Raw genomic sequence first — 53,762 nt, 5'->3', positions numbered from 1 at the left:
TCACGGGCCACGGCCTTGATGTCGATGATGCCGTCATAGATTTCCGGCACTTCCATCTTGAAGAGTTCCGCCATGAACTCCGGCGCGGTGCGGCTCAGGAAAATCTGTGGGCCTCGGGCCTCGCGGCGCACATCCTTGATGTAGCAGCGGATACGGTCATTCGGGCGATAGCTTTCGCGGCCGATCTTTTCGTTGCGGCGCAGGATGGCTTCGCCACGGCCTACATCGACGATGACGTTGCCGTATTCCTCGCGCTTGACCTGACCGTTGATGATGGTGCCGACACGATCCTGGAATTCTTCGAACTGACGGTCACGCTCGGCCTCGCGGACCTTTTGCAGGATCACCTGCTTGGCCGATTGCGCGGCGATCCGGCCCATATCGACGGGCGGCACTTCTTCGATGAACTGGTCACCGACCTTGGGATCGTCGAGATACTGCTTGGCCTGTTCAACGGTCATCTCGGCCTGATAGTTTTCAACCTCGTCATCTTCGACCACGGTGCGCACGCGGGTAAAGGTGGCGCGGCCTGTCTTACGGTCAATGCTGACGTGAATGTCCATCTCGGCGCCGTAGCGGCTTTTGGCGGCACGGGCGAGGCTTTCTTCCATCGCTTCAATGACGAGCGACGGGTCGATCATCTTTTCGCGGGCCACGGCCTCGGCGGTTTGCAACAGCTCAAGCTGGTTTGCAGAGGTAATTGCCATTTTCAGTCCTCCTCAGACTCGGACCCTGCGGTCTCGATCTCGTCAAATTGGTCTTCTTTCAGGGTGCCCGCATCCTTGCGGGCCTTCAGCATGTCCTTGATCAGCTCATCGGTCAGCACCAGCTTGGCATCGGCCAGCCAATCGAACTGCAGGCCAACGGTGCCTTCTTCGATGTTGATCAACACGTCATTGTCTTCGACCCCGGCCAGAACGCCCTTGAAGCGCTTGCGCCCGTCGATCATCTCGGATGTTTCCAGCTTGGCCTCGTAGCCTTCGAACTCCTCGAAATCCTTGAGGCGGGTCAGGGGCCGGTCAATCCCGGGGCTGGAGACCTCCAGCGTATAGGCATCGGTCAGCGGGTCTTCGACATCCAGAACCGCGCTCACGGCGTTCGAGATATCGGCGCATTGGTCCACTTCGATACCGCCCTCAGGCGTTTCGGCCATGATCTGAAGCGTGTTGGTCTTGCCACCCATCAGACGCACGCGCACCAGTTCAAACCCCATGTCCTCGATGACGGGGGTGATGATCTCGGCCATGCGGCGATCAATGGCTGTCTTGGCGATCAGGTCGTTGCTCATCTGACTTTCAAACACAAAAAAACGGGCGCGCGGCCCGTCGATATTTCCCGGTGGAGCGTCAGGTTTGGACCCCAACGCGCCGCTGTTGAAAGGGGATATACGCTTTGCCGGGTGAGTCTGCAAGGGGCTTGCAGGGCCGAAAACGGCACCGACAGAATACCGACGTTTTACAGACAGTGATTTCTGCGCGTTTTCAGGAGTTTAAGCCCCACGCCCCAGACGATCCATGATCTTCACCAGTTCGGCGCTGATTCCCGGCTCGGACAGGGCGTGCCCGGCGACGGGGATCATCCGCAGGCTGGCCTTGGGCCAGTTCTGCGTCAGGTTCCACGCGGCTTGCGGTGGGCAGATCATATCGTAGCGGCCTTGCACGATTGTGCCGGGGATATCGGCGATCTTGGGGATATCGTGGAGGATTTGGCCATCGCGCTCAAGGAAGCCACCGTTGATGAAGTAATGGTTCTCCAGCCGCGCAAAGGCATGGGCATACTCCGCCGGGCTTTCGAGGGTCGCGCCGCTGGAATGTACCGTGGCCAGCGCATTTTCCCAAGCAGACCAAGCCTTTGCATGGCGGATTTCTTCGGCGCGATTGCCGGAAAACAGCCGCCGGTGATAGGCCGCGATCATATCGTCGCGCTCGTCCTCGGGGATCAACTCGCAAAACCGCGCCCATGTCTCGGGCCAGAACCGCCCAGCGCCGCCGCCATAGAACCAATCCAGTTCGGCACGCGTCATGGTAAAGACCCCGCGCAGCACCAGATGCCGCACCGGGCGGGGGTGTGCTTGCGCATAGATCAGGGCCAGCGTCGCGCCCCAACTGCCGCCGAACACGATCCATTCCTCAATCTTCAGGGTTTTTCGAATACGCTCGATATCCGCGACCAAATCCCATGTGGTATTCGCGTCCACACTGGCATGCGGCTTTGATCGGCCGCAGCCGCGTTGATCGAACAGGATGATTCGATAGACGTTGGGATCAAAATAGCGCCGCATCGCCGGGCTGCATCCGCCACCCGGCCCGCCGTGTAGCACAACCACCGGCATGCCATCCTTGCTACCGGATTGCTCAACATAAATCTCATGACCATCGCCCACATCCATCATGCACCGATCAAAAGGTTCGATCGGCGGGTAAAGATACTGGACTGCGCTCTTTTGGCCTGAGAATTTATCCATGACCGTCCTATATAGAAAGGCCGGACCACATGAGCATATGGAGAGCAGAATGCAAGCCGCTCAAAGCACGATCGATCCAGCCGAGGTTGCCAAGTTCGAGGCCATGGCCGCCGAATGGTGGGACCCGAACGGCAAATTCAAGCCGTTGCACATGCTCAACCCCTGTCGATTGGACTATATCACATCACAGATCGCTGCCGAGTTCGAGCGTGACCTGAACGGCGAAAAACCGTTCTCGGGCCTGCGGATTCTCGACATCGGTTGTGGCGGTGGGCTGCTGTCGGAACCCATGGCGCGGCTGGGGGCCGAGGTGGTGGGCGCCGATGCCGCCGAGCGCAATATTCCAGTCGCCCAAGTGCACGCCGAACAATCCGGCCTGACCATCGACTATCGCCACACCACGGCCGAGGCCATGGCCGAGGCGGGTGAGCAGTTTGACGTCGTTCTGAACATGGAAGTTGTAGAGCACGTGGCCGACCCGCTGGCCTATCTGACCGCTTGTCAGACGCTTTTGAAGCCCGGCGGCCTGCACATTTGTTCCACCATCAACCGCAACGCCAAAAGCTTTGCCATGGCGATTGTGGGGGCCGAATACGTCATGCGGTGGCTGCCCAAGGGCACGCATGAATGGAACAAGTTCATCACCCCGGATGAGCTTTATTCATTGATCGAAAACGCAGGGCTGACGCCGGTGGATCGCAAGGGGTTCGTCTTTAACCCGATCACTTGGCAATGGTCGCTATCGTCCAAGGACCTGAGCGTGAACTACGTCACCGCCAGCGTGAAACCGGCTTAATCGGTTTCCAGTTTTGCGCGCAATTCGCGTAGGACGGGCAGCGTGGTACGCACCTTGTCTTCGCCCACTTCGCGGACCAGTTCGGTTATCATCGGTGTGATCGCCGCAATCGCCGCATCGCGCGCCTGCCTGCCTGCGGGGCTGATGGCCACCATTTTACGGCGGGCATCATCCCAGTCGGGGCGTATATGCACGTAGCCCGCCCATTCCAGTTTGTTCAGGGTGTTGGTCATCGCCCCTCGGGTGACATGAAAACTCTTCGCCAATTGCGCCGGGCTGCGCTCGCCTCCGGCGCGGGCCAAATGGTTGAGAACCGAGAAATGCGAGATTTCCATGCCCTTTGGCAAAACACGGCTCAGCCGGTTCCGGATCAATTGCTCATCCGCCAGTATTTCACTGAACAAGGCGACGGCAAGGGAATTGATCGAAAATTCACTCATTCACGGACCATGGAATTGCGGCGCTTGATGCAGCGACGGGATACGTTGTCGGGCTTGTGACACTTTACCAAGGTCAAGATCAACGTAAATGACACCGGGATCGGTGCCACCATCGGCAATCACCTCACCCCAGGGTGCCACGGCCAGAGAATGCCCATAAGTTTTGCGGGTCTTTCCACGCGTGGCCTTATGCGTACCGGTTTGCGCCGGGGCCAAGACGTAAGACCCGGTTTCAATTGCGCGGGCGCGCAGCAGAACCTCCCAATGGGCCGCCCCCGTTACCTGTGAAAAGGCGGACGGCACGGTAAGGATGTCAGCCCCGGCTTGGGCAAGAGCCCGGTAGAGGTAGGGAAAACGGATGTCGTAACAGACGGTCATGCCGAGTTTGGCAAGGCCGATATCGGCCAATGTCGCAGCCTCACCGGGCCTGTAACCAGCGGATTCGCGGTAGGTTTCGGCCTCGGACACCTGCACGTCGAACATATGGATTTTGTCGTATCGCGCGGTGATCTTACCCTTTGGGTCAATCAGGAAGGACCGATTGGCAAAGCGCCCGTCGGAATCATCGGTTTTCAAGGCGAGCGAGCCGATCAGGAGCCACACGCCATTTTTTTGGGCGGAGTCGCGCAACCCGGCAAGTGTCGGATCATCGGCCTCGTGTCGGAGCACTTCTTTTTGCCGCGTGCGGCTGGCCGAAACACAATTGGTCACTTCGGGGGAAAGGATGAACTTCGCGCCGCCCTTGGCGGCCTGATCCACATAATCGCAGGTGACCGGCAGGTTCTCTACCGGGTCATCGCTGCTGTTCAATTGGATCAGGGCCGCTTTCATCGGGGTTTAGCCTTGCAAAAGCGGGTCCAGCTTGCCGGCCCGTTCAAGCGCGTGAAGCTCATCACAGCCGCCAACATGGGTGTCACCGATGAAGATTTGCGGCACCGTGCGGCCGCCGTTGGCCCGTTGGATCATCTCAGGCTTGCGGCCTGGATCAACCAGCACGTCGATTTCCGAAAAATTGACGCCCTTTTGCTTCAACAAGCGTTTGGCAGCATGACAAAAACCGCAAAGCGGCGAGGTGTAGATCTCGACAGGTTGCATTCTTTCGTTCCCTTAACTCTTTGCAGGGAACTTAGGCGTCCTTGGCCGCGCGTGCCAGTGTCAGTACGTTCACAGAGGCGGCACCGCCGGAAAAACAAGCCTGTGTCGCGGCGGACAAGGTGGCACCGGAGGTCATGACGTCATCCACGATAAGAACCTTGCGCGCCGCCATACGGTGGCCGCGCCGGGGATGGGGCACGATGGCCTGACCGACAGTTGCATGACGCGCATCGAACCCCAGACCGCCAAGGCTTCGGGTACGGTGACGGCGGATCAACAGATCGGGGCAATAGTCGAGGCCGAGTTCTCGGGCGACAGCCTCGGCCAAGAGTGCCGCTTGATTGAATCGGCGTTTGAGCATGCGTGTCCAGTGAAGCGGCACGGGGGCAACCACCATGCGCCGATCAATCAAGGGCACGGCCGCGCGCGCCATCCAAAGCGCCGCCGGGCGCACGATGTCCTGCCTGTCGCTGTATTTGAGCGATAGAACCAGCCTACGGCCTTGATCCTTGTACAAAAGACTCGAGCGGCCTTTTTGCCATGGCCGGGCCATCCGCATACAATCATCGCAGTACTCGGGTTCACCCCGGTCATCACCGGGCAGCGGCACGCCGCAGGCGTCGCAGCACAGCCCGGAAATAAAGGGCGTTTCCCGCCAACACGGACCGCAGAGGCCGAAATCACTATCGACCTGCTCGCCACAAAGGGTGCAGCGCGGCGGATAGACCAGACGCAACGCCGTTTGAAAAGCCCGCGTGCTCACCCTATTGTTCCCCTCATGCAGCAACCCCTGACCGACCGCCCTGCCCTGCTTCGCAACCGCGCCCGCGCCATGACGGCGCCGGCGTTGTTCCTGCACGAGTCCGCAGCGGGTGAGATCAAGGATCGGCTGGGGATGGTTAATAAATCCTTTAACGCCCCTGCCGTGGTGAGCGGATTTCCGAAAGCGTGGCAGGATTGGTTCCCCGATGCGACATGCATTGTGGATGAAGACACCCTTGAGCTTGAAGAAAGCGCGCATGACCTGGTGGTTCACGCTATGTGCCTACATTGGGCCAATGATCCGGTCGGACAGTTGATTCAGGCACGCCGTGCCTTGAAACCCGATGGCCTGTTTCTTGGCATCTTCTTTGGCGGGGAAACCCTGCATGAATTGCGCGCCTCTTTGGCGCAGGCCGAAGCGGATTTGACCGGGGGATTGTCGCCACGCGTAGCCCCGATGGGCGAAATCCGTGACTTGGGTGCGCTTTTGCAGCGGGCCGGTTTTGCCCTTCCGGTGGCCGATTACCTGCCTTTGAAAGCCAGCTACGAATCGCCCCTGCACCTGATGCGGGAGTTGCGGGGCATGGGGGAAACCTCGGCCCTTGCCGCGCGCCCAAGGCATGCCACCCGGCGAAGCGTCATGCTGCGCGCTTGTGAGCTTTATGCAGAAACTTTTGCCAGCCCGGATGGGCGGGTGCCGGCCACGTTCGATTTGATGGTTCTGACAGGCTGGGCCCCGGATGAAAGCCAACCCCAACCCCTGCGCCCCGGCTCGGCCACGGCGCGGCTTGCGGATGCGCTTGGGACGCAAGAAAGCCCTTTGAAAGATTGACGGCAGGGACAGAGCCGTTATTTCACACAATGAAACATGAATATAATGACGAGATTGCCCATGCTTGACGCTAGCACGACTGCCAAGGTTCCCGAGCACGCCAATGCCGATCACCCCGCCATTCCCAAGGCGAAAACCGGGGTTCTTCTGGCCAATCTCGGCACGCCGGATCACTATAGCTATTGGCCGATGCGCCGGTACCTGAACGAATTTCTGTCAGACCGTCGGGTGATTGATTACAGCCCTTGGAAATGGCAGCCGCTTTTGCAGTTGATCATCCTGACCAAGCGGCCCTTTTCCAGTGGCGAGGCCTATAAATCCATCTGGAACGAGGACAAGAACGAAAGCCCCTTGATGACCATCACGCGGGATCAGACCGCCAAGATGGCCGAGCTTATGCACGAGCGTTTCGGCGATCAGGTCATGGTGGATTTCTGCATGCGCTATGGTAATCCTTCGACCAAGTCCAAAGTGCGTAAGATGGTCGAGGCGGGGTGCACGCGTATCCTGTTCTTTCCACTCTATCCACATTACGCGGGCGCAACCTCGGCCACGGCGAACGATCAGTTTTTTCGCGCCTTGATGGACGAAACCTGGCAACCGATCGCGCGTGTCGTCGAGCCCTATTTCGAAAACCCCGACTATATTGAAGCGCTCGCGCAGTCGGTTGAGAAGGCCTATGCCGAGGCAAAGGAGCGCCCCGATATCCTTGTGGTCAGCTATCATGGAATGCCCAAGCGGTACTTGATGCAGGGCGATCCGTATCATTGCCAATGTCAGAAAACTACGCGCCTTTTGAAAGAGCGTTTGGGGTGGGACGACACGCAGATCACCACGACATTCCAATCCGTTTTTGGCCCGGAAGAGTGGCTCAAACCATATACGGTGGATCACGTGGCCGATCTGGCGCGTGAAGGAAAGAAAAAGATTGCCGTCATGGCACCTGCCTTTTCGGCGGATTGCATCGAAACCCTGGAAGAGATCAACGAGGAAATCCGCGAAAGTTTTGAAGAAGCGGGCGGTGAGGAGTTTACCTATATCCCCTGTCTCAACGACGACGACGCCCACATGAAAGCGCTTGCCGGAATTGTCGAAGAGAACTTAAAGGGCTGGCTGGATTGAATAAGGCAATCGGTCAGAAGTAAAAAAGGCAGTGGTGTACCACTGCCTTTTTCAATTGGTCTTTGTGCGACTGATTAGTCAGCAGCAACAACTGCGGCCACGATGGCGAGCAGAACCAGCGGAACCCAAACGCCAGCTGCCGACGAGCTTGCGGTGGTTTCTTCAACAACGACGGGAGCTTCCATCATCGGCTCTTCCATGGTGCCAGCAGAAGCAAAGGTTGCAGCGCCAGTCAGAGCAGCGGCGAGAACGAGTTTTTTCATATTATCCTCCAGATATTGGCCTACCGCGTAGCAACACGGCAGGCACCCAAGACTTACCTCGTGGATTTTTCTAAGCAGCAATCTGTAGGGATTGCAAATGCATCTTGTGGCTAAGACCGCAAGATGCATTGAAGTTTCGTCAAATTAGCAACACTTGAGTACCAACTTTGGTCATCGCGAAAAGCTCGGAGATGTGTTCGTTGTAAAGCCCGATGCAACCATTCGACGACCGGCGCCCGATTTTGCGGGTGTCATGTGTGCCGTGGATCCGATAATAGGTCCAGCTCAGGTAAAGCGCGTGGGTTCCGAGCGGGTTATCCGGGCCGGGCGGGACATACGGCGGCCAATCGGGATTCCGCTTCAGCATCGACGGGGTCGGGCGCCAATCGGGCCCTTCAACCTTGCGAATAACGCGGGTTCGACCGCGGCGCGTCAGGTCTTCGGTCAGCGGCACACTGGAAGGGTACAACTTGTAGGTATTACCGTCTTCCGACCAGTAGTGCAGCGCGCGTGAATCGATATCAACCAGGATCGCGCCGTTCTTCAGATTGGAGAAATATGGTTTCCAATCCAGTGTGCGGAAACTTGAAATGTTACGGCGTACCGAAGTTGTGACATCGCGTTCCATCTCGACCGTTTCGTCGCCCGTAACACTTTGCGCAAAAGCGGGTGACCCGACGGCAGCCGCTGTTGCCGCCATGAAAGCGCGTCGGCTCATGCCGTTTGAGGACTTGATGGCCATGCTCGGACTCCAATCTCGACTATCTGACTTGGGCCGTAATATATGGCGCGAAAGTCGCAGTCGCAATTCAAAGAAACGTTAATCGGCAAAGTCACGCATATGTGGGTTTGAATCGCAACCACGCTTTCGTTACTGCTTACTCCAAGCAACAGCACGGGTGGCAGGCACACATGACACGCATATTGGCACTTCTATTATCGGCTTTGATGGTTCTTTCGGCCTGTGCGACCACACCACCCGAGCCCACACTCGGCCCGGATGGTAAACCACTGCCAAAAGTGTACCGCATCCGGGCAGGTGAAACTGCGACGATCCAATATCGCATGCTGGACTCGGTCAATGCATTGCGCGAAGCCGCGGGCGTGCCGGCTGTACAATTGAACTCGCAACTGACAGCCGCAGCCGCCACGCACTCGCGGGACATGTCGATTCAGAACCGGCCTTGGCATTTCGGCTCGGACGGATCCTCGCCGATCGACCGGGTGCGCCGGGTTGGCTATGACGGGCAGCTTGTGGGCGAGACGATCTCGGAAACCTACGAGACGGAAACCGAAACGCTGGCGGCATGGATGGAAGAGCCGGCCACGCGCAAGGTTATCCTGTCACCGGAGGCCCGCGAAATGGGCTTCTCCTGGCTTCAGGAGGACAACGGTAAAATCTGGTGGACGATGGTCCTGGGACAATAGGGCCAGTGCCTATGGATTAATCGTAATCGGCGTCCCGTTCTTGACCATGGCATAGATGTCTTCGATCTCGCGATTCTTGACCGAAATGCAACCTGCTGTCCAATCCGGGCCGGTGCGTTTGAAGATGCTTTTCGCATTCGGTTGCCCATGAATGAAGATATCGCCACCCGGGCTTTTGCCTTGTGACGTCGCAAAGGCAATATCTTCACGGTTCGGGTAGGAAATACCCACCGAAAGGTGAAAATCGCTGTTCGGGTTGCGCCGGTCAATCACATAGGTGCCCTCGGGCGTCTTACCGTCACCTTCGTACTGTTTGTGGCCGGAGGGCGCGAACCCAAGATCAATGCGGTAGTTCTTCAGCACTTGGTTGTGGTGCAGCAAAAACATCTGGCGATCGCCTTTGTTGACGACCACATGTGTTACTTCGGGCCCGTTGTAAGTTTTGAACTTTGAACTGCAGGCTGCCAGCCCAAGGCACAAAAGCCCAACCAAAGCCAATCTCAGCATGCGCATATCCTTAAACTCACTGTCTCAATCCGCCTCTTTTTTAAAGAGCTTACCACAAATACAAAGGGAATGAATCCCCTTTGGGTGCTAGGACCGCGTAAATCCTGCTACCAATTCGACATGCGTGGACCACCGGAATTGATCTACGACATGGACCGGCCCCATGGCATACCCGGCTGACAACAGGGTCCGGGCGTCACGTGCAAAACTTGCCGGGCTGCAAGAGACATGCGCAATCACCTGAATGTCCGATTCGGCAAGGTGTTGGATCTGTGCCTCGGCACCGGCGCGTGGCGGATCAATGACAGCGGCGTCGAATGTAGCAAGCTCATCCGGCATCAGCGGCCTGCGAAACAAATCGCGTGCTTCATGCGTCACCGCCTTCAGGCCGTGGCCTTGCCCGTGCCGCCACCCGGCATCAAGGGCTTTTGTCATGGCGGTTTCGCCTTCGACGGCATGAACCTCGGCGTTCTTGGCAAGCGGTAGGGTAAAAGTACCGCATCCCGCAAAAAGATCGACGACACGTTTTGCGCCTTGAGTGATGCGCGCCACTTCTTGGCACAGCTTGGCTTCTCCAGATTTGGTCGCTTGCAGGAAGGCCCCGGGTGGAGGAACGACAATAACGCCATCGAATTGCTGCTCGGGGGGCAGGCGGGTGACGATCACCTCGTCCTCCCATGTCAGGCGGGCAAGATCATGTGCCTCGGCCAATTGTGCCAATTGCATCCGCAACGGCCCATCCAAGGGCTTGCCGTTACGCACAAGAATGTCCAACCCGTTCAGAGACAAGGTCACCGCCACATCAAGACTGCTTTTCCGGCTTGCACCAGCCATGGCCAATGCTTCGGCAACTGGCCGCGCGGCAAGCAATTCAGGCTCAAGCAGCTGACAGCCGGGAATCTCTACAATCACCTCCGACGCCTTGGCGTGAAAACCCGCCATGGCCCCCTTTTTCGTGCGGCGCGCGGCGAAAGTGGCCCTGCGGCGCGAAAATGGAGGCGATGTGGAAATCGGCGCAAAATCCGCTTCGATTCCCTGTGCCGAAAGCGCCATACGAACCACGTCGATCTTCCATTCGGCCATGAAGTCATCCGAGGCATGCTGCAACTGGCAACCGCCACAGGATTTGAAGTGCCGACAAGGCGGCGCGACGCGGTCAGAGGAGGGAGTGACGATTTTCACGTCTTTCAGTCTATCACCGTCGCGTTGTGCCGTGATGACCTCACCCGGAAGGGTCAACGGGGCAAAATACGGCCCTTCGGCAATACCGTCCCCCAAATGACCCAAGCGCGTAATGCGGAATTCGTCCATTACCTTACTCCGCCAGTAGGTCTGTACGTGTGAGCGTGAAACCCGAGTCGATCCAGCGTTGCTCCAAGGCACTGAGCTTCTTTCCAAGCCTTGGACCTTCGTATTCCGGCATTAGATCGGCGGCCTTGATCGGGAACCGCGCCTTGGCGCCTTGGCACAGCCGGTCAAGATCGGCAGGATTCCACGGCTGCTCCAATAGCGCGGCGCGCAGGAGGAGAATATCCTGCCCATCCTTCTCACCGTACCGATACCCCAATTCTGACGGGTCACGCATGGCCGACACTTCGGACTGCATTTTCGTGAGGCGTTTTGCCTGTGCTTTGCTCAGGCGAAGGCGATCTGGCAGGTCGTCACCCCCCAAAGCTGCCAACCGCCGTATCCCGTCAGGAGGTACGCCAACCTCGGACTCCAGGTGCACAAGTGGCGCGAGCGCGCGGTCATCGGCACCGGGAAGGACGGCCAGCAGAACACCACTGGAACGCATCGTCGCAACCGACGGGGCAGGATCGGGCGCAGAAAGAAGTTTAATCATTTCAGCCCCGACCCGTTCACACGAGAGGCCGGACAAGCCATCGACATGATTTGCAATGGCCGCCAACCCGTCCGGGTCCAAGCCGCCCTCCGGGTCACCGTACCAGGCATGAAACCGAAAGAATCGCAGGATTCGCAAATAGTCTTCCCGAATCCGCTGCGCCGGGTCTTCGATGAAACGTATGCGCCGGGCTTCAAGATCGGGCAAACCGTTCAGGGGGTCGATCAGCGTGCCGTCAGACTTGGCATAAAGCGCGTTCATCGTGAAATCGCGGCGGCGGGCGTCTTGTACGACATCCCTAGAGAACGCGACCGTTGCATGGCGGCCGAAGGTCTCGACATCTTCGCGGAAGGTGGTGACTTCATGCGGCACGCCATCGGAGACAACAGTGATCGTGCCGTGCTCGATCCCTGTGGGCACAGGTTTTAGGCCAGCCTTGTTCGACAGCTCGACAACTGCCTCGGGCCGCCCATCGGTGGCAATGTCGATATCCGATACCGGAGCACCAAGAAGCGCATTTCGGACGCAACCGCCAACAAAAAGAGCCTGATAGCCAGCCTCTTCAAGCATCCTGCACACCGCTTGGGTGGGTTTTGCCGAAATCCAATCACCCGTAATCTTCATGGCTTCCCTGCTGCATCCGCCAGCGAGCGCAGAATACGCGCGGTCGCCCCCCAGATATAGTACGGACCAAAGGGCACCGTGTAGTAACGCCGCTGACGCCCACGCCAACGGCGGGCTTCGACCTTGAAGTTGCTTGGTTCAAGCAGATGCGCGAGCGGGGCGGTGAAGACCTCCTCGACCTCACCGGGTTCGGCAATCGGCGAAAAGGGTTCACGAACACGCGCGACGACAGGTGTGACGGTAAAGCTGGTTACTGTTTCATGGCTTGGCAAGGACCCCAGTACGTCAACATTTTCGGGCGCCAACCCGATTTCTTCCCATGCCTCTCGTAGGGCTGCGGCGGTTACATCTGCGTCGCCTTCGTCCTGCTTGCCACCGGGAAAAGCAATCTGTCCAGGGTGATGCTTGAGTGCAGAGGACCGCTTGGTCAGATAAACCTGAGCACCCAAGCTGGTTTCGGCAATCGCGACCAGAACTCCCGCAGGCCGCAGGGTCCGACCCGCTGGTAGCACGATATCAGGGTTCAGATCGTAATCCGAGGTATCCAGACGCGCCTTGGCCAAGGCGCGCGTTACATGTGCGAAAGGATCAGCCATCATCGTCCGGCGGGTTTTCGGCATCGAATCCCAAGGTGGTTGGGTCCATTCGATAATGGGCGCCGCAGAATTGGCAATCAGCAGTCAGAACGCCCTCGTCGGTGGTCATCTTTTCGATGTCCTTGGCCGAATAGATCGACATGCTATTGCGCACCCGCTCCTCGGAACAGGTACACCCGAAACGCACGGCCTGTATGTCGAAGACGCGCGGCGCTTCCTCATGGAAAAGACGTACCAGGAGGTCCGTGGGCGCAACGGATGGGCCGATCAGTTCGAGATCATCCACGGTATCCAATAGCATGTTTGCACGGTTCCAGTTTTCGGCATCTTCGCCATCAACCACGTCCTGCGCGGTCAAAAGCCCCTCTTCTCCGGAGCCGCCGCCTTGGGCGAAGGGTGACGCCTTGGGCATATGCTGGAGCATCAGGCCACCAGCGCGCCAATGTTCAATACCGCCAGCTTCAGTCGATTTACCAAAAGACAGCGAGAACCGCGTCGGCAACTGTTCAGATTGAGCAAAATACGCTTCGGCACAGGCGCTCAAGCCATCGGCTGTAAGGGGCGTGATGCCTTGATAAGGAGTCGTGCCTTGGCCTTGGTCTATCATGACGGCAAAATACCCGTCCCCCACCTGATTGAAAGGTGCGCCAGTCACGCGGTCACGATCAAAACTGGCATAGGCGCGGATGCGGGCGGGCTCCCCTTCGGCTTCGGGGGCGTAGTAATCGGTGGCAATCATCCGCACCGGGCCTTTGGATTGGACCTGCAACGACAGCTTCCAACGCAGTTTGATCGTTTGACCGATCAACGCTGTCAGCAGGGCCATTTCAGCCACTAGCGCCTCGACCGGGGCAGGATAGTCGTGTTGCTTCAGGATGCCGTCAAGCACGCCATCCAAACGCGCGACGCGGCCACGAATATCCGCATTGTCCAGCTGGAACGGCAGGATCGTGTCGTCCCAAGCGATTTTTTGTCCGAGAGTCATGGGGTTTCCTTGTCTGCCGGAAGTTGGCATATCGCGTCTATATATGACCATCAAGGCAAGGTCCAAGGGGGAGGTGTGGCATGATACGGCGCTTTGGCGAAGCACCGCGCGCAGATGTACGATATACGCGCCGTCCCGGCGTTTACGCGATCCTTCCGCGTGGTGGGCGGCTTCTCGTGACGCATCAATCCGAGCCCATACCTGAATTACAACTTCCCGGAGGGGGCATTGATCCTGGGGAAGGACCGATACAAGCGCTTCACCGCGAAGTTTTTGAAGAAACCGGTTGGAAAATCGGTGCAGCGCGGCGTTTGGGAGCCTTCAGGCGCTTTACCTATATGCCGGAATATGACCTTTGGGCTGAAAAACTCTGCATGATTTATGTTGCGCGGCCTGTTCGGTCACTAGGGCCGCCGTCCGAGGACGGTCATAGGGCTGTTTGGACATGGCCGAATGTTGCGGTGCGCGAACTCGGGAACTCGGGTGATCGGCACTTTGTCAGCCAACTATGGGGCTTGGTTTGAACTCAAGCAGAACCGCCGAAACGTCATCTGCAAGATCATCGGTTTGTGCAAATTCCACCAGCTTCCAGATCAATGACTCAAGGCATGCCATACCCCTTGTCTGGCGCAACTCTCGTAGGATTTGCGCAAGTCCTTGGTCGTCCAAAAGGGTCGCATCCGGCGCAGCACATTCCACGACGCCATCTGAATGAATCATCAAGCGATCTCCCGGGGCCATGGATACCTCGAAATCCCGATATTCGGCACCATCAATCAATCCGACAGGCAAACCCCCATCACCAATGAATTCAACTTGTCCATTTGCGCGCTGAATTGCCGGGTAAGGGTGGCCAGCTTGCGCCATGATGACCTTGCCCGAGGCAAGATCGACATCGGCCAAAAGCATCGTGAAATAATGCTCGGTCTCCATCTCGTTGAGGATCAACTGATTCAGGGCAGCAAGCGTTTCACTTGGGGGTTTGGATACGAAAGACCCGTCCGGCATGCGTCGTAGTGCCAGATTCTGGTCGGGCGTTACGGCTGACAGGTAACCGGCCAACCGGGCAGTCATCAGGGCTGAACTGATGCCGTGGCCAGAGACATCTATGCCATACAAGCCAACGCGCGTGGCGCCGATTGGAAAGAACCCGACCAAGTCACCGCCAACATGACCACTGGACCTCAACAGCAATGAAACGTCAGCAGGCCCGAAATCGCGATAGCGATCGCTTACCAAAGACTGTTGGAGTTTCTTTGCTTCGATCAAGTCACTATCGAGCGCGTCGTAGAGCGATTGAAGCTCATCCAGCGTTGACTTCACCAAACGGTTCTTTTCATTCACCTCCCTTTCCATTCGAAGAATGCGATCACCGGCGGCGATGCGCGCACGCAGTTCCGATGCATTCACCGGCTTGGTCAGAAAGTCATCGGCCCCGGCGTCAAGACCGTGGGCGATCTCTTCTTTCCCGCTCTTGGAGGTTAGCAGAATAAAATAGCCATAGCTGTCGCGCGGCGTAGCCCGAAACTCCCGACAGAAATCCAAACCATCCATTCCAGGCATCATCCAATCGCTCAACACCAGGTCCGGGGGGTGGTCGCGGCAAATCTCCAAGGCTTCGATGCCTGATTCAGCCTCCCGCACCGCGAAGCCCCAGCGTTGCAGGCAAGCACATAGAATCCGCCTCTGGGCTCGGCTATCGTCGACGACCAGAACACTTCGGATTGCCGAATTCTTATGCGGTGTCGCAATGTCCTCTGCGGTTAAACTGCTCACTCATACCATCCATTTACACCGGGATACCCGAGTGATGGCGTATGGTGATTAACCTGCAATGAAACCTAAAAGTTTATTATTTCCAATTGCTTGAACTCAGGTTTCATTAACCTGCGGATGCCAGTCTTCGTGGGGCTAAAGCGGGACGATGAAACATGATCGACTGGGCCAGAGTAAGAGAGTTGCGCGATGAGATCGGCGCCGACAGCTTCGGTGAGGTGGTGGATCTCTTTCTTGAAGAGGTCGAAGCAGAAATAGCCATATTGCGCGAGAGTTTGGCCACGGATGACCTTGAGTCGCGCTTGCACTTCCTGAAGGGTAGCGCGCTGAATCTCGGATTTTCGGAGTTTGCAAAAAAGTGCCAAACAGGCGAAACAGCGGCCGCAAATGGGGCTGGGGGTGCCGTTGACGTGACGGACATCCTGGCCAGTTACGATGCTTCGAAAACCGTGTTTCTGGCTGAATTAGAGACACTTTCCGCTGCCTAGATCAAGAACTCCGCGAGAACCTCATCATTCGTTATGTCGCGATAGTCAAAGCCGGCGGCTTGGAGCTTGGTTTGGATATGCACGAAATTTTCGGGCTTGCTGGTTTCGATACCGATCAGGACAGACCCAAAGTTGCGGGCGGACTTCTTGAGGTATTCAAACCGCGCGATATCGTCTTCCGGGCCAAGGATGTTCAGGAAATCCTTCAAGGCACCTGGACGTTGCGGCATACGCAGGATGAAGTATTTTTTCACCCCTGAATATCGCTGCGCGCGCTCTTTGACTTCAGGCAAGCGTTCAAAATCGAAATTTCCGCCGGATGTCACGCAAACGACTGTTTTGCCGCGAATTTCTTGCGCCATATCCTTGAGGGCATCCACCGCGAGCGCGCCGGCCGGTTCAAGCACGATGCCTTCGACATTGAGCATTTCAAGCATCGTGGTGCAAAGCCGATCTTCGTCAATCGCAAGCATGGTGGATGGATCAATATGCGAAAGGCGGGCAAAAGTCTTGGCCCCGATCTGTGCCACGGCGGCACCATCGGCGAAATTATCTATATGATTCAAGCGGGTAGGCCGACCCGCTTTCAAAGCCGCCGCCAGGCAGGCGCCGCCTTCCGGCTCAACAAGTGTGAACGCAGTACGATCGCCCAAATAGCTGCACACACCGGAAGACAGGCCACCGCCACCAACGGGCATGATGATCCTGTCGGGCATCTGTTCCATCTGTTTTTCGATCTCAACGCCAACCGAGGCCTGCCCTTCGATGACATCCTCATCGTCGAAGGGTGACAGAAAATGCCCATTTATTTCAGTGCAGTAGGCCTGTGCCGCGGCAAGCGTGTCGTCGAAGTAGTCCCCTGTCAGTCGAATTGACACCGCGTCACCGCCAAACTTTTCGGTCTTGCCGATCTTCTGCTGGGGTGTGGTGACCGGCATGAAGATCACGCCTTTAACCCCAAAATGACGGCACATGAAGGCCACGCCCTGGGCGTGGTTTCCGGCACTGGCGCAAACAAACCGTGTCGATTCAGGGTTGTTTTCCAAGACCTTACGCATGGCGTTGAAGGCCCCGCGCAGTTTGTAGGACCGCACCGGCGACAGGTCTTCACGCTTGAGCCAGATATCGGCGTGATAGCGGTCGGACAGATGCTCATTGCGTTGCAACGGTGTTGGGTCAAACACATCGCGCATCGCGGCTTCGGCGGCTTGGGCAAGGGGGCGAAAATCACTCATAACCCCTTGATTGGCGGAATGTTTCAGCCGGGGCAAGGGGTGGGCGCAAAGCATACATAAGAATACCGCGGAAGCCTTGGTATCTTGCCCCTGACGCGAAAACCCGATAAGCGCCGGGCGCATATCCGTAGAGAGGGAAAAGTGATGTCCGCGCCCAAGAAAGTCGTGCTGGCCTATTCCGGGGGGCTTGATACCTCGATCATTCTGAAATGGTTGCAAACCGAGTATGGCTGCGAGGTGGTGACCTTTACCGCCGATCTGGGCCAGGGCGAGGAGTTGGAACCCGCGCGCCAGAAGGCGGAACTTCTTGGAATCAAACCAGAAAACATCTTTATCGAGGACATCCGCGAAGAGTTCGTGCGCGATTTCGTCTTCCCGATGTTCCGGGCCAATGCGGTGTACGAAGGGCTGTACCTTCTGGGCACCTCGATCGCTAGGCCGTTGATTTCAAAGCGTCTTGTGGAGATCGCGGAAGAGACCGGGGCCGATGCGGTGTCGCATGGCGCGACCGGCAAGGGCAACGATCAGGTGCGGTTCGAACTGGCTGCCTATGCGTTGAACCCGGATATCAAGGTGATCGCGCCGTGGCGGGAATGGGACCTGTCCAGCCGCACGAAACTTCTTGATTTTGCTGAGAAAAATCAAATTCCGATTGCCAAGGACAAACGCGGCGAAGCGCCGTTTTCGGTGGATGCCAACCTGCTGCATACCTCAAGCGAGGGCAAGGTTTTGGAAGACCCCGCAGAGATGGCGCCGGATTACGTGTATCAGCGGACAGTGCACCCCGAGGATGCGCCGAATGAGCCGGAAATCATCGAAGTTGGCTTTGAAAAAGGCGATGCTGTTAGCATCAACGGCGAGGCGCTTAGCCCTGCTAACCTGTTGACAAAGCTGAATGAAATGGGTGGCAAGCATGGTATTGGGCGGCTTGATCTGGTGGAAGGCCGCTTTGTTGGGATGAAGAGCCGCGGGATTTATGAGACCCCCGGTGGCACGATCCTTCTGGAAGCGCATCGCGGGATTGAGCAGATCACGCTGGACCGGGGCGCCGCGCACCTGAAAGACGAGCTTATGCCGCGTTATGCGGAGCTGATTTACAATGGGTTCTGGTACAGCCCCGAACGCGAGATGTTGCAGGCGGCGATTGACGCATCACAACATCATGTGACCGGGACCGTGAAACTGAAGCTTTACAAAGGGTCGGTTCGCACGGTGGGCCGCTGGTCGGATCATAGCCTGTATTCGGAAGCGCATGTGACATTCGAGGACGATGCGGGGGCTTACGATCAGAAGGATGCGGCCGGGTTTATCCAACTCAACGCGCTGCGCCTGAAGCTGTTGGCGGCGCGGGAGCGGCGATTGAAGGGATAAACGTACGAGTCGTACGCTTACCCCCCGAGTTTCGTACGAAAATCCGGGGGTTCCAGAAACCTTTCGTACAAGTCGTACGATTCGAATCGAAAAGGCCCGGCCCAGCGCCGGGCCTTACTTTTGCGCGCGCGCCCTTAATTCAAATGCAAGGATTCGCTGTTTAACTATCCCTCACGGCGCGGGCCAATAGGACCGCGCGGCCAACAGGGCCTCGGCGGCCTGTTCGAAAGACTCTTGCGGAAGGATGACCAGCATCTTGGGTGACGTCACCGAAATCTCAACCGGGCCAGTGGCGGTATTGGATGTGCCGACCCGGCCATCGGGGGTAAAGTTGACCCCGTCAATTGCAAAGCGAAGCCCATCGGACAGCCCTTCGACCGCGCCCATGGGAAAAAGCGAAACGGGTGTACCGCTTTTCAAGTCGAGACGGATGGAGGGCGGGCAGAGAAAAACCAGCTCCTCAAGCCCTAGAAGCAGGCAAGGACGGTTTGGATGACGCACAAGGGTGTTATATGCGGCAAGTTGGTGATCCAGGCGATTACCCGAAAAACCGACGCCCACAACCAGTGGCGCGGAAATGTTGCGCAGGCATTTATCAAAATCGGTGGTTTCCTGTTCCGGGATACAGTGAAGCGCCGATTGCGGCAGTTGTTCACGCGCCCAATCGGTGAGCGAGTCGAAATCACCAATCACCGCGTCCGGAACCACCCCATTATAAAGAGCGGCATCGGCACCACCATCCGCAGCCACCACCAAGGGCCCAAGGGATTGTGCGCGATTCAGCATCTTTTTCGAGATTTCGGCCCCGCCAATCAAAGTTACGGGTTTGTCATCGGCTACAATCATGTTCAAATTTCCGGATTAATCCCTATTTCGGAAACAGATCACATTCTCACCACGAAATGATACGGTAAAATTCTAAGAATCGGGCATCTTTGGTCTTGGCTGTGGTGATATGTCTACTCCTTGCAGTTAATGCGGAGCGAGCGAAATAATGGTTAGTTCAAGTAAGATACTCACAGTCTCATACGGCACTTTTTCGTGCACACTCGAAGGTTTCGATGATTCTTTCGATACGATGAAGGCAATCGCGGAATACTTCCGTGATCTGGCCGCAGATGACCGTTACTTCGGAGCGGAACCGCCGACGCCCGACGCGGATATGCTGGCCCGGATCGCGGAGCGAGAAATCGCGCGGCGCGTGGACGCAAGCGAACAAGAAGGCAAGATTGTCCTGCGCGCGGCAGAAGATGCCGCGCTGAACGCCCCGGCCGAAGAGCCGGAGGAACAAGAGCAAGATAACCAAGCCGCAGAACTGGCCGCACCGACCTTGCAGGATGAGGGCGAGCCCGCTTCTGAAACCGCAGAGGCCGCAACCGAACCAACCGACGAATTTGCCGAAGCGGCGCATACCGATCCGGAAGATGCCCAAGCGGAAGCCAAACCGGAAATCGCTGACATGCCTTTGGCCGAACCTACGGCTGAAATAGAGTCTGATTCGGCGATCACCGCTGCGATGTCGGCCTTTGACAGTAATGACACGCCTCAACCTGACACAGAAGCCGGATTGGCAGAGCCAGAGCCCGAATCTGCTACCACCCTCGTGGCCGAAGAAGAGCCAGAGCAACCAGAGCAAACAGCCGAGCCGACCGAAGAACCCGAGGCGGAAGCTGACGACATTGCGGACCTCACAGAGCCTGCGGAAATTGACGCCGCGCAAGAGGCAGAGGCCACGACCGCATCCGAGGGTGATCAAGACGGCGATAGCGTTGCCGATCGCCTGCGGCGTATCCGGTCGCTGGTTGATGAATCCAATGCCGGCTTCCAAGACTCGATTTATTCGGAAGATGAGCATGCGCAGGATTTCCTGAGTGAAACTGCCGCGGACCTTGATGAAGCTCTGCGTGCTGATGATGCGATGGAAACAGCAGGACAAGATGAAACGGCAGAGCCCGATCTGTCGTCGATCCTTGGGACTTCGGACGAAGACTCGCAGGCTCAAGACGAAGAGCCGGAACCCGGTGAAACCATTGATGTCCCGCTGGACCGCAGCGCCGAGAAAGTCCAAGAGGCTGCCCCGGAGATTTCCGAGGATACACTGGCGCAGCTTCTGGCCGATGCGATGCCGGAAGAGGCGGCCGATATAGACACTGCTCCGGCGTCGGACGAGGCCAATGCCCAAGACGACGGCGAAGAACGGCCCGCTGTTATGGCCCGCGTCGTCAAAATGAAACGCAGCGAATTCGAGGCTGCGATCAGTGAAGGGTATCTGCAAGAAGACGAGGCCGACAGTGATTTTGGCGATAATCTCTTCGGGGACGACTCGGGGCTGAGCGCCGAGGAAGAAGCCGATTTGCAACGCGAACTGGCCGAGGTCGAAGCCGAATTCAAGAAGCCCGATCAAGACCTTGCAGAGGATTTCGATTCGCCCCTGAAATTGACCGAAGCGGATCAAGTTCAGGAAAGTGTCGAGGATGAGGCGCTTGAGGCTCCGGAACAAGAGACTGCGGCTGAGGCGAGCACCGAAAGCGAACAGCCTGAAGCGGAACTCGAAGAAGCAATGTCGCCGCGCGGTATTTCCAAGCTGCAACGCGCCGAGCGACAGGCCGATCTGGCCCGGATTTTCGACGAAGCGGATACGCAGCTTGACGAGCCGGAGTCGAACCAACGCCGCAATGCCATCCAGCATCTGCGCGCGGCCGTCGCCGCGACGCGCGCAGAGAAGAAAGCCGGGGCGTCGCTCAAGCAGGATGTGGACGAATCGCCCTATCGCGACGATCTTGCCAACGTCGTACGCCCGCGTCGGCCGGAAGCCGGTGATGGCCGCCCGCGGTCTAGCCGCCCGAGCGTCACACCCAGTTCACCCGCGCCATTGAAACTCGTGGCCGAGCAACGTGTTGATGTGGAAAGCACGCCGGTTCGTCCGCGCCGTATCTCGAAGGCGAGCATGGCGGAGGCGGAGACCTTGGCACCGACGCCTGATGTGGATGGCAGCTTTACCGATTTTGCCGAAGAGATGGGCGCGAAGGGATTGCCTGAACTGCTAGAGGCAGCGGCGGCATATATGTCAGATGTTGAAGGCCGCTCACAGTTCTCGCGCCCGATGCTGATGGGCAAGCTGAAAGAGGTCGAAGGCCGGGAATTCAGCCGGGAAGATGGACTGCGGTCTTTCGGACAACTGTTGCGCCAAGGCAAACTGCAAAAACTGAAGGGTGGGCGGTTCTGTGTGACTGACAGCACGGACTTCAGGGCCGAAGAGCGAAACGCAGGCTAGGCACCGATCCATTGAATGATGACGCCCCCGGTCCTTGTGCCGGGGGTTTCTTTGTCAAAGCGCCACGGCGCGGAGTTTTTCGTAGGCCGGCATGGCGGCCTTGGCAAGGTCGGCACGGGGGCCATCGAGGCGGGGCAATGGGCCTTCCGCCGCGGCAAAGCCGGTTGAGCCATGCACCGAGGCGTACCAATGCGCGGCCCAGACGCCATCATCGGGGTGGCCGCCCTTTGGCCAGTTGAGCATGGCGGGATCCCAAGGCAGATCAATCGCCGCGCAGAGGCGTTTGAGCATGGTCTCCGGGTCCCGGCGGATGTCGGCGGAATCGATCACCACCGGTGCATGACCTTGGGCGGTGAGCTGCTCATAAAGCTCGGCCTGTTGGACAAAACCGATGTCCGCCAGCGTGGGGTTGTCGTATTTCGCCGAAAAGCTGGCAGCGACGCGGGCAGGATGACGGATAAGAAAGACGTTTGTGACCTGCGTGATCCAATCGCGCGGCACGCCGTCAATCATGTGCTGGGCCATGTGCTTTTGGTAAAAATGCGGTTTTTGGGCGGGAATAGAGCCTAATAGCTGCTCAATCACTTCTTGCGGGTCGGTCGGTTGCGAGGCGATGATCTCATCGCGCATTGGGTGCTGAAGGCCGGTTAGCGTGAGGTAAGCAGCATAGAAGGGTTCATCGACGACGGCGAAATCGGACCGCGCGCCGAAGGAATACATCATCGCCGTCGAAAGATTGCGGGGGCCGGACCACATGGCAAGGCGCATGGGCACTCTCCTTTTTAACCGCAGTTACGCTCAATTAGAGACTTATACAGCTCTCGGATCCGGGTGGTGAGGGGGCCCATTTCACCGCTGCCGATGGGACGGCCATCAATCTCGCCCACAGGGGTTTGTGCGCCGAATGTGCCAGTCAAGAACGCTTCATCGGCGCCGTAGGTATCGACGAGGGAATAATTCCGCTCGTAAACCGGGATACCATCCTCGCGGCAGAGGTCGATCACTTTCTGACGGGTGATACCGTTCATGCAGTAATCGCCTGTCGAGGTCCAAACCTCGCCCTTGCGGACGATGAAGAAGTTGCAGGCGTTGGTGGTGTTCACAAAGCCATGCACATCAAGCATCAAAGCCTCATCCGCGCCGGCCTTTTCGGCGGCGATACAGGCGAGAATGCAATTCAGCTTGGAGTGTGAGTTCAACTTGGGGTCTTGCGTCATGGGAAGGCCGCGCAGGTGCGGCACGGTGGCGAGGCGGATCGGGCGGGCGATCTTGGGCTTGGAGTGTTCCATGATGATGGTCATGGTTGGCCCCTGTTGCGACAGCGAGGGATGCTGGAAAGGCCGGGTTTTGACGCCTCGCGTGACCATCAGGCGCGCATGGGCGTCTGTGTGCATGTCATTGGCTTTTTGCGTCTCTAACACGGCCTGAAACACCTCGTTTCGGGTCATGCCGATATCAAGGTCAATGGCTTTGGCGGCCTCGAACAGACGGTCGAGGTGTTCATCGGCAAAGGCCCATGTGCCATTATAAAGGCGCAGGCCCTCCCAAACCCCATCGCCCAACATGAAGCCGCTGTCATAGACGCTGACCTTGGCCTCATCTTTTGGCACGATGTCACCATTTAGCCAAATCTTGATGGTCTCGTTTCGTGCGTCTTCCTGCGCCTGATGGGTGGTTTGGTGATCTGCCATATTGCCCCCTGCTTGACGTTTGAGGCGAGGCTATGACCCTGGGCCACAAGTGCCAAGCGGTAAATTCCGATCACCGACGCGTGAGATCACGACGGGTTGAATTGGCCCGTGCGTATAAGACAGGCAGTGTGAGGGCGGCGAATTGGAGGGCTTGGCCATGAAACAGCAAATAAGAATCCTGAAAGCGGGGCTTTTGGCGGTGCTGATCACCGTGGGCTTTGGCGCTCATATGAAAACGGCACACGCGGCGGGCACCGAGGTGGTGACAGTCGCCGGGGGCTGTTTCTGGTGCGTCGAAGCGGATTTTGAAAAGGTGAAGGGCGTGCGCGAGGTTGTCTCGGGCTATACCGGCGGGGACGTGGCGAACCCGACTTATAAGCAAGTGGTGCGCGGCGGGACCGGGCATTACGAAGCGGTCGAGATCAAATATGACCCGGCCAAGATTTCAGCCCGGCAGCTTTATGATATGTTTTTTCGCTCGGTCGACCCAACGGATGCAGGCGGGCAATTCTGCGATCGTGGGATGAGCTATAGCACGGCGATTTTTGTCTCTAACACGGCTCAAAAGCAGGCCGCGGAGGCCGCCAAGGCGGAGGCGGAGAAGGCGTTGGGCCAGAAGATCGTGACGCCGATCTTGCAGGCCGGGGAGTTTTACGACGCCGAGGAGTATCACCAGGATTATTACAAGGGCGACAATATTGTGCTGACCCGCTTTGGCCCGAAAAAGCAATCGGCGGCTTATAAGCGGTATCGCGATGCCTGTGGCCGGGATCAGCGGGTCAAGGCGCTTTGGGGTGGGGCTGCACCGTTTGTGAACTGAATAAGGTTCGTTAATGAGTTTGGGCCGGTCCATCAGGGCCGGCCCGCTTTCTTTGGGTTAACCGACCTTACAGGCCGCAAGAACCGCCATGTTCAGCACGTCGCTGGCGGTGGAGGTCGAGGAACAAATCTGAATCGAGCTGTCGAGGCCGGAGAGGATCGGGCCGATGACCGTGGCGCCAGCCATTTCTTGCATCAGCTTCACCGAGATCGAGGCCGAGTGGCGCGCGGGCACCACGAGGATATTGGCCGGGCCGGTGAGGCGTTGGAACGGGTAGCTTTCCTGTGCCAGTTTGTTGAGCGCCACATCGACGGTCATTTCGCCTTCGTATTCGAAATCAGCGCCACGGCGCTTGAGCACTTCGGGAGCGAGGTGCATTTTCTCGGCCCGCTCGGATTTGGGATAGCCGAAGGTTGAGAAACTGACGAAAGCGACGCGCGGCTCAAGGCCAAGGTGGCGGGCCACACCGGCGGCGCGGGTGGCGATATTGGCGAGATCTTCTTCATCGGGCCATTCGTGGACCAGCGTATCTGTGATCAGAACGATCCGGCCCTTGTGCAAAAGGGCGGTGACACCGGCCACGCCGTTTTCGGCGTTGGCATCGAAGACGTGGTTGATCCGCTCCATGACGTGGGCGGATTTGCGGGTGGCGCCGGTGACAAGGCCATCGCCATGGCCATGGGCCAGCATGAGAGCCGCGAAAACGTGGCGGTCACGGGCGGCCATGCGGTGAATATCCTGCCGGTCATGGCCCTTGCGTTGCAGGCGTTGATAGAGGAATTCCTTGTAGTCATCCAAACGGTCGGTTTTGGCGGCGTTGGTGACTTCCAATTCCCGCACGGCATCGCCAAGGCCTGCGGCCTCGAGTTTCTGTTTCACATCATCATCGCGGCCCACGACGATGGCCTTGCCCAACCCGCTACGCTGATATTGTACGGCGGCGCGGAGGACGCGGGGATCGTCGCCTTCGGCGAAGATCATCCGGGCCTGTGCGTTGCGGGCGCGCGCGTTGATGGAGCGCAGGATGGAGGCGGTGGGATCCATCCGGGCGGCGAGGGTTTGCTCGTAGGCGTCCATATCAACGATGGGGCGGCGCGCCGCGCCGGTATCCATGCAGGCCTTGGCGACGGCGGGCGGCACGGTATGGATGAGGCGCGGATCGAAGGGGGTGGGAATGATGTAATCGCGGCCAAAGGCGAGCTTGCGGCCATAGGCCATGGCGACCTCATCCGGCACATCGGCGCGGGCAAGCTCGGCCAGCGCCTCGGCACAGGCGATTTTCATCTCATCATTGATGGCGCGGGCGTGCACATCCAGCGCGCCGCGGAAAAGATAGGGGAAGCCGAGCACGTTGTTGACTTGGTTCGGATAGTCACTGCGCCCGGTGGCGACGATGGCGTCGGGGCGAACCTCATGCGCTTCTTCTGGCGTAATCTCGGGGTCGGGGTTGGCCATGGCGAAGATCACCGGGTTATCGGCCATGGAGGCAACCATATCCTGGGTCACGGCCCCTTTGACCGAGACACCAAGGAACACATCGGCCTGTTTCATCGCCTCATCCAGCGTGCGCAGCTCGGTGGCGACGGCATGGGCGGATTTCCATTGGTTCATGCCTTCGGTGCGGCCCTGATAGATCACGCCCTTGGTGTCACAAACAATGCAGTTTTCGTGCCGCGCGCCCATGGCTTTGAGCAATTCGATACAGGCGATCCCGGCGGCGCCAGCGCCGTTGAGCACGATCTTACAGTCTTCGATCTTCTTGCCTGAGATATGCAGAGCGTTGATGAGGCCGGCGGCACAGATCACGGCGGTGCCGTGCTGATCGTCGTGGAAGACGGGGATATCCATCTTTTCCTTGAGCGTTTGTTCGATGATGAAACACTCGGGCGCTTTGATGTCTTCGAGGTTGATCCCACCGAAGGTGGGGCCCATCAGTTCGACCGCCTTGATGAATTCCTCGGGGTCTTCGGTATCAAGTTCGATGTCGATGGAGTTCACATCGGCAAAGCGTTTGAAGAGGACCGATTTGCCCTCCATCACCGGTTTGGAGCCCAGCGCACCGAGGTTGCCGAGGCCCAGAACGGCGGTGCCGTTGGAGATGACCGCCACAAGGTTGCCCTTGTTGGTGTAGTCATAGGCCAACCCGGGGTTTTCCGCGATCTCCTCACAGGGGACGGCGACACCGGGGGAATAGGCCAGCGACAGGTCGCGTTGCGTGGTCATCGGGACGGTGGCCGTGATCTCGAACTTGCCGGGGGTGGGTTCGAGATGGAAGGCAAGCGCCTCTTCACGGGTGAACTTGGGTTTGGACATGTCGCGGCCTTATTAGGATCAGTCGGATTCGATACTCCATAGCGGGGGTTGGCGGTAGCCTCAACCGCAAGCGGGTTTTCGGGTTTCATGCGCGGGCTTGGCTTTGTAATGTTGGCGGCAATCAACGCCGGGGGCAGACGTGACATCCATGAAATCCACCGTGACGCCGATGATGGCGCAGTACCTTGAGATCAAGGCCGAATATCCGGGGGCTTTGCTGTTTTACCGGATGGGGGATTTTTACGAGCTGTTCTTTGATGATGCCGTATCGGCGGCGGAGGCTTTGGATATTGCCCTGACCAAGCGGGGCAAGCATCTGGGCGAGGATATCCCGATGTGCGGGGTGCCGGTGCATGCCGCTGAGAATTACCTTTTGACACTTATTCGCAAAGGGTTTCGCGTGGCTGTCTGTGAGCAGATGGAAAGCCCCGAGGAGGCGAAAAAGCGCGGCTCGAAATCGGTGGTTAAGCGTGGGGTCGTGCGGCTGGTCACACCCGGGACGTTGACCGAAGAAAGCCTGCTTGAGGCGCGGCGGCACAATTACCTGGCCAGTTTTGCACAGGTGCGGGGCGAGGGGGCCTTGGCCTGGGTCGATATTTCGACGGGCGCGTTTCACGTGATGCCCTTAGCGCAGGTGAGGCTTGGGCCGGAATTGGCGCGCTTGGCCCCGTCTGAAGTGATTGTTGCCAGTGAAGATGACGCGGATTTGGGTGAAATAGTCACTGAATCCGGGGCCTCGGTGACGGAACTGGGTCGCGCGGCTTTTGACAGTACTGGTGGCGAAAAGCGCCTCTGTGACTTGTTTGACGTTGGCACATTGGAGGCTTTCGGGGCCTTCAGCCGGCCCGAAGTGGCGGCGATGGGGGCCATCGTTGAGTACCTCGAGATCACGCAAAAGGGCAAACTGCCCCTGTTGCAGGTGCCACAGCGCGAGGCGCAGGCGCGGGTGATGCAGATTGATGCCGCCACGCGGCGCAATCTTGAGATTACCCAAGCGATGAGCGGTGGGCGGGCCGGATCGCTTTTGGCCTCGGTTGATCGGACGGTGACGGCGGGCGGTGGCCGTTTGTTGGAACGGCGACTGTCCAGCCCCAGCCGGGTGTTGGAGGTGGTGCAAGATCGCTTGCAAGCGGTGACTTTTGCGGTGGAACAGGGTCGATTTTCCGAAGATTTGCGCGGGGCGCTGCGGAAGGTGCCGGACCTTGACCGGGCGCTAAGCCGCCTTGGCCTTGATCGGGGCGGGCCAAGGGACTTGGCGGCCATTCGCAATGGTCTGGCGCAGGCCGGTGAGATTGCGGGGATGGTCGAGGGATTGGAGTTACCCAAGGTATTGGCCGAGGCGGCGGGGGATTTGACCGGGCATGACGCGCTTTTGGACTTGCTGGATCAAGCTCTTATTGCCGAACCACCGCTTTTGGCGCGGGATGGCGGATTCATCGCGCCCGGATATGACGCGGAATTGGATGAAGTGCGCCAACTTCGCGATGAAGGGCGCGGCGTGATCGCGGCGATGCAGAGCGAATATCAGGAGCTGACCGGGATTCAGAGCCTGAAGGTCAAGCATAACAATGTGCTGGGCTATTTTGTCGAAGTCACCAGCACCCATGCCGACAAGATGCTGTCGGAACCGCTGAGCGAAACCTTCAAGCACCGGCAGACCACGGCGAACCAAGTGCGGTTTACCACCGTGCCGCTAAGCGAGATGGAAACCAAGATTCTGAATGCCGGGGGGCGGGCACTTGAGATTGAAAAGCGGCTCTATGACAGCCTGAAAGCGGCGATTTTGGAGAAATCGGCAGAGGTTTCGCAGGCGGCGCGCGCTTTGGCGGAAATGGATTTGACCACCGGTTTGGCGGATTTGGCGCGGGGCGAAAACTGGTGCCGGCCACAGGTGGATGAAAGCAGGGCCCTGGAGATTAAAGGCGGGCGGCATCCGGTTGTGGAACAAGCGCTGCGCAAGGCGGGCGAGCCCTTTATCGCCAATGACTGCGCGCTTGGAGATGAGAGCGATATCTGGCTGCTGACCGGGCCGAACATGGCGGGTAAATCGACGTTCTTGCGGCAAAACGCGCTCATCGCGCTTTTGGCGCAGGCGGGGAGTTTCGTGCCTGCCTCCAGCGCGCATGTTGGTCTGGTCAGCCAATTGTTCAGCCGCGTTGGAGCGAGTGATGATCTGGCGCGCGGGCGGTCGACCTTTATGGTTGAGATGGTCGAAACGGCGGCGATTTTGAACCAAGCGGATAATCATGCGCTCGTCATTCTGGACGAGATCGGGCGCGGGACGGCAACCTATGACGGGTTGAGCATTGCCTGGGCCACTTTGGAACATTTGCACGATGTGAATGGCTGCCGGGCCTTGTTCGCCACGCATTACCACGAGTTGACCAACCTGAGTGACAAGTTGGGTCGGGTGGATAATGCCACGGTGAGCGTGAAGGAACACGAGGGCGAGGTGATTTTCCTGCACGAGGTGAAGCGTGGAGCCGCAGACCGAAGTTATGGTGTGCAAGTGGCCAAGCTGGCCGGGTTGCCGCACACCGTGGTGGAACGGGCGCGCGTGGTTCTGGATGCCTTGGAGAAAGGCGAGAGGGAAGGTGGCACGGCGCAGAAGGCGTTGATTGATGATCTGCCGCTTTTCTCGGCCACGCCGCCGCCCGCCCCTGCGCCAGTGCGCGCGTCTGATCTGGACAAGCGGATGGCCGAGATCCTGCCCGATGACCTGACTCCGCGCGAGGCGCTTGATTTGATTTATGAATTGAAGGGGTTGGCGGATAAGCCGGGGTGACCCCGGCCTATCGTTAGCCTTGGAAGGACGACACGCCCACCTGCGCGGGGCGCAAGATACGGTCGTGCAGCATGAAACCCTGGGCAGAGACCTGAATGATCTCGCCTGATTTGGTGCCGGGCAGCGGGGCCTCGAACATTGCTTCGTGGTGGTTGGGGTCGAATTTATCGCCAACTTCGGGTGAAATCAGCGTGATGCCGTGCTTGGAAAAGACGTTGAGGAGTTCCCGCATGGTCAGCTCAATCCCTTCGATCAGGGCGGCGGACACCTCTTTCTGCTCGTCGGTGGCGGCCTCAAGCGCGCGCTTCATGTTGTCGTAGACAGGCAGCATGTCGCGGGCGAGTTTCGAGCCACCGTAGTTTTCAGCCTCGCGGCGGTCTTTCTCGCTCCGCTTGCGGGCATTTTCGGCCTCGGCCAGGGCGCGCATGAATTTATCCTGAAGGGCATCCCGCTCAGCGCGTAGCGCCTCGATCTCGGCCTCTGCGTCGTCGATTTCATCCGCGTGATGAGATTGTTCCTCGGCCTCGGCCTGAGCAAGGTCGTCGAGGAAGTCGTCGTTTTTCGGCTCTGCCATAATTCACCTTTAGCTGCGGTCAGCGATCAGCTTTCCAACAAGTTGCGCCGTGTAATCCACAATCGGCACGATACGTCCATAGTTCAGGCGGGTCGGGCCAATCACGCCCACCGCGCCGATGATCTTTCGGTCTGCGTTCATATAAGGAGAGACCACCAGAGAGGAACCCGAAAGTGAGAAAAGTTTGTTCTCGGAGCCAATAAAAATGCGCACGCCTTCGCCTTCATCGGCCAGTTCGAGGAATTCGGCGATGTCGCGCTTGCGTTCGAGATCGTCAAACAGGGTGCGAATGCGGTCGAACTCCTCTTCCTCGGTTTCCGAGTTCAGCAGATTCGCGCGGCCACGCACGATGAGGCGTTCGTAATTGTCGCTGTCGCCATCCCAGACCGCCAAACCGCTTTCTACAAGTTGATGGGCCAATTGGTCGATCTCTTGCCGTCGCGCGCTGATTTCGCGGGCGATCACGGTTTGCAGATCGGAGATGGTTTTGCCTTCGACCAGGGCGTTCAGAAAATTCGCCGCTTCGCGCATGGAGCTTGGCGTCTGTCCGGGCGGCGGATGGAAGATGCGGTTTTCGACATGACCATCGGCAAAGACCAGTACCACCAAGGCGCGATCATGTGACAGACTGACGAACTCGATATGCTTGATGGGGGCCTCATGCTTTGGCGCAAGAACCAGAGAGGCGCCCTGTGTGACCCCCGAAAGGGCGGAACCGATGCGATCCAACGCGCCGGTGACATCATCGGAATTTGATCCAAGGGTGGCATCAATCATCTTGCGGTCGGTGTTTTCGAGATCACCGACTTCAAGAAGGCCATCTACGAACATCCGCAGGCCTTCCTGGGTGGGGATGCGGCCCGCGCTGACATGGGGGCTGTCCAGCAAGCCGAGGTATTCCAGATCCTGCATCACGTTGCGGACGGTTGCCGCAGAGACCTTTTCGCTCATGTCGCGGGTCAGCGTGCGGGAGCCGACGGGATCGCCCGAAGCAAGATAGGATTCGACCACGCGGCGGAACACCTCGCGCGAGCGGTCGTTCATCTGTTCCAGTATTTTACCGGCGTTGCTCATATGTCCCATATATCCCGTATGATCCGCCATTAAAGATGCTTGTCGGAAAAGGTCAATCGGGGTTGCTATCCGACCAGCGGCGCATGTATCCCCAAACCAACCATGTTGAGGGAGATACCATGCGTCCGTCGGGTAGAAATTTAAGTGAAATGCGTGCTGTTTCAATCGAGACAGAGGTTACAAAACATGCCGAAGGCTCGTGCATGATCAAGATGGGGGATACCCATGTTCTGTGCACCGCCACGATCGAAGACCGCGTGCCGCCGTTCATCAAGGGATCGGGCCTTGGATGGGTCACGGCGGAGTACGGAATGCTGCCGCGGTCAACGACCAGCCGGATGCGCCGTGAGGCGACTGCTGGGAAACAAGGTGGCCGCACGGTTGAGATTCAGCGGCTTATTGGCAGGTCCTTGCGCGCCGGGGTTGACCGCGTGGCCTTGGGCGAGCGGCAAATCACCGTGGATTGCGATGTGATTCAGGCGGATGGCGGGACGCGCTGTGCCTCGATCACCGGGGGTTGGGTGGCGCTTCGTCTTGCGGTCAAGAAGCTGATGAAGATCGGCGACGTGGTGAGCGATCCGATGATTGATCCGGTGGCGGCGGTGAGCTGCGGGATTTACGCCGGTCAACCGGTTCTGGATCTGGATTATCCCGAAGATAGCGAAGCCGGAGTCGACGGGAATTTCATCATGACCGGATCAAAGCAACTGATCGAAGTTCAGATGAGTGCCGAGGGTTCGACGTATAGCCGGGACCAGATGAACCAGCTTTTGGATTTGGCGGAGAAGGGGGTTTTGGAGTTGGTCACGGCACAAAAGGCAGCAGTCGATGCGTAAATTCGACGGCGACACGCTTTTGGTGGCGACTCATAATGCCGGGAAGCTGGAAGAGATCGCCAATTTGCTGGAGCCTTTCGGCGTGCAGGTTGTTGGTGCGGCTGAAAAAGGCCTCGGTGAACCGGAAGAGACTGAAACGACCTTTGTCGGTAACGCACGGATCAAGGCCCATGCGGCGGCGAAAGCGGCCGGATTGCCGGCCTTGTCGGACGATTCGGGTATCGAGATTGATGCTTTGGACGGTGCGCCGGGTGTTTTCACGGCAAATTGGGCCGAAACCGAAAAAGGGCGCGATTTCACAATGGCCATGGGCAAAGCCCATGATCGGCTTTTGGAAAGCGGAAAACCCAAACCATGGACCGCGCGTTTTTGCTGCACCTTGGTGCTGGCTTGGCCGGATGGGCATGACGAGGTCTTCCCCGGCACGGTAGAGGGGCAGATCGTCTGGCCCATGCGGGGACATGAAGGACATGGCTACGATCCGATTTTTCAACCTGAAGGCTACGATAAGACCTTCGGGGAAATTGATCGCTGGGAAAAGAACAAGATCAGCCATCGTGCGGATGCCTTCGCAAAACTTGTGAAGGGCTGTTTTGGCTGAGGATTGGCAAAACGGGGGCTTTGCCCTCTATATTCACTGGCCGTTTTGTGAGGCTAAGTGCCCGTATTGCGATTTCAATTCCCATGTGTCGCGCCAAATTGATCAGGCCGCTTGGAAAGCGGCTTATCTCGCGGAATTGGACCGTTACGCGGAGTTAGTACCTAATCGCGTACTTAATTCTGTTTTCTTTGGTGGTGGCACACCCAGTTTGATGGATCCGGGCACCGTGGCCGCAATTCTGGAGCGGGTGCAAAAGCACTGGCCAGTTGCGAATGATCTTGAGGTTACGCTTGAAGCCAACCCCGGGTCGGTCGAAGCTGGTCGGTTCCGTGAATATGCGCAGGGCGGTATTTCAAGGATCTCTATGGGTATTCAAGCGCTGAATGATGATGATCTTCGGCGTCTTGGTCGGATTCACAGCGTGTCAGAGGCACGCCAAGCCTTTGATATTGCGCGCAAAAACTTTGATCGTGTCAGTTTTGACATGATCTATGCCCGGCAAGACCAGTCGCTTGAGCAATGGCGAAATGAACTGACCGAGGCACTGCAAATGGCCGTCGATCATTTCTCACTTTATCAGCTGACAATCGAACCCGGCACCGCCTTTGGAGACCGTTTTTCCAAAGGCGGCCTGAAAGGATTGCCGAAAGATGACCTTGCTGCGGACATGTATCAACTGACTCAAGATTTGTGTGAGGCAGAAGGGTTGGGGGCTTACGAGGTCTCCAATCATGCGAGAATCGGCGCGGAATCCCGTCATAATCTGATCTATTGGAGATATGGCGATTACGTCGGGATTGGCCCCGGGGCGCATGGGCGTGTTACACTGAAGGGAACCCGATACGCGACGGAAGCCTATTCCAATCCAACGCGGTGGCTTGCGAGTGTGCGGCAGCCTGAAGTTGAGAAGGTTTTTGAGCCTATTCCAGCGGAAGAACAGGCAATTGAGTTCCTTTTGATGGGCCTTCGCATCAATGAAGGAATTAGTAAGCGGCGGTATGAAAGCCTTGCCGGAGAACCTTTGCCGCGCAAGGCGCTGGATGATCTTCTTGACCTTGGGATGATCAATGAGGCTGGCGACCGGGTGCGCACAACCCAAGCCGGCCGCCTTGTGCTTAACTCGGTTTTGAACAGTCTGCTGACATCAGCTTGAGCTTAGTAAACGACAGAGTTCATCGAGCTGATCCAAAGTATCATAGGAAATAGTGATTTGACCGTTTTCCTGTCCCGGCTTGTGGTTCAACGAGACCTTCATACCAAGATTGGCAGATAGATCGCCCTCAAGTGCTTTTGTATCTGCATCTTTTGCCGGTGCGGTCGACTTCTTGCGATTGCCGTCCTCGGAGAAAATGTTGCCCATTGGCTTCTTCGCAAGCTTTTCGGTCTCACGAACTGAAAGCCCTTTCTTGATCACCTCGCGGGCCAGTTTGGCAGGGTCATCCGAGGTAATGAGGGCTCGTGCGTGCCCGGCTGAAAGCTGCCCCTCGCCAAGATAGGTCTGCACTTCTGACGGAAGGCCCAGCAGACGCATCGAATTCGCGATATGACTGCGGCTTTTGCCCAGGGCTTCAGCCAGCCTTTCTTGCGTATGGCCGAACTTGTCCATCAACTGTTGGTAGCCTGCCGCTTCCTCAACAGGATTCAAATCCGCACGCTGAATATTCTCAATAATTGCAACTTCAAGAACTTCGGTATCATCGAATTCCCGGATAAGAACGGGAACTTCGTGCAATTTCGCCATTTGGGCGGCGCGCCAACGCCGCTCACCGGCGACAATCTCGAAGGCCCCATCCGTGTCCGGCTTTGGGCGCACGATCAATGGCTGGATAATACCCTTTTCCTTGATGGACGCCGCCAAGTCATCAAGTTTTTCCGGGTCAAAGCTACGCCGAGGTTGGTCCGGGTTGGGCAAAATTTTCTCGATTGGGATGTCGCGCTCAGGCGCTTTGGGGGCCTCACCAGTCTGTGCGCTATCCTCGGCAACATCCGCCATTAGTGCGGAGAGCCCACGACCGAGGCCGCGTTGTTTGGTTTTTTTATCGGCCATGGCTGGCTCCCTTCGTTATGCGGCGGCTCGCGTTTGATTTTTCATAAGCTCTTGCGCCAAGTCACGATAGGCCTGCGCACCTTTGGAGCCTGTATCGTAGTCAAGAACGGAAACTGAATAGGACGGCGCTTCGCTGACGCGAACATTCCGGGGAATCCGGGTTTGAAACACAAGATCGCCAAGATTGTCGCGGGCGTCTTGCTCGACTTGGGAAGACAAGTTGTTACGGGCGTCATACATCGTCAGCACAACGCCTTCGATCCGCAATCCGGGATTGGCAGACTGGCGCACTTCCCGAATGGTCAGCATCAATTGCGAAAGACCTTCCAGAGCAAAAAACTCGCTTTGCAGCGGCACAAGCACGGAATGGGAGGCGACCATCGCGTTCACCGTCAAAAGGTTAAGGGACGGTGGGCAATCTATAAGGATATAGTCGAAGCCATATCCGTCCATGGCGTGTTGGCGCAAAGCGTCATGGAGCAAAAAACTGCGCTTTTCATTGGCAATCAGCTCGATATCCGCAGAACTCAGGTCAACCGTCGCCGGAATGATCATCAAATTGTCATCCTGCGTTGGGCGAATGACATCGGAAAGATCAATATCTTCGAGTAACAGTTCGTAGGTGGTGAACTCCCGCTCATCGGGTTCGATTCCGAGACCGGTCGATGCATTTCCCTGCGGATCCAAATCGACAATCATAACCCGCTGCCCAGCCTCGGCCAAAGCCGCGCCAAGATTGATCGTAGTGGTGGTCTTTCCAACGCCCCCCTTTTGGTTGGCAACGGCAATGATTTTTGGGCCGTGGGGACGAATGGGATCAGACACGGGAAACTCCTGTTATTCCAAGAATGGCGGGACCGTCTTCTGTTCTGCTTTTAGCAACCTGATAATCAAACTTCCACTGGCTTTGAGCGTCTTCAACCTCTTTCTGCCACGAAGCGCCTTTGGGAAAAAGCGCAACGCCATCCTTCGCCAAATGCTGTATCGTAAATGCAAGAAGTTTGGGCAAATCAGCCAAGGCGCGCGCAGACAAGACATTTGCGTGCAAACCCGGTATCTCTTCAATCCGCTGATTGAGAACGGTCGCATTTGCGCCAGTCTCGCGAAGAACAGTTCGCAGAAATGCGCATTTCCTGACGTCGCTTTCTACCAGAGTGACGCGCTTGGGCGATTCCGTTTCCAAGGCCAAGATCGCGATAACCAAACCGGGAAACCCACCGCCGGACCCAAGATCAACCCAATGGTCAATATCGTCGGGCGCCAGTTCGCGTATCTGCATTGAATCAATGATGTGCCGCGTCCACAGATCATCGAGGGTATTCTTTGAAACAAGATTTATCCGAGGATTCCACTTTCTAAGCAAGTCAGCAAAGCACTCCAACCGATCCAATGTTTCACGTGAAACATCAGATAGCGGTGGCCGTCCACTCATGCTGATTTCACCCGGCGTTCTTTGCGCAACCGTGCCAGGATCAGGGTGAGTGCGGCTGGCGTCACGCCATCTACCCGCGCTGCCTGTGCCAAATTCGACGGGCGCGCCACAGTCAGCTTGGATTTAAGCTCATTTGAAAGCCCCTCTATGCCCTCATACGAGAAATCATCCGGAATTTCTTGCGCTTCATCACGCTTCATCATCTCAACATCTTGCTTTTGTCTTGCAATATAGTTGGCGTATAGAGCATCTTTTTGAAGCTGGGAGCGCGTTTCGCCGTCAATTTCCTCATATGCCGGATCAAGGGTTATCAAGGTTTCAAAATCAATGTCCGGAAAGGCCAAAAGCTGAAACGCCGTGCGCTTCGTCCCATCCTGATTAATCTTCAAGCCTGTCGAAGCCAGGTCTTTCGGGGTGTAGCTTTTGGAATTCAGCATCTCCCGCCCGGCATCCAACCGCTCCATCTTTTCCTCAAATAGCCTCTGGCGCATCTCGCCAACACATCCAGCGGCCAATCCGATGGGCGTGAGTCGTTGGTCAGCGTTATCAGCCCGTAGCGACAATCGGAATTCCGCACGCGATGTAAACATCCTGTATGGCTCAGACACGCCACGCGTGACAAGGTCATCAATCATCACGCCAATGTAGCTATCCGACCTGCTGAAAAACACGGGCTCATGTCCTGAAACCGATCGGGCCGCATTCAACCCCGCAACCAAGCCTTGAGCCGCCGCTTCTTCATAGCCGGTTGTTCCGTTGATTTGACCGGCAAGATAGAGGCCGGGCACAGACTTGACCGCCAATGTCGCATCAAGATTACGCGGATCAACATAATCATACTCGATGGCGTAACCGGGTTGCAGGATGACAGCGTTCTCCAATCCATGAATGGATTGCACATAGTCCTCCTGAACCTCTTCGGGGAGCGATGTGGAAATCCCGTTCGGGTAGATCACGTTGTCAGACAGGCTTTCAGGCTCAAGAAACACTTGATGCGATGTCTTTTCAGCAAACCTGACAACCTTGTCCTCGATCGACGGACAGTAACGAGGACCGACGCCATCAATATGGCCACCATACATCGCTGATCGATCGAGATTCTTACGAATGATCTCATGGGTTTTTTCATTCGTATGTGTGATCCCGCAGGACACCTGCCGCGCAAACGGGGCCTCGGAGAGAAAGGAGAATAGAACCGGATCCTCGTCACCGGGCTGCTCCTCCAGACCCTCCCAATTAATCGTACTGCCATCCAAACGTGGTGGGGTGCCCGTTTTCAAGCGCCCGAGCGTAAGGCCGAAGGAATCAACCCGCTCTGCAAGTTTTATCGAAGGCTTGTCACCCATTCGACCGCCTGCACGGGATACATCTCCAATATGGATGACGCCCCGTAGAAAAGTTCCGGTCGTCAGCACCACGGCACCCGCCTTGACTTCCGATCCATCCAACAAGGTGATACCGGCAACTCGGCCATTTTCCAGGATGAAGTCTGCGGCTTCGCCTTCGATCACCGACAGATTGGGTTGCGCCTCAATCTCCGACAGCATTGCCTCACGATAGATCTTGCGGTCAGCTTGCGCGCGGGGGCCTTGCACTGCCGGGCCTTTCCGGCGATTGAGCAGTCGGAACTGGATGCCGGCTTGATCCGCCACGCGCCCCATTACACCATCAAGCGCATCAATCTCCCGGACCAAATGACCTTTACCAAGCCCACCAATGGCGGGGTTGCACGACATCACACCAATGTCGCGCCTCGAAAGGGTGACAAGGGCAGTTCTTACACCAAAGCGCGCCGCTGCATGTGCGGCGTCAGCACCTGCGTGACCGCCGCCAATCACGATGACATCAAAATGTTTCACGTGAAACACTCCTCATTTCCCGAGGCAAAAACTGCTGAAGATTTCATCCAGAACATTCTCGACATCTATGCGTCCTACCAAAGAATCAAGCGCGCGAATAGCTGTTCTAATCTCTTCGGCTGCCACATCGGCGGTTTTCTCACCTTGAGGCAAGAGAGCGCTTGCATCGTTCAGCGCACCATAGCCCTTGGCCATCGCCAGCCTGTGTCGTTCCCGTGTAGCGATTGCCGCATCTGCAGCGCGCTCGGACAGGGCATACGTGATTTTCTCGATCAAAGCGCCAACACCTTGCCCGGAAAGGCCAGAGACAGCGTTGTCAGGAGTTTCCAGAAGATCGGCCTTCGCCTTAACGATAATATCATCAACCTGGACTGAAAAATCAGGTCGCTGATCATTCTCAACCAAAAAAACCCTCAGGTCTGCTTGTTGCGCTCGCTGCTTGGCCCTGTCGATCCCGATCGATTCAACGAAATCCTCCGTCTCCCGAAGACCTGCTGTGTCAAGGATTGTTACCGGGAGACCGTTAAGGTCCATCCGCACCTCGATCACATCACGCGTTGTACCGGCGTATTCCGAGGTGATCGCAGCATCGCGCCCGGCTATCGCATTCAGCAATGTCGACTTTCCGACATTTGGCGCACCCACGATGGCTACCTCGAACCCTGTTCGTATCCGCTCAGATACGCCAACACCCTGGATTTGCCTTTCAAGACCATCTTGGACATCGGACACAAGCTCTGCGACCTCTGGTCCAACATCAACGGGCACATCCTCATCTGCGAAGTCAATCGTAGCTTCCAAAAGGGCTGCGGCGCGGATCAGTTTTTGCCTCCAGCCTTCAGCGAGGTCTCCGAGATCCCCAGATAGCACCCGCAGAGCCTGCCGCCTCTGTGCCTCGGTCTCCGCTTCAATGAGGTCGGCAAGACCTTCGACTTGCGAAAGCGACAGCTGGCCGTTTTCCAGAGCACGGCGTGTGAACTCACCCGGCTCAGCTGCGCGAAGGCCATCTATTCCTCCAAGTACACGCAAGATAGATGCAATAATCGCCGTACTGCCGTGGATTTGAAATTCGACGACATCCTCGCCGGTGAAGCTGGCATTGCGGCTAAAGGTGAGGACAAGCGCATCATCCAGGTGCATTCCGTCTGGATCGCGCAATGTTCTCAATACCGCCCGGCGACGCATCGGCACATCACCTGACAAAACCTCGCAGGCGTGAAAGGCCAAAGGGCCGGACACGCGGATTACCGCGACGCCGGCCTTTCCTTGCGCCGTCGAAAGCGCATAGATCGTATCCATGGGCGTGACCCCGCGCGAAACCCTTTAGGTGTTCATTGAATCGAAGAACTCGGCATTCGTCTTGGTCTGCTTGAGCTTCGACAAAAGGAACTCGATCGCATCGGTGGTCCCCATCGGGTTCAGGATGCGGCGCAGAACATAGGTTTTCTGCAAGTCCAGTTTGTCGATCAACAGGTCTTCTTTCCGGGTGCCGGACTTCAGGATATCAATCGCCGGGAAGACGCGCTTGTCGGCGATCTTGCGGTCAAGGACAAGTTCAGAGTTGCCCGTGCCTTTGAATTCTTCAAAGATCACCTCGTCCATGCGGCTACCGGTGTCGATCAACGCAGTCGACACGATCGTCAGCGAGCCACCTTCTTCAATGTTCCGCGCCGCACCGAAGAAGCGTTTGGGGCGTTGCAATGCATTCGCATCCACACCACCAGTCAGGACTTTACCGGAGGAGGGCACAGTTGTGTTATAAGCTCTACCAAGTCTTGTGATTGAATCGAGGAGAATAACAACATCTCGTTTATGCTCAACGAGCCGTTTAGCTTTTTCAATGACCATCTCTGCCACGGCAACGTGCCGTGCAGCCGGTTCGTCAAAGGTAGAGCTGATAACTTCACCCTTCACGCTTCTCTTCATGTCCGTCACCTCTTCGGGACGTTCATCAATGAGAAGCACGATCAGGTAGCATTCGGGGTGGTTCTTCTCGATGCTGCTCGCGATATTTTGCAGGATAACTGTTTTACCAGTCCGCGGCGGTGCCACAATCAAGGACCGCTGGCCTTTGCCAATCGGTGCCACGAGGTCGATAACGCGTGCTGAACGATCCTTGATGGTCGGATCATCCACTTCCATTTTCAGACGCTCATCGGGATAGAGCGGGGTCAGGTTATCAAATGCGATCTTGTGGCGAGCGCGCTCAGGATCTTCATAGTTGATCTGCGTCACAGAGGTGAGCGCGAAATAACGTTCGTTATCGTCCGGTGCCTTGATCTGGCCTTCGACGGTATCGCCAGTGCGCAATGAATGCTGACGGATCGTTTCAGGCGACACATAGATGTCGTCAGGACCGGGCAGATAGTTCGCCTCGGAGGAGCGCAGGAAACCAAAGCCGTCCTGAAGAACCTCAAGAACGCCATCGCCATATACGGTCCAGCCTTCATCTGCCCGCTCTCGCAGAATCTGGAACATCATCTCGCCTTTGCGCATGGTCGAGGCGTTCTCGATCTCAAGCTCTTCGGCCATGGCAAGAAGGTCTTTGGCAGTATGGGCCTTGAGATCAGACAGGTTCAGATGATCATCGGACATGGGGGTACCTCTGGACAGTGCGCGTGCCGCGCATGTCGATATGTGTCTTAGGAGAGATAGTCACCCGGACGGGCGCTTGAGCGCTTCATACGCATCGCATGTCATCGAGTCAATCCAAGCTCAGAAACGAACGACGACAGACAAGACAATTATCACCATGAGAACCGTCGGAACCTCGTTCATCATCCGAAACTGACGACCGGTCAGGCTGTTTTCTGCACTGGCGAAATCCTTGCGCCGCAAACCCAGCCAGTGGTGAAACCATGTCATTGCAAGAATCGAAACACCCTTCGTATAGGGCCAGATCGCACCCCAATCGACAATACCGGGCGTCAAGACAAGTGCCAGGCCAAACAGCCATGTCGCGATCATGGCCGGGTTCATTATCACGCGCATTAGCTTTTCTTCCATCGTCTGGAAGACTTCATCGCGACTGTCGCCCGGTTGGGATTGTTCCGCGTGATAAACGAATAGCCGGGGAAGATAGAATATACCCGCCATCCATGAAATCACGGCCATGATATGGATCGCCTTGTTCCACGGATAAAGCGAGATCAGGATATCGGTCATTGTTGTCCCCGGTTTGCCATTCTTCTCTATAAATAAAAAAGAAAAGAAAAAAGGATGATGATGTTTAAGGGAGCCGGTTTTCTGTGGATTAATGGCTTTTGTACTGAGTTCTACACAAACTAATGAGATTGTTGACAACTGTGTTGGTAAATTTTTCACATTTTCGTCGAAAGAATAATTAATATAAATAAATCAAAGACTTAATAGGATGCATCTGTGTTGGACCAATGTATATAGAATTGGGAAAGAAACTCCATAATACCGGTTTTTCCTTCGCAAACCGTTATTCTTTTCCCCGCGTGGATAGACCGTGATTACTGGTCGAGTTTTCCCATCCACGAAATGGAGTTCTCAGAAAGCTGGAAATTCCACGCAATGGTTCATAGAACCTTAACAAGTTTATGCAGCGAGTTGTCCACATGCCCCAAGACATCATACTGGCCTCTGGTTCGGATATCCGCGCGGCAATGCTGCGGAATGCCGGTGTGGGTTTTGACGTTGTCGTGCCTCGCGTCGATGAAAATATGGTCCGGGATGCCCTTTTGTCCGAGGGCGCATCCGCCCGGGATATCGCCGATGCCTTGGCAGAAGCGAAGGCACGCAAAGTCAGCTCCAAGACCCCAAGCGCGCTTGTGATCGGCTGCGACCAAGTCTTGAGTTGTGGCAAGGAGCTTCTTTCGAAACCCGAAACTCCTGATGATGCAATTAATCAGCTCAAAAGATTGCGTGGCGGACGGCATGAACTTTTGTCGGCTGTGGTTATTTACGAAGGCGGAGAGCCAATCTGGCGCAATGTGGGTCTTGTCCGGATGGCGATGCGGGATTTCTCGGATGACTACCTTGTCGATTATGTTGATCGTAATTGGGAGAGCATCAAACACTCAGTTGGTGGCTATAAACTTGAAGAAGAAGGCGTACGGCTTTTCACACAGGTTCAGGGCGATTACTTTACAGTTCTCGGGCTGCCATTGCTGGAATTATTGAACTACCTCACGGTGAGAGGAGACCTGCCAAAATGAGCGATACCCGTATCCCCCTCGCCGGTGTGATCGGATCCCCGATTGCTCATTCAAAATCTCCGCAGCTGCATGGTCACTGGCTCAAGACCTATGGAATACAGGGTTACTATGTGCCCATGGATGTGAGTGCGGATGATCTTGAGCAGGTTCTCGAAACCTTGCCGAAGATGGGTTTTGTCGGCGTGAACATCACTGTCCCTCATAAGGAAAAGGTTATGGAGTTCGCAGATCTGGTCACGGATCGTGCAACTCTGATAGGGGCCGCAAATACGCTTACTTTTCAAAAGGATGGCAAACTGCGCGCTGACAATACCGACGGATATGGATTCATTGAGAACCTGCGCCAGAATGCACCCCAATGGAATGTAAAATCCGGGCCAGCCGCGATCCTTGGGGCAGGGGGTGCGGCCCGGGCGGTCATCGCCTCGCTTCTGGAGGCGGGCGTGCCGCATATCTATTTGTCGAACAGAACCCGCATTCGCGCCGAAGCACTACAATCTGAATTTGGAAAACGCATTGAGGTTGTCGAATGGGTACAAGCCGGCAACATGCTTGAAGACTGCGTGACGGTCGTCAACACGACCTCTCTTGGGATGCTTGGAAAGCCACCTTTGCGCGTTCCCCTTGATGGATTACGTAAAGAGGCACTGGTGACCGATCTTGTTTATGCGCCTTTGAAGACCCGTCTTCTGGCCGAAGCAGAAGAGATCGGCTGTACCACGGTTGATGGCCTTGGAATGTTACTGCATCAGGCTGTTCCGGCATTCGAACGCTGGTTCGGCGTCCGGCCCGAAGTTGATACAGCCACGCGTGCCGCGGCCTTGAGATGAGTTTCCTACTAGGCCTCACCGGCTCGATTGGCATGGGCAAATCCACCACGGCGAAGATGTTTGCCGAGGAGGGTTGCGCGCTTTGGGATGCCGATGCTGCTGTTCACCGGCTTTATTCCGAGGGCGGCGCAGCGGTCGGACCAATTGCTACCATGTTCCCTGAAGCCATTGAAAACCGAGTGGTATCGCGCAGTAAGTTGAAGGAAATCATTGACAGCGACCCATCGGCACTCAAGCGCATTGAAGCCGTTGTTCATCCACTCGTTGCGAAAGACCGTGAGGATTTCATTGCACAGACAGACGCTGAAATTATCGTGTTGGATATTCCGCTTCTGTTTGAGAATGGTTTCGAGTCAAGATTGGATGCCGTGGCTTGTGTATCCGTTCCGGCAGATGTTCAAAGACAGCGGGTTTTGGAGCGTGGCACCATGAACGAAGCTCAATTCAATGCCATTTTGGCACGACAAATGCCGAATGAAGAAAAATGTGCCCACTCCGATTTCGTGATCGAAACCGACACGCTTGAGCATGCCCGCCAGCAAGTCCATGATGTCGTTGCACAGATCAAGAGCAGGCTGGCCAATGCGTGAGATCGTTCTCGATACCGAAACCACAGGCTTTGACCCCGAACAGGGTGACCGGATTGTCGAAATCGGGGCGATTGAACTGTATAATCACATGCCGACCGGTCGGACCTTTCACGAATACATAAACCCTGAGCGCGGCATGCCGCAGGACGCCTTTGATGTTCACGGCATCGGTCCGGACCTTTTGGATGTGCCACGCCCACCAAAGCCCGGCGAAGTGATCTTGCGTGACAAGCCTTTGTTCAACCAGGTGGCGCAGGCGTTCGTCGATTTCGTCGCTGATGCCAAACTGGTCATTCACAATGCGGCGTTCGATATGAAATTCCTGAATGCCGAACTGAAATGGCTGAACTTCCAACAGCTTCCTTGGGAGCAGGCCGTGGATACCCTTGCCATCGCTCGCAAGAAGTTCCCGGGTTCGCCGGCGTCATTGGATGCGCTTTGTCGTCGGTTCAATATCGACAACTCGTCGCGCACCCTTCACGGTGCGCTGCTCGACTCTGAAATCCTGGCGGAAGTTTATCTTGAACTGATCGGCGGCAGGCAGCCCGATTTTGCTTTGAACGTTTCGTCATCCGGGGCGCAGGATACGGCGAGGTCCGTGGAAACAGCTTGGCGCCCGCAACCAAGACCAAATCCGTTGCTGTCGCGCCTATCTGAGAAAGAAGCCGCCGCCCATGCCGAATTTATCGAGTCGATGGGCGACGGCGCGCTTTGGACAAAACTGGGCTGACTCAGGCGTCAGGCCTGTCTTTCTTTTCCGCCTCTGCCGCGGCCTGACGGCGGGCGATTTCCTTGCGGTAAAGCTGCACGAAGTCAATGTTCTCAAGATTGAGCGGCGGGAAGCCACCGTCACGGGTAACATCGCTTACGATGCGCCGAACAAACGGGAATACCATCCGCGGGCATTCAATCAAAAGGAAGGGGTGAAGCTGATCTTCGGGAACACCTTCCACCTCGAAAACCCCGACATACTCCATTTCCAATAGAAACAGGGGCTCTTCCGTGCCCTTGTTCTTGGAATTCACAGTCAGTTTAAGAATGACCTCATACTGGTTTTCAGCCGAACGCTTCTTGGCATCGAGGTTTACCCCCACCTGCACGTCCGGTTGAACCTCGCCACCGCTGCCGCGCTGCGACAGGATGTTTTCGAAGGACAAGTCGCGCACGAACTGTGTAAGTGCGTTCATCTTAATCTGTTGCTGGTCTTGAACGCCGGTTTTTTCTTCGGCCATTTTTCATCTCCACAAAGAACAAAGCTGTCGGCAGTTGGCTTAGCAGCAAGGGTTGGCCGCCTCAATGCCTTGTCCAACCGGAATCGCCTTTGGATTGCTGGTCATTTGGTCCGACCTCGTGATATTCCGTCTCGATCACATCGGGCTGATGGGGGCGGCGCGGCTTATCCGGCCCCATTTCGAACCTTTGAACATGCACGCGCTTGCGTAGATAATTGAAAACAGCGTGGCGTACCGGGGGTGCCAAAAGCGCGAAGCCAATGCCGTCGGTGAAAAACCCAGGCGTCAGCAAAAGCGCCCCGGCGATCAGGATCATCGCCCCGTGTGCCAAAGGTTCTGTCGGGTCGTCGAGGTCCGAGAACGAGCGCCGCAGGTTGCCCATGGCCATGGCACCTTGCGTCCGGACCAGCCATGTCCCCAGAATTGCAGTCAAAACCACGATTCCCAAGGTTGGCCACAGGCCAATCGCACCGCCCACTTGGATGAAAAGAGCGATCTCGATCAGCGGAACCAAAAGGAATGCCGCAAATAGCCACATTGGTGAAACTCCATTATCAATTGACCCTTGTGGTAGACTTGGGCCTATCAGTCACCTACATAAGTTCGGAACGGTTTTCATACCATGCCCCGCACGAAAAGAGGTGCCCATGAATTCGCCCATCATTCAGCTTTTGGTCTTGGCTGGAATTGCGATTTTTCTGATCCTAAGGCTTAAAAGCGTCCTTGGAAGCCGAGATGGCTTCGAGGGATCGATGCAGGACGGCCGCCGCGAAGGCCCGACAGATAGCCGCCGCCAGGACTTTGAAGTGATTGACGGTGGACCCGATTACGACATCATCGACAACGTCCCCGAAGGTTCAGATAGCGCCAAAGCCCTGGCCGAAATGAAACGTGTCGAACCGTCATTTGGCGTAGGGGATTTTCTTCAGGGCGCGCGTGGTGCCTATGAAATGATCTTGATGTCTTTTGAAAACGGAAAACTGGAAGATGTCGCGCCGTTCCTGTCGGAAGATGTGTTTGAGGCTTTTGCCCAAGTCGTCGATGCCCGAGAGGAACAAGGCCTCAATGTCGAGGCAGAGTTCATAGGTGTCCGCGAGACATCACTCAGCAATGCGAGTTTCGATCCTGAAACACGCCGCGCGGAATTGAGCGTGCGTTTCGTGGGCGAGCTTGTCTCGGTGGTCCGCGACAAGGACGGTGAGATCATCGAGGGCAAGCCGGGACAGCCCAAGCGACAGAAGGACAGTTGGACCTTCGAGCGCATCATGGGGTCAGATGATCCCAACTGGCGGCTTGTTGCCACGGGCGAATGATCCGCGCGCTGCGTCTTTTATTCCTTGCTCTGCCGTGGCTGGCTTTACCCGCCACGGCAGAGGAAGTAACGCGCAAAGTCCTCACGTTCGATGAATTGAAAGGCTGGGAAAGCGATAATCACGCCAAGGCGTTATCGACCTTTCTAAACACTTGTGCGGATATGGACGACCCTGATTGGCGCGCGCTTTGCGCCTTGGCGCAGCAAGAACCCGATGCGAAATCCTTTTTCGAACTGTTTTTTCGTCCAGTGGTGATTGATAACAGATCGCGTCCCTTGTTCACGGGTTATTTTGAGCCGGAACTCGACGGTGCGCTTCGCCCTTCGGCCCGCTATCGCTACCCACTGTATCGCGAGCCAAATGTTTCGAAAGTGTCCAATCCCTGGTTGACCCGGCGTGAGATTGAAACTGGCGATTACATGCAAGGAAAAGGCCTTGAGATCGCTTGGGTCGACGATCCCGTCGAGCTGTTTTTTTTGCAGATCCAAGGTTCTGGGCGTATTCGCCTACCCAATGGGAAAGTGATCCGCGTAGGTTACGGCGGATCAAACGGGCATGATTACCGATCCATCGGTGTGGAGCTTGTACGGCGCGGCATTTACAGTGTTCATCAAGTCTCGGCAGAGGTGATCAAAAACTGGGTCCGCCGGAACCCCGTCGAAGGACGGGAACTGCTGTTTCACAACCCGTCCTATGTGTTCTTCCGCCGATTGGATAACGTGCCGGCAGAGGCCGGACCGCTTGGAGCCATGAACCGTTCGATCACTGCCGGGCGCACGATTGCCGTCGATCCGAAGTTCACGCCGCTCGGCGCCCCGGTCTGGATCGAGAAAGGCGGTAAAACCCCGATGCGCCGATTGATGGTGGCGCAGGATACAGGGTCGGCCATCAAGGGACCGCAGCGGGCTGATATATTCTTTGGCACGGGCGATGCAGCGGGTCGGGCAGCTGGCCGTCTGCGCGACCCTGGGCGCCTGATCGTCTTGATGCCGATTCAAAGGGCGTTTGCCATGGCGACGGACCTTGCCCAATGAGCCGGAGGCGCCTCAAGCCCGAGGAACTGGAGTTGTGGCGCAAAGTGGCCCAGACAACCGAAAAGCTGCATCCAGACCGCAAGCAAAGAGATACGCCGCTACCCAAGCCGACGCCAAAGAAGACTCCCAAAGCACGTATGGAAGCCTTTGACCTGGGCCAGAATGCAAGGCCCAAGAATGCATCCCATGATATCGAACCCGACGTGGCCGAAAGGCTCAGGGCAACGCCGGTTCAGATGGATCGCAAGACTTTTGGTCGATTGAAACGTGGCAAGATTGTCCCCGAAGGCAAGTTGGACCTGCATGGCATGACCATGGATCAAGCCCACCCATCCTTGATCGCGTTCATTCTCAGGGCGCATGCCCAGGGCAAGCGCCTTGTTCTGGTCATCACGGGGAAAGGCAAGGACCGCGACGAAGGCGGACCGATCCCGGTACGGCGGGGTGTTTTGCGCCATAACGTGCCGCATTGGCTGTCGACTCCGCCCTTGGGCCAGGTTGTCTTGCAAGTTAGCGAAGCGCATCTCAAACACGGCGGCGGTGGCGCCTATTACGTTTACTTACGCCGTGCGCGTTAGGTCGGGTCTTGCGCGGGTGATGCCGATACCCATCATCACGGATGTGAAAACAAAGTAGGCCGCAACCAGAAGGTATTGCACCTCGATTCCAAGGCCCAGATCAATCCCCACGCCTGTCAGGCCGGGGCCGATGGCAGACCCGAAAACCATGATGGCCGCGGCCATGGCCTTGATCGACCCGATATGCCCGGTTCCATAGAATTCTGCCCAGAAAGCATTGGGCAGAGTGGTGTTGGCCCCGGTCGTCATACCAAGGAAAACAAAGCCGAAAAGTGTCGTGAGTGGGCCGGTTGAGATGGAAAACAGGACAAAAGCCACCACCATCGGAAGCTGCATGTAAGGGATCAAGCGGGCGGTGCCCCACCTATCCAAGGCCCAGCCGGAAAACACCATCGTAGCGATACTGATACCGGTGTAGAGAGGGAACATGGCGACAAGTTCGACATGCGCAATGCCCTTAACTTCGGCGAAATGCACCTGGTGGAAAAAGAAGGCGGTATTGAAAGCCGCCGGGCCGAGCAGGGCGGGAACCATGAACCAAAAGAGGAAGTGATGGAGCGTCTGGCGGCGTGTCCAATGACGCGCCAACATGCCAAGTGCTTGGTCGGATTTTGCCCAGGACTGAGGCGTGCGTTCTTCACGCAATAGCAATAGGATCAGGGGGATACCAAGAATAGCGATCACGGCCGCAAGACCCCACAAAGCCCGCCAATCCCACGCCAGCATGAGCGCCACGAAGATCAGTGGCAACAGGGCCTCACCGCCCGCAAAGCCCAGTGTTGCAACGGACAAAGCCTTGCCACGAGTGGCGATGAACCAGCGGGACATCGCGACCACGGCGATGTGGGAGGTCATGCCCTGGCCGGTGAATCGCAGGGCGAAAATTACCACTGGAAGCAACCACCAGACGGGGTTGAGCGCCATGGAGACACAGGCTAAAGCCAACAAAATCAATATGATAGAGGCCAGAACGCGGACGCGAAAACGATCGGTCAAGCCACCGGCCCAGACCATCAGCGCCGCCGAGACCGTGGTGCCCAAGGTATAAATCCCGCCCCACTGGCCGTGACTCAACCCAAAATCCCCCATGATCTTTCCGGCGAAGATGGAGATGAAAAACGTTTGTCCAAAAGAACTTAAGAAGGTCAGCAGCACGCCAGCCGACAACCAAGGCGCATTTTCACGCAGGAAATTGAGCAATTGTCCCATGCACCTTTCGTCGCCTGAAATGCCCGCGAAGGAAAGCCGTTTTTGAGCGGAGAATAGACGTTGGAGGCCAATTAAAATACCACCTAAAGGGGCCGGTCCGCAGAAACTTGAGATACTGATCAGTCTACGAAGTTGACGCTCAGCGATCTATGGTGCGCTACGAAAGCATTAGGCCCAAAGTTCATTCTCAAAAATACACCCCGAAAAATCCGACGATGTCATCACCCGGCCAGCCGGGTGTCGTCCTCTGCGTATTGTTCAACGCGTGAGAATTCGACGTGAAAGGTCGTACCGGTGCCGATTTGGCTTTCATAGTAGATGTTCCCCTGCATCTGCTTGGCCAGTTGACGTGAAATGTGCAGGCCAAGGCCTGAGCCTTGCGTGCTGGACTTTCCGCCGTTGGTTACCTGCTCGAACCGGCCAAAGACCTGATCTTCCATGCCTTCGGGGATGCCGTGGCCGGTGTCCGTGATCGACAGTCTGACATGGTCATCGGTAACCTCGATCATCCCTTCCACAACGCTGTTTTCAGCGGAGAACTTTATCGCGTTCGAAAGCAGGTTGTCGATGATCTGACGGATGGCAAAGGCGTCGCCGGCGACATACGCAGGATGCTCCGGCTCTGTTTTGACAAGGCGGACCCCACGTTCGGTGGCAAAGATCTGGTTCTCGTCAAGCCCGTCCTGAAGCAGGCTGTCAAGATCAACAGACTCATTCTCAAGCGACAACGCACCGATGTCCATCTTTTGCGCCAACAAGATCTGGTCAATCAGCCGCGACAGGCGGACCCCGTTGCGATGCGCAATATCGAGCGAGGATTGCATGGGGGCGCTGAGGTCGCCAAGGCGACCGCTGAGCGCAAGCGCCAAGCCGCCTTTGAGCGAGGTCAGGGGCGTGCGCATTTCGTGGCTGATGACCGAAACGAATTCATCCTTCGCACGATTGGCGTAATCTGCCTTTTTCAGGGCCTCTTCCAAGGAGGCGTGGATGGCGATCCGGTCGGTGATATCCACGAAGGTTACGCTCCAGCCCAGAACGGCGCTGGATGGGTTGAGTGGGTTCTCGACCTTCTGAATGCGCGGTTCATAATCGCGTTGTCCTATGCGAAGGTGGGTGCCGTTTTCGATCTTGCCACCCTGCTCGATATTGGCAAACAGATCTTCGAGGATATGACCGTTGCCATTGTTCAGGCCCCGGGATTTGGCGGCGGTGTTGGTGAGGACGATGTTCCCCTGCCTGTCGATCAGGACAACCGGTTCGCTCATCGTGTTGAACAACACGGACTGACCGACAGAGGCCATATCCATCGTTTTGTTGGTCACCAGAAGCCAAGAAAACGCAAGGATTCCAAGCGTGAACATGAAGGCCGTAGGGTCAAGCCCGAAGACCGTGAAGCCAAGGCCGACATAGGCCGCGTTCATGGTGAGGGGCGTCAGGGTGATCACCGTGAGCATGGTCAGCAATGGCCACGCGGCGCGTTTGGCGCGGGCAAAGGCCTTGGCAAGGCACACGAGCGTGGCAACGACGTAAATGTAAAGCGCTGCGATGATTACGTAAAAGCCGGGGCCATGCACATAGTCTATGTGGTCGGCTCCGTCGGGAATGGCCGAGCTTGCCGCATAGACAAGATGGTGCCATTGGTTGGTCGCGGCGAAGGCGAAGATCAGGGCGGGCGTCAGGATCAGGGCGGCGCGGGCCGGGCGTTTCCGCACCCATGCCGCGTTGTCCACGAAGGCGAAAACAAAGAAACACCAGGCAACCGGGATCAACCCATTGCCCAGCCAAGCCAAGGTCGCCCATTGGAACTGACAGGCAAAGGAGCTTGACGCCGCTTCGAGACCGACAGTGAACAATGTCCACATCATGCCGATAAAAGTGAGGGCGTAGAAGGGTTTACCGTTGAATGACTGGGTCCTCAGCATCAAGACCAAGGTCAACCCGGCCAGCGCAATAACGCCTGCCGTGCCAATGAAAACAGGGTCTGCCAGCGCTCCCTCAAAGCATGTCATTGCATGTGTCCCACGATTTTATGATCTTTCAAACACTTCAAGCATAGTCTTGTGTTCAAAATTTGACCTGATTTTGAAGTTGGTCATCCGCCCCCTTTTACCCGACTTGCCGCAAGATCGCACCCGTCGAGTTTTGCCCCGGCTGAGCCAGATCGGCGCGCAGGGGGGCGGCGGGCGAGAGACGTACGACCCGTACGTTTCGTACGCCCGTTTCGTACGAAACCCCGAGGATGTCAGGGGAAGCGCGCGCCACGGCCAACCCCACCCCGAAACGCCGAAAAACCCCTGTCGGTATCACGTCGGTATTTTGTCGGTATGACGACGGTGGGCTTTGGGGGGGTGAGACACGTCCGAGCCGTCCGGTTTAGACGTGGGTTTTGGACGGAATGGGGAGGTTTCGTGGGGTGTTTGTGGGTTGTAGGGAGAGTGGAGGAATTTGGGCGGAAAGTGTGAATTCGCCGCAAGCGCGAAAGTCTTGATGGTTAGTCCAATAGCGGATGTTCGTTGCTCAAACCCGCCATAGCGCCCCAGTTTTGGGTCGCACTTTCATTAACCTCGCTGGATCCTCGGCTGTCTCTCGTTTTCAATACCCAGCAGTATTATACAGAAGACGCCATCCCGTTTCGATAAGGCGGATTGCGAAGTTCAAGACACGAGTTGTCCAAGCACGGCGGCTGCTGCTGACGGCACCGCAACGAGAACCTCAAAAAGGATCGTTGTTAAGAGGCGACTCGATAATTGTCCAATCATCCGTTACGTGTTGTGCAAAGGGTATCACTGGCATCAATACTTTAAGAATTCTCCGGGCAGTCTAGGTTCAATGAAAATTCATCAAGCACTCCTGACTAAAGGATACTTCCCAAAAGAGCTTCCATCTGTCTTCACTACCCAAGACTTCGGTGAGCAAGTGGATGACATTCTTCAAGACTGGGAAAAAGCTGGTGTTTTCCGGCTGTTAAAGTTGTCGGACGAATTGCCGGGCGGGAAGAAGCGAAGCGGGGCGTACACGTACAAGCTTGATGATGCAGAAGCTGAAAGACTCTCCAAGCCCAAGCGTGGGTATGAAAGACGAGAGATACACATCACTCACCCGCTGCCGCAAGCGTTGCTGGCACGGGAGGTTGGTACTCATTGGAGGTCAGTGCAGAGGTGGCTATCTCGGCAAACGTACTCGGTCGATGAAATCCGTGTCGGCGATGACTACGAACGAGCTATCAAGGGGATAAACTTTGCTCTTCATGAGGCGAAGAAGTCCTACCTTCAGGCCACATCTGATTGGGTAGTAACCACAGACATCACACGCTTCTATCCATCCATATACACGCATTCAATTGCTTGGGCGGCCTATGGCAAGGAACGGGTGAAACGAAACCTGAATGCATACAAAGGGTCATTTGCAGATCGTCTCGATCTGTTGGTTCGTTCATGTAATCGGAATCAGACGGTTGGAATTCCAGTTGGCCCTGAAACCTCCAGAATTATTGCGGAAACGATCTCTGCAAGAATAGATCAAAGTTACTCTGCCCGGTTTCCAGATTCCAACAAGGAAAATATCGACCGTTTGCAGGATGATTGGATGGTTGGAATAGGCACCCTTGAGGGAGCAGAAACAGTGCTTTCAGCCATCAGTGGGCTCTACCGAGAATATGGCCTGGATATCAACGGCAGCAAAACTTCAATAGATCGAATTGTTGGTGAACGTGAGAGTGCGTGGATCTCTGAGATAAAGGCTTTTTTGTCTCACCGTAGTGGTAGTCTTGCCGGCTCCCGGCTTCGCGAGTTTCTTGAGCTTACCCTTGTACTCCAATCTCAAAACCCTACGGCATCGGTGGTAAGCTACGCACTATCCGTTGTTGAAGGTGTTGCAATTGAAGCAGCCGATATTCCCGTGGTGGAGTCGTTTCTCATCAAAGCGGCTGTGGTCGCTCCAAGTTCCATGGATCGCATTTGTCGTGTTGTATTGGATGTACAGAGCCGGACCAATGGTCTTTCGGCCAAGCGTATTGGCTCAAGGTTCATCAATCTTGTAAAAGTAGCTTTGGAAAAAGGACATCACTACGAGGCAATCTGGTTGCTTTATACCTTGCGCGGTCTGAAACGTCCCGTGGACATTAGACCCTTAAAAGACTTGATTGCTAATATGGAATCTGCGGCTATCGCTCTGATCTTACTCGATATGAAATCTAAAGGGCTTTGTGTCGGTAAGCTTCCTACGCAGATCTGGGAAGGCAAGATTTCAGAAGACAGTGTGAAGTCGGATTGGACTTGGTTGCTGGCATATGAAGCGTATCGTCACGGCTGGATGGTTGATCACAACAAGCTTCTGAATAAACCACTTTTTAAGGCCATGTCGTCTCGCAACGTGGTTTTTTATGATCCCAAGCGGAACATAAATACTTCTTCCAGCGAAGCTGACAACAGAATGACCAGACGCAAAAGAAGTATGGAGGAGGTTCGAAAGCTCCTTGAAAGCCTTCGCGGGGTCGCAGCAGTGGGACACCAATCAGGATATTATTAATCAAGTAGCCTGAATTGACGTCTCTTACGATGCGTAAGGGCTCCTGCAACCAACAAACTGATTCCTTCGTCCACCAACTTTTAGTTGGTCGGAATCCAATTTCCGCAATGCAGGCTGCGACTGCAACATCTTGACCCCGCCGTGAACGGCAGGAATGGGCCGGTTGTGACTAAAGCACATACCTCGACAAATCCGCTGATTTCATCAGCTCGCCCAGGTTCTCCTCGACAAAGCCTGCGTCCACCGTCACGCCTTCGCCGGCGCGGTCCGGCGCGGTGAAGCTGAGTTCTTCGAACACCCGTTCCATGACGGTATAGAGCCGCCGGGCGCCG

At 56.5% G+C, this 53,762-nt stretch carries 54 protein-coding genes and 1 pseudogene; 21 read left to right on the top strand and 34 right to left on the bottom strand.

What is annotated here, in order from left to right:
- From QZ498_RS11855 to pip, 3 genes are all read right to left on the bottom strand, one after another.
- The coding region (locus QZ498_RS11855) for a transcription termination/antitermination protein NusA (RefSeq protein WP_294622487.1) at window positions 1-707 on the bottom strand (707 nt) is incomplete at its 3' end.
- A gap of 2 nt (window positions 708-709) precedes the next feature.
- On the bottom strand, window positions 710-1,288 hold the full coding sequence (rimP, locus tag QZ498_RS11850; protein ID WP_294622486.1) for a ribosome maturation factor RimP: 579 nt from the start codon (window positions 1,286-1,288) through the stop codon (window positions 710-712).
- 201 nt (window positions 1,289-1,489) lie between these two features.
- Window positions 1,490-2,464, bottom strand: a complete 975-nt coding sequence (gene pip / locus QZ498_RS11845) for a prolyl aminopeptidase (protein WP_294622485.1) — start codon at window positions 2,462-2,464, stop codon at window positions 1,490-1,492.
- Window positions 2,465-2,513: 49 nt separating this feature from the next.
- Between pip and ubiG the strand changes: the two genes are divergently transcribed.
- The gene (gene ubiG / locus QZ498_RS11840) at window positions 2,514-3,260 is read left to right on the top strand and encodes a bifunctional 2-polyprenyl-6-hydroxyphenol methylase/3-demethylubiquinol 3-O-methyltransferase UbiG (protein WP_294622483.1); all 747 of its coding nucleotides are present in this window, start codon (window positions 2,514-2,516) and stop codon (window positions 3,258-3,260) included.
- Here ubiG and QZ498_RS11835 read toward each other — a convergent pair.
- From QZ498_RS11835 to QZ498_RS11820, 4 genes are read right to left on the bottom strand one after another with little or no spacing between them, the layout of a single operon-like run.
- Window positions 3,257-3,700 carry a MarR family transcriptional regulator gene (locus tag QZ498_RS11835; RefSeq protein WP_294622482.1) on the bottom strand — a complete coding sequence of 148 codons (444 nt, stop codon included), beginning with the start codon at window positions 3,698-3,700 and terminating at the stop codon, window positions 3,257-3,259. The two genes, ubiG and QZ498_RS11835, sit on opposite strands and share 4 nt — an antisense overlap.
- Complete coding sequence (locus QZ498_RS11830; RefSeq protein WP_294622481.1) at window positions 3,701-4,531, bottom strand: carbon-nitrogen hydrolase family protein; 831 nt, start codon at window positions 4,529-4,531, stop codon at window positions 3,701-3,703. It abuts the gene before it with no gap.
- A gap of 6 nt (window positions 4,532-4,537) precedes the next feature.
- Window positions 4,538-4,795 carry a glutaredoxin 3 gene (grxC, locus tag QZ498_RS11825; protein ID WP_294622480.1) on the bottom strand — a complete coding sequence of 86 codons (258 nt, stop codon included), beginning with the start codon at window positions 4,793-4,795 and terminating at the stop codon, window positions 4,538-4,540.
- 31 nt (window positions 4,796-4,826) lie between these two features.
- A complete protein-coding gene (locus QZ498_RS11820; RefSeq protein ID WP_294622479.1) occupies window positions 4,827-5,558 on the bottom strand; it encodes a ComF family protein in 732 nt (243 codons plus the stop codon).
- 15 nt (window positions 5,559-5,573) lie between these two features.
- On the opposite strand from QZ498_RS11820, the gene QZ498_RS11815 reads away from it, so the two are divergent.
- Both QZ498_RS11815 and hemH read left to right on the top strand, forming a co-directional pair.
- Window positions 5,574-6,389, top strand: a complete 816-nt coding sequence (locus tag QZ498_RS11815) for a methyltransferase domain-containing protein (protein ID WP_294622478.1) — start codon at window positions 5,574-5,576, stop codon at window positions 6,387-6,389.
- Between the two features lie 60 nt (window positions 6,390-6,449).
- Window positions 6,450-7,511 carry a ferrochelatase gene (gene hemH / locus QZ498_RS11810; RefSeq protein WP_294622476.1) on the top strand — a complete coding sequence of 354 codons (1,062 nt, stop codon included), beginning with the start codon at window positions 6,450-6,452 and terminating at the stop codon, window positions 7,509-7,511.
- A gap of 74 nt (window positions 7,512-7,585) precedes the next feature.
- On the opposite strand, the gene QZ498_RS11805 is transcribed toward hemH, so the two are convergent.
- Both QZ498_RS11805 and QZ498_RS11800 read right to left on the bottom strand, forming a co-directional pair.
- Window positions 7,586-7,774 carry a hypothetical protein gene (locus QZ498_RS11805; protein ID WP_294622475.1) on the bottom strand — a complete coding sequence of 63 codons (189 nt, stop codon included), beginning with the start codon at window positions 7,772-7,774 and terminating at the stop codon, window positions 7,586-7,588.
- A gap of 139 nt (window positions 7,775-7,913) precedes the next feature.
- Window positions 7,914-8,516, bottom strand: coding sequence for a L,D-transpeptidase (locus QZ498_RS11800; RefSeq protein WP_294622472.1), 603 nt, complete (start codon window positions 8,514-8,516; stop codon window positions 7,914-7,916).
- A gap of 170 nt (window positions 8,517-8,686) precedes the next feature.
- Here QZ498_RS11800 and QZ498_RS11795 point away from each other — a divergent pair, with 170 nt between their 5' ends.
- Entirely contained in the window at window positions 8,687-9,202 is a 516-nt protein-coding gene (locus QZ498_RS11795; RefSeq protein WP_294622471.1) for a CAP domain-containing protein, read from the top strand.
- Between the two features lie 9 nt (window positions 9,203-9,211).
- Here the strand turns inward: QZ498_RS11795 and QZ498_RS11790 are convergent, their stop codons facing one another.
- The 5 genes from QZ498_RS11790 to QZ498_RS11770 form a co-directional block, all read right to left on the bottom strand.
- Window positions 9,212-9,715, bottom strand: coding sequence for a L,D-transpeptidase family protein (locus QZ498_RS11790; protein WP_294622470.1), 504 nt, complete (start codon window positions 9,713-9,715; stop codon window positions 9,212-9,214).
- A gap of 81 nt (window positions 9,716-9,796) precedes the next feature.
- Window positions 9,797-11,020 carry a class I SAM-dependent RNA methyltransferase gene (locus QZ498_RS11785; protein WP_294622469.1) on the bottom strand — a complete coding sequence of 408 codons (1,224 nt, stop codon included), beginning with the start codon at window positions 11,018-11,020 and terminating at the stop codon, window positions 9,797-9,799.
- Window positions 11,021-11,024: 4 nt separating this feature from the next.
- Complete coding sequence (locus QZ498_RS11780; protein ID WP_294622468.1) at window positions 11,025-12,176, bottom strand: CCA tRNA nucleotidyltransferase; 1,152 nt, start codon at window positions 12,174-12,176, stop codon at window positions 11,025-11,027.
- Window positions 12,173-12,775, bottom strand: a complete 603-nt coding sequence (locus QZ498_RS11775; RefSeq protein WP_294622493.1) for a CoA pyrophosphatase — start codon at window positions 12,773-12,775, stop codon at window positions 12,173-12,175. Before QZ498_RS11775 ends, QZ498_RS11780 begins: the two co-directional genes overlap by 4 nt.
- A complete protein-coding gene (locus QZ498_RS11770; protein WP_294622467.1) occupies window positions 12,765-13,757 on the bottom strand; it encodes an Hsp33 family molecular chaperone HslO in 993 nt (330 codons plus the stop codon). Before QZ498_RS11770 ends, QZ498_RS11775 begins: the two co-directional genes overlap by 11 nt.
- Window positions 13,758-13,837: 80 nt before the next feature.
- Here QZ498_RS11770 and QZ498_RS11765 point away from each other — a divergent pair, with 80 nt between their 5' ends.
- Window positions 13,838-14,281: an NUDIX hydrolase gene (locus QZ498_RS11765; RefSeq protein ID WP_294622465.1), complete on the top strand. Its 444-nt coding sequence runs from the start codon at window positions 13,838-13,840 to the stop codon at window positions 14,279-14,281.
- Here the strand turns inward: QZ498_RS11765 and QZ498_RS11760 are convergent.
- Window positions 14,256-15,533, bottom strand: coding sequence for a SpoIIE family protein phosphatase (locus QZ498_RS11760; protein WP_294622463.1), 1,278 nt, complete (start codon window positions 15,531-15,533; stop codon window positions 14,256-14,258). The two genes, QZ498_RS11765 and QZ498_RS11760, sit on opposite strands and share 26 nt — an antisense overlap.
- 155 nt (window positions 15,534-15,688) lie before the next feature.
- Here QZ498_RS11760 and QZ498_RS11755 point away from each other — a divergent pair, with 155 nt between their 5' ends.
- Window positions 15,689-16,021: an Hpt domain-containing protein gene (locus QZ498_RS11755; RefSeq protein WP_294622462.1), complete on the top strand. Its 333-nt coding sequence runs from the start codon at window positions 15,689-15,691 to the stop codon at window positions 16,019-16,021.
- Here QZ498_RS11755 and ilvA read toward each other — a convergent pair.
- Window positions 16,018-17,256 (bottom strand): threonine ammonia-lyase IlvA, encoded by a 1,239-nt coding sequence (gene ilvA, locus QZ498_RS11750; RefSeq protein WP_294622461.1) that lies wholly within the window; start codon window positions 17,254-17,256, stop codon window positions 16,018-16,020. The genes QZ498_RS11755 and ilvA overlap by 4 nt on opposite strands.
- A gap of 144 nt (window positions 17,257-17,400) precedes the next feature.
- Here ilvA and QZ498_RS11745 point away from each other — a divergent pair, with 144 nt between their 5' ends.
- Window positions 17,401-18,627 (top strand): argininosuccinate synthase, encoded by a 1,227-nt coding sequence (locus tag QZ498_RS11745; protein WP_294622460.1) that lies wholly within the window; start codon window positions 17,401-17,403, stop codon window positions 18,625-18,627.
- 171 nt (window positions 18,628-18,798) lie between these two features.
- Here the strand turns inward: QZ498_RS11745 and QZ498_RS11740 are convergent, their stop codons facing one another.
- Window positions 18,799-19,473, bottom strand: coding sequence for a thiamine diphosphokinase (locus QZ498_RS11740; protein WP_294622459.1), 675 nt, complete (start codon window positions 19,471-19,473; stop codon window positions 18,799-18,801).
- 232 nt (window positions 19,474-19,705) lie between these two features.
- On the opposite strand from QZ498_RS11740, the gene QZ498_RS11735 reads away from it, so the two are divergent.
- Window positions 19,706-21,901 carry a hypothetical protein gene (locus tag QZ498_RS11735; RefSeq protein WP_294622457.1) on the top strand — a complete coding sequence of 732 codons (2,196 nt, stop codon included), beginning with the start codon at window positions 19,706-19,708 and terminating at the stop codon, window positions 21,899-21,901.
- A gap of 54 nt (window positions 21,902-21,955) precedes the next feature.
- Here the strand turns inward: QZ498_RS11735 and QZ498_RS11730 are convergent, their stop codons facing one another.
- Together QZ498_RS11730 and QZ498_RS11725 are read right to left on the bottom strand one after the other, a co-directional pair.
- Window positions 21,956-22,669, bottom strand: coding sequence for an HAD family hydrolase (locus tag QZ498_RS11730; RefSeq protein ID WP_294622455.1), 714 nt, complete (start codon window positions 22,667-22,669; stop codon window positions 21,956-21,958).
- Between the two features lie 14 nt (window positions 22,670-22,683).
- On the bottom strand, window positions 22,684-23,592 hold the full coding sequence (locus tag QZ498_RS11725; RefSeq protein WP_294622453.1) for a D-amino acid aminotransferase: 909 nt from the start codon (window positions 23,590-23,592) through the stop codon (window positions 22,684-22,686).
- 229 nt (window positions 23,593-23,821) lie between these two features.
- Between QZ498_RS11725 and msrA the strand changes: the two genes are divergently transcribed.
- A complete protein-coding gene (msrA, locus tag QZ498_RS11720; protein ID WP_294622491.1) occupies window positions 23,822-24,412 on the top strand; it encodes a peptide-methionine (S)-S-oxide reductase MsrA in 591 nt (196 codons plus the stop codon).
- A 57-nt stretch (window positions 24,413-24,469) separates the two neighbouring features.
- Here msrA and QZ498_RS11715 read toward each other — a convergent pair whose 3' ends face one another.
- Window positions 24,470-26,725, bottom strand: a complete 2,256-nt coding sequence (locus tag QZ498_RS11715; RefSeq protein ID WP_294622451.1) for an NADP-dependent malic enzyme — start codon at window positions 26,723-26,725, stop codon at window positions 24,470-24,472.
- A 169-nt stretch (window positions 26,726-26,894) separates the two neighbouring features.
- Between QZ498_RS11715 and mutS the strand changes: the two genes are divergently transcribed.
- Entirely contained in the window at window positions 26,895-29,510 is a 2,616-nt protein-coding gene (gene mutS, locus QZ498_RS11710; protein WP_294622489.1) for a DNA mismatch repair protein MutS, read from the top strand.
- A 13-nt stretch (window positions 29,511-29,523) separates the two neighbouring features.
- On the opposite strand, the gene QZ498_RS11705 is transcribed toward mutS, so the two are convergent.
- Window positions 29,524-30,084: a nucleotide exchange factor GrpE gene (locus QZ498_RS11705; RefSeq protein WP_294622449.1), complete on the bottom strand. Its 561-nt coding sequence runs from the start codon at window positions 30,082-30,084 to the stop codon at window positions 29,524-29,526.
- A 9-nt stretch (window positions 30,085-30,093) separates the two neighbouring features.
- Window positions 30,094-31,158, bottom strand: coding sequence for a heat-inducible transcriptional repressor HrcA (gene hrcA, locus QZ498_RS11700; protein ID WP_294622446.1), 1,065 nt, complete (start codon window positions 31,156-31,158; stop codon window positions 30,094-30,096).
- A 119-nt stretch (window positions 31,159-31,277) separates the two neighbouring features.
- Between hrcA and rph the strand changes: the two genes are divergently transcribed.
- The 3 genes from rph to hemW are packed head-to-tail and all read left to right on the top strand — an operon-like array spanning window position 31,278 to window position 33,748.
- Complete coding sequence (rph, locus tag QZ498_RS11695) at window positions 31,278-31,994, top strand: ribonuclease PH (protein WP_294622445.1); 717 nt, start codon at window positions 31,278-31,280, stop codon at window positions 31,992-31,994.
- Window positions 31,987-32,595, top strand: a complete 609-nt coding sequence (rdgB, locus tag QZ498_RS11690) for an RdgB/HAM1 family non-canonical purine NTP pyrophosphatase (RefSeq protein WP_294622443.1) — start codon at window positions 31,987-31,989, stop codon at window positions 32,593-32,595. Before rph ends, rdgB begins: the two co-directional genes overlap by 8 nt.
- Window positions 32,588-33,748: a radical SAM family heme chaperone HemW gene (gene hemW / locus QZ498_RS11685; RefSeq protein WP_294622441.1), complete on the top strand. Its 1,161-nt coding sequence runs from the start codon at window positions 32,588-32,590 to the stop codon at window positions 33,746-33,748. The genes rdgB and hemW overlap by 8 nt, the downstream gene beginning before the upstream one ends.
- On the opposite strand, the gene QZ498_RS11680 is transcribed toward hemW, so the two are convergent.
- The 7 genes from QZ498_RS11680 to QZ498_RS11650 form a co-directional block, all read right to left on the bottom strand.
- Complete coding sequence (locus QZ498_RS11680) at window positions 33,740-34,642, bottom strand: ParB/RepB/Spo0J family partition protein (protein ID WP_294622439.1); 903 nt, start codon at window positions 34,640-34,642, stop codon at window positions 33,740-33,742. The two genes, hemW and QZ498_RS11680, sit on opposite strands and share 9 nt — an antisense overlap.
- A gap of 15 nt (window positions 34,643-34,657) precedes the next feature.
- On the bottom strand, window positions 34,658-35,467 hold the full coding sequence (locus QZ498_RS11675) for an AAA family ATPase (RefSeq protein ID WP_294622437.1): 810 nt from the start codon (window positions 35,465-35,467) through the stop codon (window positions 34,658-34,660).
- Entirely contained in the window at window positions 35,460-36,074 is a 615-nt protein-coding gene (rsmG, locus tag QZ498_RS11670) for a 16S rRNA (guanine(527)-N(7))-methyltransferase RsmG (RefSeq protein WP_294622435.1), read from the bottom strand. The genes QZ498_RS11675 and rsmG overlap by 8 nt, the downstream gene beginning before the upstream one ends.
- Window positions 36,071-37,933: a tRNA uridine-5-carboxymethylaminomethyl(34) synthesis enzyme MnmG gene (gene mnmG / locus QZ498_RS11665; RefSeq protein WP_294622433.1), complete on the bottom strand. Its 1,863-nt coding sequence runs from the start codon at window positions 37,931-37,933 to the stop codon at window positions 36,071-36,073. The genes rsmG and mnmG overlap by 4 nt, the downstream gene beginning before the upstream one ends.
- Window positions 37,934-37,945: 12 nt before the next feature.
- Window positions 37,946-39,232, bottom strand: coding sequence for a tRNA uridine-5-carboxymethylaminomethyl(34) synthesis GTPase MnmE (mnmE, locus tag QZ498_RS11660; RefSeq protein WP_294622431.1), 1,287 nt, complete (start codon window positions 39,230-39,232; stop codon window positions 37,946-37,948).
- 24 nt (window positions 39,233-39,256) lie between these two features.
- A complete protein-coding gene (gene rho, locus QZ498_RS11655) occupies window positions 39,257-40,528 on the bottom strand; it encodes a transcription termination factor Rho (protein ID WP_294622429.1) in 1,272 nt (423 codons plus the stop codon).
- 120 nt (window positions 40,529-40,648) lie between these two features.
- The gene (locus QZ498_RS11650; RefSeq protein WP_294622427.1) at window positions 40,649-41,098 is read right to left on the bottom strand and encodes a CopD family protein; all 450 of its coding nucleotides are present in this window, start codon (window positions 41,096-41,098) and stop codon (window positions 40,649-40,651) included.
- 419 nt (window positions 41,099-41,517) lie between these two features.
- Between QZ498_RS11650 and QZ498_RS11645 the strand changes: the two genes are divergently transcribed.
- From QZ498_RS11645 to dnaQ, 4 genes are read left to right on the top strand one after another with little or no spacing between them, the layout of a single operon-like run.
- Window positions 41,518-42,117 (top strand): Maf family nucleotide pyrophosphatase, encoded by a 600-nt coding sequence (locus QZ498_RS11645; RefSeq protein WP_294622426.1) that lies wholly within the window; start codon window positions 41,518-41,520, stop codon window positions 42,115-42,117.
- Window positions 42,114-42,947: a shikimate dehydrogenase gene (locus QZ498_RS11640; protein ID WP_294622425.1), complete on the top strand. Its 834-nt coding sequence runs from the start codon at window positions 42,114-42,116 to the stop codon at window positions 42,945-42,947. The genes QZ498_RS11645 and QZ498_RS11640 overlap by 4 nt, the downstream gene beginning before the upstream one ends.
- Entirely contained in the window at window positions 42,944-43,537 is a 594-nt protein-coding gene (gene coaE, locus QZ498_RS11635) for a dephospho-CoA kinase (RefSeq protein WP_294622424.1), read from the top strand. The genes QZ498_RS11640 and coaE overlap by 4 nt, the downstream gene beginning before the upstream one ends.
- The gene (gene dnaQ, locus QZ498_RS11630) at window positions 43,530-44,267 is read left to right on the top strand and encodes a DNA polymerase III subunit epsilon (protein WP_294622422.1); all 738 of its coding nucleotides are present in this window, start codon (window positions 43,530-43,532) and stop codon (window positions 44,265-44,267) included. Before coaE ends, dnaQ begins: the two co-directional genes overlap by 8 nt.
- A 1-nt stretch (window position 44,268) precedes the next feature.
- On the opposite strand, the gene secB is transcribed toward dnaQ, so the two are convergent.
- Both secB and QZ498_RS11620 read right to left on the bottom strand, forming a co-directional pair.
- A complete protein-coding gene (gene secB / locus QZ498_RS11625; protein WP_294622420.1) occupies window positions 44,269-44,769 on the bottom strand; it encodes a protein-export chaperone SecB in 501 nt (166 codons plus the stop codon).
- 61 nt (window positions 44,770-44,830) lie between these two features.
- A complete protein-coding gene (locus tag QZ498_RS11620) occupies window positions 44,831-45,307 on the bottom strand; it encodes an FxsA family protein (RefSeq protein ID WP_294622418.1) in 477 nt (158 codons plus the stop codon).
- Window positions 45,308-45,416: 109 nt separating this feature from the next.
- Between QZ498_RS11620 and QZ498_RS11615 the strand changes: the two genes are divergently transcribed.
- Genes QZ498_RS11615 through QZ498_RS11605 form a run of 3 tightly spaced genes read left to right on the top strand, consistent with a single transcriptional unit; the run spans window position 45,417 to window position 47,694 of the window.
- Entirely contained in the window at window positions 45,417-46,082 is a 666-nt protein-coding gene (locus QZ498_RS11615; protein ID WP_294622410.1) for a Tim44/TimA family putative adaptor protein, read from the top strand.
- Complete coding sequence (locus QZ498_RS11610) at window positions 46,079-47,116, top strand: MltA domain-containing protein (protein ID WP_294622408.1); 1,038 nt, start codon at window positions 46,079-46,081, stop codon at window positions 47,114-47,116. Before QZ498_RS11615 ends, QZ498_RS11610 begins: the two co-directional genes overlap by 4 nt.
- Window positions 47,113-47,694 carry a Smr/MutS family protein gene (locus tag QZ498_RS11605; RefSeq protein WP_294622406.1) on the top strand — a complete coding sequence of 194 codons (582 nt, stop codon included), beginning with the start codon at window positions 47,113-47,115 and terminating at the stop codon, window positions 47,692-47,694. The genes QZ498_RS11610 and QZ498_RS11605 overlap by 4 nt, the downstream gene beginning before the upstream one ends.
- Here the strand turns inward: QZ498_RS11605 and QZ498_RS11600 are convergent.
- Both QZ498_RS11600 and QZ498_RS11595 read right to left on the bottom strand, forming a co-directional pair.
- Window positions 47,677-48,903 (bottom strand): MFS transporter, encoded by a 1,227-nt coding sequence (locus QZ498_RS11600; RefSeq protein WP_294622404.1) that lies wholly within the window; start codon window positions 48,901-48,903, stop codon window positions 47,677-47,679. The genes QZ498_RS11605 and QZ498_RS11600 overlap by 18 nt on opposite strands.
- Window positions 48,904-49,124: 221 nt before the next feature.
- Complete coding sequence (locus QZ498_RS11595) at window positions 49,125-50,912, bottom strand: histidine kinase N-terminal 7TM domain-containing protein (protein WP_294622402.1); 1,788 nt, start codon at window positions 50,910-50,912, stop codon at window positions 49,125-49,127.
- An 820-nt stretch (window positions 50,913-51,732) separates the two neighbouring features.
- Here QZ498_RS11595 and QZ498_RS11590 point away from each other — a divergent pair.
- Entirely contained in the window at window positions 51,733-53,430 is a 1,698-nt protein-coding gene (locus QZ498_RS11590) for an RNA-directed DNA polymerase (RefSeq protein WP_294622400.1), read from the top strand.
- Between the two features lie 169 nt (window positions 53,431-53,599).
- Here QZ498_RS11590 and QZ498_RS11585 read toward each other — a convergent pair.
- Window positions 53,600-53,762: pseudogene (locus QZ498_RS11585) on the bottom strand (HslU--HslV peptidase ATPase subunit); the annotation flags it as partial.

Source organism: uncultured Roseovarius sp., assembly GCF_913057115.1.
Taxonomy (GTDB): domain Bacteria; phylum Pseudomonadota; class Alphaproteobacteria; order Rhodobacterales; family Rhodobacteraceae; genus Roseovarius.
This window is presented reverse-complemented; position numbering and strand designations above follow the sequence as displayed.

What these genes read in the sequence shown, in the direction of transcription:
- rimP (WP_294622486.1), bottom strand. Translation starts at nt 1,288, where the DNA reads ATGAGCAACGACCTGATCGCCAAGACAGCCATTGATCGCCGCATGGCC.
- pip (WP_294622485.1), bottom strand. Translation starts at nt 2,464, where the DNA reads ATGGATAAATTCTCAGGCCAAAAGAGCGCAGTCCAGTATCTTTACCCG.
- ubiG (WP_294622483.1), top strand. Translation starts at nt 2,514, where the DNA reads ATGCAAGCCGCTCAAAGCACGATCGATCCAGCCGAGGTTGCCAAGTTC.
- QZ498_RS11835 (WP_294622482.1), bottom strand. Translation starts at nt 3,700, where the DNA reads ATGAGTGAATTTTCGATCAATTCCCTTGCCGTCGCCTTGTTCAGTGAA.
- QZ498_RS11830 (WP_294622481.1), bottom strand. Translation starts at nt 4,531, where the DNA reads ATGAAAGCGGCCCTGATCCAATTGAACAGCAGCGATGACCCGGTAGAG.
- grxC (WP_294622480.1), bottom strand. Translation starts at nt 4,795, where the DNA reads ATGCAACCTGTCGAGATCTACACCTCGCCGCTTTGCGGTTTTTGTCAT.
- QZ498_RS11815 (WP_294622478.1), top strand. Translation starts at nt 5,574, where the DNA reads ATGCAGCAACCCCTGACCGACCGCCCTGCCCTGCTTCGCAACCGCGCC.
- hemH (WP_294622476.1), top strand. Translation starts at nt 6,450, where the DNA reads ATGCTTGACGCTAGCACGACTGCCAAGGTTCCCGAGCACGCCAATGCC.
- QZ498_RS11805 (WP_294622475.1), bottom strand. Translation starts at nt 7,774, where the DNA reads ATGAAAAAACTCGTTCTCGCCGCTGCTCTGACTGGCGCTGCAACCTTT.
- QZ498_RS11800 (WP_294622472.1), bottom strand. Translation starts at nt 8,516, where the DNA reads ATGGCCATCAAGTCCTCAAACGGCATGAGCCGACGCGCTTTCATGGCG.
- QZ498_RS11795 (WP_294622471.1), top strand. Translation starts at nt 8,687, where the DNA reads ATGACACGCATATTGGCACTTCTATTATCGGCTTTGATGGTTCTTTCG.
- QZ498_RS11790 (WP_294622470.1), bottom strand. Translation starts at nt 9,715, where the DNA reads ATGCGCATGCTGAGATTGGCTTTGGTTGGGCTTTTGTGCCTTGGGCTG.
- QZ498_RS11785 (WP_294622469.1), bottom strand. Translation starts at nt 11,020, where the DNA reads ATGGACGAATTCCGCATTACGCGCTTGGGTCATTTGGGGGACGGTATT.
- QZ498_RS11780 (WP_294622468.1), bottom strand. Translation starts at nt 12,176, where the DNA reads ATGAAGATTACGGGTGATTGGATTTCGGCAAAACCCACCCAAGCGGTG.
- QZ498_RS11775 (WP_294622493.1), bottom strand. Translation starts at nt 12,775, where the DNA reads ATGATGGCTGATCCTTTCGCACATGTAACGCGCGCCTTGGCCAAGGCG.
- QZ498_RS11770 (WP_294622467.1), bottom strand. Translation starts at nt 13,757, where the DNA reads ATGACTCTCGGACAAAAAATCGCTTGGGACGACACGATCCTGCCGTTC.
- QZ498_RS11765 (WP_294622465.1), top strand. Translation starts at nt 13,838, where the DNA reads ATGATACGGCGCTTTGGCGAAGCACCGCGCGCAGATGTACGATATACG.
- QZ498_RS11755 (WP_294622462.1), top strand. Translation starts at nt 15,689, where the DNA reads ATGATCGACTGGGCCAGAGTAAGAGAGTTGCGCGATGAGATCGGCGCC.
- ilvA (WP_294622461.1), bottom strand. Translation starts at nt 17,256, where the DNA reads ATGAGTGATTTTCGCCCCCTTGCCCAAGCCGCCGAAGCCGCGATGCGC.
- QZ498_RS11745 (WP_294622460.1), top strand. Translation starts at nt 17,401, where the DNA reads ATGTCCGCGCCCAAGAAAGTCGTGCTGGCCTATTCCGGGGGGCTTGAT.
- QZ498_RS11740 (WP_294622459.1), bottom strand. Translation starts at nt 19,473, where the DNA reads ATGATTGTAGCCGATGACAAACCCGTAACTTTGATTGGCGGGGCCGAA.
- QZ498_RS11735 (WP_294622457.1), top strand. Translation starts at nt 19,706, where the DNA reads ATGAAGGCAATCGCGGAATACTTCCGTGATCTGGCCGCAGATGACCGT.
- QZ498_RS11730 (WP_294622455.1), bottom strand. Translation starts at nt 22,669, where the DNA reads ATGCGCCTTGCCATGTGGTCCGGCCCCCGCAATCTTTCGACGGCGATG.
- QZ498_RS11725 (WP_294622453.1), bottom strand. Translation starts at nt 23,592, where the DNA reads ATGGCAGATCACCAAACCACCCATCAGGCGCAGGAAGACGCACGAAAC.
- msrA (WP_294622491.1), top strand. Translation starts at nt 23,822, where the DNA reads ATGAAAACGGCACACGCGGCGGGCACCGAGGTGGTGACAGTCGCCGGG.
- QZ498_RS11715 (WP_294622451.1), bottom strand. Translation starts at nt 26,725, where the DNA reads ATGTCCAAACCCAAGTTCACCCGTGAAGAGGCGCTTGCCTTCCATCTC.
- mutS (WP_294622489.1), top strand. Translation starts at nt 26,895, where the DNA reads ATGATGGCGCAGTACCTTGAGATCAAGGCCGAATATCCGGGGGCTTTG.
- QZ498_RS11705 (WP_294622449.1), bottom strand. Translation starts at nt 30,084, where the DNA reads ATGGCAGAGCCGAAAAACGACGACTTCCTCGACGACCTTGCTCAGGCC.
- hrcA (WP_294622446.1), bottom strand. Translation starts at nt 31,158, where the DNA reads ATGAGCAACGCCGGTAAAATACTGGAACAGATGAACGACCGCTCGCGC.
- rph (WP_294622445.1), top strand. Translation starts at nt 31,278, where the DNA reads ATGCGTCCGTCGGGTAGAAATTTAAGTGAAATGCGTGCTGTTTCAATC.
- rdgB (WP_294622443.1), top strand. Translation starts at nt 31,987, where the DNA reads ATGCGTAAATTCGACGGCGACACGCTTTTGGTGGCGACTCATAATGCC.
- QZ498_RS11680 (WP_294622439.1), bottom strand. Translation starts at nt 34,642, where the DNA reads ATGGCCGATAAAAAAACCAAACAACGCGGCCTCGGTCGTGGGCTCTCC.
- rsmG (WP_294622435.1), bottom strand. Translation starts at nt 36,074, where the DNA reads ATGAGTGGACGGCCACCGCTATCTGATGTTTCACGTGAAACATTGGAT.
- mnmE (WP_294622431.1), bottom strand. Translation starts at nt 39,232, where the DNA reads ATGGATACGATCTATGCGCTTTCGACGGCGCAAGGAAAGGCCGGCGTC.
- rho (WP_294622429.1), bottom strand. Translation starts at nt 40,528, where the DNA reads ATGTCCGATGATCATCTGAACCTGTCTGATCTCAAGGCCCATACTGCC.
- QZ498_RS11650 (WP_294622427.1), bottom strand. Translation starts at nt 41,098, where the DNA reads ATGACCGATATCCTGATCTCGCTTTATCCGTGGAACAAGGCGATCCAT.
- QZ498_RS11645 (WP_294622426.1), top strand. Translation starts at nt 41,518, where the DNA reads ATGCCCCAAGACATCATACTGGCCTCTGGTTCGGATATCCGCGCGGCA.
- QZ498_RS11640 (WP_294622425.1), top strand. Translation starts at nt 42,114, where the DNA reads ATGAGCGATACCCGTATCCCCCTCGCCGGTGTGATCGGATCCCCGATT.
- coaE (WP_294622424.1), top strand. Translation starts at nt 42,944, where the DNA reads ATGAGTTTCCTACTAGGCCTCACCGGCTCGATTGGCATGGGCAAATCC.
- dnaQ (WP_294622422.1), top strand. Translation starts at nt 43,530, where the DNA reads ATGCGTGAGATCGTTCTCGATACCGAAACCACAGGCTTTGACCCCGAA.
- secB (WP_294622420.1), bottom strand. Translation starts at nt 44,769, where the DNA reads ATGGCCGAAGAAAAAACCGGCGTTCAAGACCAGCAACAGATTAAGATG.
- QZ498_RS11620 (WP_294622418.1), bottom strand. Translation starts at nt 45,307, where the DNA reads ATGTGGCTATTTGCGGCATTCCTTTTGGTTCCGCTGATCGAGATCGCT.
- QZ498_RS11615 (WP_294622410.1), top strand. Translation starts at nt 45,417, where the DNA reads ATGAATTCGCCCATCATTCAGCTTTTGGTCTTGGCTGGAATTGCGATT.
- QZ498_RS11610 (WP_294622408.1), top strand. Translation starts at nt 46,079, where the DNA reads ATGATCCGCGCGCTGCGTCTTTTATTCCTTGCTCTGCCGTGGCTGGCT.
- QZ498_RS11605 (WP_294622406.1), top strand. Translation starts at nt 47,113, where the DNA reads ATGAGCCGGAGGCGCCTCAAGCCCGAGGAACTGGAGTTGTGGCGCAAA.
- QZ498_RS11600 (WP_294622404.1), bottom strand. Translation starts at nt 48,903, where the DNA reads ATGGGACAATTGCTCAATTTCCTGCGTGAAAATGCGCCTTGGTTGTCG.
- QZ498_RS11595 (WP_294622402.1), bottom strand. Translation starts at nt 50,912, where the DNA reads ATGACATGCTTTGAGGGAGCGCTGGCAGACCCTGTTTTCATTGGCACG.
- QZ498_RS11590 (WP_294622400.1), top strand. Translation starts at nt 51,733, where the DNA reads ATGAAAATTCATCAAGCACTCCTGACTAAAGGATACTTCCCAAAAGAG.